The organism is Methylobacterium sp. BE186, from assembly GCF_031457035.1.
GTDB classification, from domain to species: Bacteria; Pseudomonadota; Alphaproteobacteria; order Rhizobiales; family Beijerinckiaceae; genus Methylobacterium; species Methylobacterium segetis.
In genome coordinates this window covers 1-57671 of the sequence record NZ_JAVDVV010000011.1, presented here as the reverse complement: position 1 = coordinate 57671, position 57671 = coordinate 1, and the positions used below count along the sequence as shown (strand labels likewise).

At 63.0% G+C, this 57671-nt stretch carries 31 protein-coding genes, 1 tRNA gene and 2 pseudogenes (1 of these 34 running past the window's edge); 14 read left to right on the top strand and 20 right to left on the bottom strand.

Translation table 11 applies throughout. The features are described from left to right. From J2X36_RS13455 to J2X36_RS13440, 4 genes are all read right to left on the bottom strand, one after another. Positions 1–27 carry the beginning of a GNAT family N-acetyltransferase gene (locus J2X36_RS13455; RefSeq protein ID WP_310350417.1) on the bottom strand. The gene continues 1098 nt to the left of window position 1, outside the view, so the window shows 27 of its 1125 coding nt (coding positions 1–27); the start codon lies at positions 25–27; its stop codon lies beyond the left edge, outside the window. Continuing rightward, entirely contained in the window at positions 24–1418 is a 1395-nt protein-coding gene (locus J2X36_RS13450; protein ID WP_310350413.1) for an oligosaccharide flippase family protein, read from the bottom strand. The genes J2X36_RS13455 and J2X36_RS13450 overlap by 4 nt, the downstream gene beginning before the upstream one ends. Before the next feature lie 102 nt (positions 1419–1520). After that, positions 1521–2486, bottom strand: coding sequence for an SGNH/GDSL hydrolase family protein (locus tag J2X36_RS13445; RefSeq protein ID WP_405029788.1), 966 nt, complete (start codon positions 2484–2486; stop codon positions 1521–1523). After that, entirely contained in the window at positions 2453–3544 is a 1092-nt protein-coding gene (locus tag J2X36_RS13440; protein WP_310350411.1) for an OpgC domain-containing protein, read from the bottom strand. The genes J2X36_RS13445 and J2X36_RS13440 overlap by 34 nt, the downstream gene beginning before the upstream one ends. Positions 3545–3816: 272 nt before the next feature. Between J2X36_RS13440 and J2X36_RS13435 the strand changes: the two genes are divergently transcribed. The 3 genes from J2X36_RS13435 (at position 3817) to J2X36_RS13425 (ending at position 7315) form a co-directional block, all read left to right on the top strand. Next, positions 3817–4782, top strand: a complete 966-nt coding sequence (locus J2X36_RS13435; RefSeq protein ID WP_310350408.1) for an alpha/beta hydrolase — start codon at positions 3817–3819, stop codon at positions 4780–4782. 350 nt (positions 4783–5132) lie between these two features. Next, positions 5133–6371, top strand: coding sequence for a tyrosine-type recombinase/integrase (locus tag J2X36_RS13430; protein ID WP_310350406.1), 1239 nt, complete (start codon positions 5133–5135; stop codon positions 6369–6371). Next, positions 6368–7315 (top strand): hypothetical protein, encoded by a 948-nt coding sequence (locus tag J2X36_RS13425; protein ID WP_310350403.1) that lies wholly within the window; start codon positions 6368–6370, stop codon positions 7313–7315. Before J2X36_RS13430 ends, J2X36_RS13425 begins: the two co-directional genes overlap by 4 nt. Before the next feature lie 431 nt (positions 7316–7746). Here J2X36_RS13425 and J2X36_RS13420 read toward each other — a convergent pair whose 3' ends face one another. The 3 genes from J2X36_RS13420 to J2X36_RS13410 form a co-directional block, all read right to left on the bottom strand. Beyond that, positions 7747–11103: a UvrD-helicase domain-containing protein gene (locus J2X36_RS13420; RefSeq protein ID WP_310350401.1), complete on the bottom strand. Its 3357-nt coding sequence runs from the start codon at positions 11101–11103 to the stop codon at positions 7747–7749. Beyond that, the gene (locus tag J2X36_RS13415) at positions 11103–13763 is read right to left on the bottom strand and encodes a PD-(D/E)XK nuclease family protein (protein ID WP_310350399.1); all 2661 of its coding nucleotides are present in this window, start codon (positions 13761–13763) and stop codon (positions 11103–11105) included. Before J2X36_RS13415 ends, J2X36_RS13420 begins: the two co-directional genes overlap by 1 nt. 403 nt (positions 13764–14166) lie before the next feature. Continuing rightward, positions 14167–20520, bottom strand: a complete 6354-nt coding sequence (locus tag J2X36_RS13410) for a DUF4011 domain-containing protein (RefSeq protein ID WP_310350397.1) — start codon at positions 20518–20520, stop codon at positions 14167–14169. Positions 20521–21038: 518 nt separating this feature from the next. On the opposite strand from J2X36_RS13410, the gene J2X36_RS13405 reads away from it, so the two are divergent. Then, on the top strand, positions 21039–21605 hold the full coding sequence (locus J2X36_RS13405; RefSeq protein ID WP_310350394.1) for a hypothetical protein: 567 nt from the start codon (positions 21039–21041) through the stop codon (positions 21603–21605). A gap of 351 nt (positions 21606–21956) precedes the next feature. On the opposite strand, the gene J2X36_RS13400 is transcribed toward J2X36_RS13405, so the two are convergent. The 4 genes and pseudogenes from J2X36_RS13400 to J2X36_RS13385 all read right to left on the bottom strand — a co-directional run bounded on the left by J2X36_RS13400 (position 21957) and on the right by J2X36_RS13385 (position 28728). Continuing rightward, complete coding sequence (locus J2X36_RS13400; protein WP_310350391.1) at positions 21957–24896, bottom strand: helicase-related protein; 2940 nt, start codon at positions 24894–24896, stop codon at positions 21957–21959. Next, positions 24893–26701, bottom strand: a complete 1809-nt coding sequence (locus tag J2X36_RS13395; RefSeq protein ID WP_310350389.1) for a hypothetical protein — start codon at positions 26699–26701, stop codon at positions 24893–24895. The genes J2X36_RS13400 and J2X36_RS13395 overlap by 4 nt, the downstream gene beginning before the upstream one ends. Continuing rightward, positions 26698–27900 carry a DUF6361 family protein gene (locus J2X36_RS13390; RefSeq protein ID WP_310350387.1) on the bottom strand — a complete coding sequence of 401 codons (1203 nt, stop codon included), beginning with the start codon at positions 27898–27900 and terminating at the stop codon, positions 26698–26700. The genes J2X36_RS13395 and J2X36_RS13390 overlap by 4 nt, the downstream gene beginning before the upstream one ends. Positions 27901–28250: 350 nt before the next feature. Continuing rightward, positions 28251–28728, bottom strand: a pseudogene (locus tag J2X36_RS13385) (transposase). Between the two features lie 175 nt (positions 28729–28903). Between J2X36_RS13385 and J2X36_RS13380 the strand changes: the two are divergent. From J2X36_RS13380 to J2X36_RS13370, 3 genes are all read left to right on the top strand, one after another. Next, positions 28904–29137, top strand: coding sequence for a hypothetical protein (locus tag J2X36_RS13380; RefSeq protein ID WP_310350385.1), 234 nt, complete (start codon positions 28904–28906; stop codon positions 29135–29137). A 2-nt stretch (positions 29138–29139) separates the two neighbouring features. Continuing rightward, the gene (locus tag J2X36_RS13375) at positions 29140–29574 is read left to right on the top strand and encodes a hypothetical protein (RefSeq protein ID WP_310350382.1); all 435 of its coding nucleotides are present in this window, start codon (positions 29140–29142) and stop codon (positions 29572–29574) included. Between the two features lie 64 nt (positions 29575–29638). Further along, entirely contained in the window at positions 29639–32341 is a 2703-nt protein-coding gene (locus tag J2X36_RS13370) for a DUF5906 domain-containing protein (protein ID WP_310350379.1), read from the top strand. A gap of 347 nt (positions 32342–32688) precedes the next feature. Here J2X36_RS13370 and J2X36_RS13365 read toward each other — a convergent pair whose 3' ends face one another. The 6 genes and pseudogenes from J2X36_RS13365 to J2X36_RS13340 form a co-directional block, all read right to left on the bottom strand. Next, positions 32689–33387 (bottom strand): recombinase family protein, encoded by a 699-nt coding sequence (locus tag J2X36_RS13365; protein WP_310350377.1) that lies wholly within the window; start codon positions 33385–33387, stop codon positions 32689–32691. A 446-nt stretch (positions 33388–33833) separates the two neighbouring features. Further along, positions 33834–34130, bottom strand: a complete 297-nt coding sequence (locus J2X36_RS13360) for a hypothetical protein (RefSeq protein ID WP_310350375.1) — start codon at positions 34128–34130, stop codon at positions 33834–33836. Positions 34131–34476: 346 nt separating this feature from the next. Next, on the bottom strand, positions 34477–37296 hold the full coding sequence (locus tag J2X36_RS13355; RefSeq protein WP_310350372.1) for a DUF499 domain-containing protein: 2820 nt from the start codon (positions 37294–37296) through the stop codon (positions 34477–34479). Positions 37297–37306: 10 nt separating this feature from the next. Next, the gene (locus J2X36_RS13350; protein ID WP_310350369.1) at positions 37307–40225 is read right to left on the bottom strand and encodes a DUF1156 domain-containing protein; all 2919 of its coding nucleotides are present in this window, start codon (positions 40223–40225) and stop codon (positions 37307–37309) included. Next, on the bottom strand, positions 40222–43737 hold the full coding sequence (locus J2X36_RS13345) for a helicase-related protein (protein ID WP_405029783.1): 3516 nt from the start codon (positions 43735–43737) through the stop codon (positions 40222–40224). Before J2X36_RS13345 ends, J2X36_RS13350 begins: the two co-directional genes overlap by 4 nt. A gap of 447 nt (positions 43738–44184) precedes the next feature. After that, positions 44185–44612: pseudogene (locus J2X36_RS13340) on the bottom strand (transposase); the annotation flags it as partial. 229 nt (positions 44613–44841) lie between these two features. On the opposite strand from J2X36_RS13340, the gene J2X36_RS13335 reads away from it, so the two are divergent. Next, entirely contained in the window at positions 44842–46125 is a 1284-nt protein-coding gene (locus tag J2X36_RS13335; RefSeq protein WP_310350364.1) for a hypothetical protein, read from the top strand. A 348-nt stretch (positions 46126–46473) separates the two neighbouring features. Beyond that, positions 46474–46584 (top strand): hypothetical protein, encoded by a 111-nt coding sequence (locus J2X36_RS13330; protein ID WP_405029787.1) that lies wholly within the window; start codon positions 46474–46476, stop codon positions 46582–46584. Between the two features lie 191 nt (positions 46585–46775). On the opposite strand, the gene J2X36_RS13325 is transcribed toward J2X36_RS13330, so the two are convergent. After that, positions 46776–47396 carry a hypothetical protein gene (locus tag J2X36_RS13325; protein WP_310350361.1) on the bottom strand — a complete coding sequence of 207 codons (621 nt, stop codon included), beginning with the start codon at positions 47394–47396 and terminating at the stop codon, positions 46776–46778. A 490-nt stretch (positions 47397–47886) separates the two neighbouring features. Continuing rightward, positions 47887–47962 (bottom strand) — tRNA-Thr (locus J2X36_RS13320). A gap of 209 nt (positions 47963–48171) precedes the next feature. Here J2X36_RS13320 and J2X36_RS13315 point away from each other — a divergent pair. From J2X36_RS13315 to J2X36_RS13295, 5 genes are all read left to right on the top strand, one after another. Further along, entirely contained in the window at positions 48172–48651 is a 480-nt protein-coding gene (locus J2X36_RS13315; protein ID WP_310350358.1) for a TerB family tellurite resistance protein, read from the top strand. A 31-nt stretch (positions 48652–48682) separates the two neighbouring features. Continuing rightward, positions 48683–49093: a CidA/LrgA family protein gene (locus tag J2X36_RS13310; RefSeq protein WP_132257400.1), complete on the top strand. Its 411-nt coding sequence runs from the start codon at positions 48683–48685 to the stop codon at positions 49091–49093. Next, positions 49090–49806 carry an LrgB family protein gene (locus J2X36_RS13305; protein WP_310350354.1) on the top strand — a complete coding sequence of 239 codons (717 nt, stop codon included), beginning with the start codon at positions 49090–49092 and terminating at the stop codon, positions 49804–49806. The genes J2X36_RS13310 and J2X36_RS13305 overlap by 4 nt, the downstream gene beginning before the upstream one ends. A 335-nt stretch (positions 49807–50141) precedes the next feature. Next, complete coding sequence (locus tag J2X36_RS13300; protein ID WP_310350351.1) at positions 50142–54119, top strand: tandem-95 repeat protein; 3978 nt, start codon at positions 50142–50144, stop codon at positions 54117–54119. A 32-nt stretch (positions 54120–54151) separates the two neighbouring features. Beyond that, entirely contained in the window at positions 54152–56380 is a 2229-nt protein-coding gene (locus J2X36_RS13295; RefSeq protein WP_405029786.1) for a CHASE2 domain-containing protein, read from the top strand. A gap of 14 nt (positions 56381–56394) precedes the next feature. Here J2X36_RS13295 and J2X36_RS13290 read toward each other — a convergent pair whose 3' ends face one another. Continuing rightward, the gene (locus tag J2X36_RS13290; protein WP_310350347.1) at positions 56395–57504 is read right to left on the bottom strand and encodes an NAD(P)/FAD-dependent oxidoreductase; all 1110 of its coding nucleotides are present in this window, start codon (positions 57502–57504) and stop codon (positions 56395–56397) included. Positions 57505–57671 lie beyond the last annotated feature (167 nt).

Genomic DNA, 57671 nt, shown 5'->3' with positions numbered 1-57671 from the left:
GGCGCAGGTCCGGGGCTGGGGAATCATGATGGCGTCCGTGCTCTGCGGCCCGACCAGACCGGCGTCGCGAGACCGTGGAGTGCCCGCGCGCTGTGCGCGAGCGCGGCCGCGCGCAGGATGCTGGCGGCGGCCATCGCCAGCGCCGCGCCGTTCACGCCGAGCCAGGGAACGAGCGCGAGGCAGAGCAGCGCCGCCACGCCCACGAGGCCGATTGTGATCGCGGCGCAGAGCCGCTCGCCGCCGAGCATGGTGAGCAGATCCTCGCCCGGCCCGAACAGGCTCGCCGCGACGCTGCCGGCGACGAGGATCGCGAGCGGAGCCTGGCTCGCCGCGAAGTCCGGGCCGAACAGGCTCAGCAGCAGCGGACCGGCCGCGACGATGCCCGACCCGATGACGAATGTGGCGGCGCAGGTGGCACGCGCCTGCGCGGTGACGAGGGCGGCGAGCCCGTTCCGGTCGCCCGCGGCCTGGGTGGCGCTGAAACGTTGCGCCGTCGCGGCCGAGGCGGCGAAGTGCACGAAGAGGACGAGCTGCTGGATGCGGGTCGCCGCGAAGTAGAGGCCGACCGCGGCGGCCGGCATGAGGAAGCCGAGGACCACGACGTCGACGAAGCCGAAGGCCGCGCCGGCAAGGTCGGTCGCCGCGATCGGCAGGCCGGCGCCGAGCCAGACCCGCCAGCGATAGAGCCGCGGCCCGGACGGCAGGATCGCGGCGAGGCGGCGCAGGAGCAGGGCGGCCTGGATCGCTGCCGAAAGGCCGGTGGCGAGGAGCGCGCAGGCGAGGGCCACCGAGGCTTCGGCTGGCGCCCCGCAGAGGATCGCGCCGAGCATCGCGACGACCACGAGCCCCTGGCGCAGCAGGTAGGGTGGGGCGATGGCAAGGACGGCCCAGTCGTGGCTGCGCGCCACGCCCTCGCAGAAATCCTGAAATGCGAAGAGCGGCAGGACGAGGGCCGCCAGCACGACCGGCCATCGGTAGGCCTCGGCCAGAGCGGGACCGCCAAGGGCGAGAGCGAGGCCGAGCGCGGCGACGGCGAGGCCCGTGAGGGCAGTCACGGCGGCGCCGCCGATGAGGAAGCCGCGGGTCTCGGCGTGCGCTCCCCGCGCGCGGCTACCCGGCAGGAAGCGGCAGGCGCCCTGCGACAGGCCGAGCGTCGAGGCATGCCCGAGAATCGCGATCCAGACCCAGACCGTGGCGAAGATGCCGTACTCGGAGCCGCCCATCAGGCGGGCCATCAGCACCTGCGCGACGTAGGCGAGCCCGGCCGCCGCGATGCGGATGGCGAAGACGGTGACGGCCGCACGCGCCGGTCCGGTCCGGAGGGCGCGGATCCGCCCGAAGGCCGTTTCGAGCCCGTGTCCGTCGCGGGCCTTCTCGGCCGGACGATCGGCCGGATCGTGTGCGAAACCCGCTGCCATGCCCGCTCCCCGAGCAGCGTGAGGGCGGCGCGCGGCCGGCCCGACAGGACCGCTTAGGGGAGGCGCACTTGCCGTCCGGTTAAGGGAGGCGCCCGGGCCGCCTCAATGGGCGTCGGGGGTCGGATTCACCTGTGGACCGTGCGCGCCGTCCCGGGGCGAGGGCAACAGTGACTTGCCGAGGACGGGGCCGGCGGTGCCCGTCGTATCGGGCTGGAGCAGGGACAGGGTGATCGCCCGGGTCACGTGCTCGGCCATGCAGCGCAGACCGAGATCGTTGAGACGGAACTGGCGGCCCAGCATGTGGTCCTCGCCCTTGTCGCCGCGGCCGGAGAGGAAGCGCATGGCGGCGTAGCGCTGCACCAGCGGCACGCCCTCGCGGGCGGCGACCTCCTGAACCTTGCGCACGATGCTGAGGTAATACTCGTCCTCGGCGAGGCTCGCCGTGTAGACGGGATCGACCAGCACGACGTCGATGTCGTGCGACTTGACCCACTTCACGGTCTCGTCGAGAGCGTCGGCGAAGGCGTCGAGTTCGACACGGGCCAGCGCATCGTGCGTCCCGACCTGCCAGATCACGAGGTCGGGTTCGACATCCGCCACCATGCTGCGCAGCCGCTCGGCGGCGCCCGAGGCGATCTCGCCCTGCAGGCCGCGGGCCTCCACCACCACGTCGACATCCGGCAGGGAGCGCTCCAAGGCCGTCTCGAGCTTGACGGGGTAGCTCGCCGAGGCGCCGGGGCCGGCCGAGGTCGAGCCGACGGCGAGCACGCGGACCGGCCGCTTCTCCTTGAGCGCGGTCTTGACCGCGTGAAGCTTCGCCAGCGTGTAGAGCTTCGAGCCGGGCACGCGGCATTCGGGCGACAGGCTCGGGTCGAGGCTCTCGCCGGCGGGCGCCGGAGGCGCGGTCGGGGGAGAGACGACCGTCGGCGCCGGCCGGGCCGCCTCGGGCGCCGGCTCCTGTGCCTGGGCGGTGCCGAGGCCCAGAAGCAGGGTCAGCGCGAGCAGGAGCGGCCGGCAGCCGGGCGGGGCGGCTCTCACGTCGGGATCCGCGGCTTGCGGGAACGCCACTCGACGAACCATGCGGTAAAACCCAGTGCGAACAGTCCGAACGCGACGATGATCAGGTCGATCAGGAGGCCACCACCCGTCCAGAACCGCAAGAGCTGTCCGGCCAGACTGAATACCGAACCCATGGAGAACACGGCAAGCGAGTTCCTCCCGAGGCTCGTCAGATAGCGCACGATCCCACCGATCCGCGGCGCCAGGACGGCGTAGACGCCCTGGAACGCGAGCAGCACGCCGAGGAAATGGATGAGCCGCGCGGGCGACAGGTAGGTCTTGTCGAAGGTGAAAATGAGGCGCGGCTCCGGAACGAGCAGCGGGTCCGGCCGAAGCTCGAGCACCGAGAGCACGATGCCGAGCAGGACCAGCCCGACGCCGAGCGGCATCAGCCGGCGCGCCCAGCGGCGGAGCGTATCCGAGCGCCGGTTCCAATCCTCCAGCACGAAGCCGAGGACGAGGAGAAGCTGCCAGCAGAGCGGATCGAAGAACCAGTCGCCCTCGCCCGGCCAGGACGGCAGGTTCCACTCCTCGACCAGGCTCGTGAGATAGAGCCCCACGGACAGGGCGAGGGCCGCGATGCGGCTCACCCGTGCCAAGAGGATGAAGACCGGCGCGATGCCGAGGAGCACCACGTAGAGCGGCAGGATGTTGAAGAAGCCGAGCTGATGGCTCAGAAGCACCACCCCGACGATGGTCTGGATCGGGTCCGCGAAGAAGGTCCCCGCATTGTGCCACTCGAGGATCAGCGGGTTGTCGAGGAGGAGCGCGGTGCCGGCGATCATGGCGAGCGCGATGGCCATGACGGTGATCTGCGCCCGGTAGACCTCGATCGTGCGGGACATCAGCCGCAGCACGGAGCGCAGCGCGGGTTCGGGCCGGCCGTCTCGTCCGCGCGTCGCGATGCCGATCGACCATCCCGCCAGGAACACGAACAGCTCGGCCGCGTCCGAGATGCCGTATTGCGAGTAGGTGTAGCGCTCGAACGTGTTGCCCGGGATGTGATTGATGAAGATCGTCACGAGGGCGAGGCCCCGCCAGAAGTCGATGGCGTTTGCATCCCGCATCGCGGTGGCGGCTCCGGGCTGGAAGGGGGCGGTGGCTGGGCTCGGCGCAGCCGGATCGATCCGCGAGCGCGCCGTGATAGGGCCATGCCGGCCGATCTGCAAAGACCGACCGCAGGGCCCTGAGCCGGCGACCGGGGACGATGCGTCGCAGTCTGCAACCACTGCGAGTACTACTGGTTGCATAACGCGCGCGCACCCGTCTGCGCGTCCTCACGAACATCGGGAATCGGATCTTCATGGAGCCTGTTCCCCCGGAGGCCGCACGAGCCGCGATGGCACCGGGCACGGCGCGGTCGCGCCGTGCGCTTCCTCTGGGGCGCGCCTTCGTCACCACGGGCGGCGGCCACCGCGTCGCCTACGTCGAGGCAGGCGATGGGCCGGACCTCGTCCTGATCCACGGGGCGCTGATGACGCTCGAGGATATGTGGCTCGGGCCGATGCAGGCGCTCGCGCGCCATTTCCATGTGGTCGCCGTCGACCGTCCGGGGCACGGCGCCAGCACGCGGGGCCGCCTGTCCGCCGCCTCGCCGTGGCGGCAGGCCGAGATCCTGGGAGACGCCATCGACGCCCTCGGCTTGCGCCGACCGGTCGTCGTCGGGCACTCGTTCGGGGGCGCCGTGGCGCTGTCACTGGGGATGGGCCGGCCCGAGCGGATTGCGGGCGTTCTCGCGCTCGCGCCGATCGCCTTCCCGGAATTGCGGCTGGAGCAGGTTCTGTTCGGGCCGCGCAGCGTTCCCGTCTCGGGGGACGCGCTGGCGCAGGGGGCCGCCGCTTCGGTCGACCCCTTGCTTCTGCCGCTGCTCTGGCGTGCCATGTTCCTGCCGCAGCCCATGCCCGAGGCGTTCGCCGCGCAATTCCCGTTCGGCTGGGCGCGGCGACCGGAAGCCATGATCGCCAACGGCGAGGACGCGGTTGCGCTCTGGCAAGGGCTCACGCGCAGCGCGTTCTCCTACGCGGGCTGCCGCGCGGCGGTCCACATCATCGCGGGGGACGCCGACCTCGTGGTCAACCCTCGTCTTCACGGCCGGACGGCCGCCCGGCTGATCCCCGGCGCCCGGTTCGAAAACCTCGAGGGCGTCGGACACATGCTCCACCATGTCCGCGTCGAGGCGGTGGTCGAGGCAGCCCGCGCCCTGGCAGGCCGCAGCACGCAAGCGATGCCGCCTCAGCCCCTTCGATTCGGAGGGACGGACGCGCCGAAGCCGCAGCCATTCGTGCACACGCGCGACGAGGCATGACCCGGCTCGCCGGCTCGGATGAGACCCGACCCCCTGATGCTTCCTCGGCGCGAATGCGTGCTTGATCGGGAGGCCGAAGCGTCGCGCTTCCACCCCCTGCAGGACCGGATTTTGAGGAGGATGGTGGTGCCGCAAGAGGGATTCGAACCCCCGACCCCCTCATTACGAAAAGTGGGCTACTAGGGAGCATAGCTGACCGCAGCTGTTCATGGCTGCAAGAAAACTTTTACCTCCCAGGCGGATAGGCGCATAGCTTATCATTGCTACGATCGGAAGGGATCAAGGGGGCGCGGAAAATGGCACTCCCGATGCACCCCAGGTGCACCCCGTGACCGTTGATGGGAGAGTTTATGCCGAGACGCGCCGCCGCCAACAATGTGGTGAAGCTCACGAAGGGGATGCTCGCCACGTTAGCGCTCGCGCCAGGGCAGGGTGAGCGAATCGTTTGGGATGCGGAACTGCGCGGCTTTGGCATCCGCCTTCGCGCAAGTGGAAACCGGACCTGGGTGATACGTCCACCCCGCTCCGGCGGTGCGTCGAAGCTCCATACACTCGGCTCCGCTGACACAATCGATCTCGCTAGCGCGCGCCGATCCGCTCAAGAGAAGATTGCCGAGGCCGCGCTGGGCGGTGATCCAACGAAGGCGAAGAGGGAGGCTCGCGCGCAAGCCGCCCTGACCTTCGGCAGCTTGGTGGACCGCTACATCGCCGACAAGGAGGCGAAGGGGCGCCGGCCGTCCACCGTCAGTAATATGCGACATCACCTGAAATGCCATTGGCAGCCACTGCACTGCCGGCCGCTGAACGCCATAAGCAGGGCGGACTTGGCGGTGCGCCACCGAGAGCTTGTTAGCGAGTGTGGTCCTCATGCTGCCGATCGAGCGCGATCCATCCTATCCACCTTCTTCGTTTGGGCGATGGCTGAAGGCATGGCGAACGCCAACCCAGTTACGAACACGCGGACAGCAACCGTGCCTACCCGGCGGGATCGTGTCCTCAGTGACGAAGAGCTTGTTGCCATCTGGTGTGCATGCCGCGAAGACGATTTTGGTCGGATTGTTCGGTTGCTGATCCTGACTGGGCAACGGCGGGACGAGGTAGCTGAAATGCGCCACACCGAGATCGACTTGCCTACTGCGCTTTGGAGGCTTCCACCCGAGAGGACGAAAAATCACCGCCCGCACGAGATTCCCTTGTCGGCACCTGCTTTATCTATCGTATCGGCCGCCAGCAAACGCACAGGCCGTGATTTTCTTTTCGGCGAGGGTGAGGGGCCGTTTTCGGGTTTCAGCAAGTCGAAGGCGCGACTTGATGAGCGAATAAGGACGGTTCGGGAGAAAGATCTGGAGGCGCCGCACACGCTGGTGTCATGGCGGTTGCATGATCTACGGCGAACCGTTGCAACGCGGATGGCAGATCTGGGCGTGTTGCCGCACGTTGTTGAGGCAGTGCTAAACCACGTGTCCGGCCACAAAGCCGGTGTAGCCGGGATATATAATCGGTCAAGCTACAGAGCCGAAAAACAGGCGGCGCTCACGCTTTGGGCTATGCACATAGAGCAGCTTGTAAAGACGAAGCAGGAAGCGTGAAAATGCCTGCCAGCAATATCCAGCATCGGCCGAAACTTATTTTTTTCAGTCAGGCTCTGCTCATGGTCTCGCAACGGCTTGCCGAACTGGAGGCTGGCACCTCAGGTGAGTGGCAGCGTCGAGTAGCCAATCTGAGCACGACTTCCGTGACTGAAACGGATGATGTCGAGGTGCGGCTAGCGTCGATTCAGGGGCGGCAAGCCAGGTGCGGCAATGATGAAAATTTTATTTCCTATATTTCCGATAATGCAAAAAAGATCGTCCATGAAGCTATTCGAGGTTCCAATCCGGTCTATGGGCGCCTGCCCGTCTACATACAGACAAAACAAGGGGCGATTTTCGAAATCTGTCCATCGGCGTTCGACGAATTGCTCATTGACGCTTTAATAGAAGCAGAAGAAGATTTTCAGGTCACAGCGCGTATTGTCTTGCGCGGGTCGGAGCCAAATATTCGGACGGACAGCGCGAATCGGTGTGAGGCTGAGAGGTCCGGACAGGTTGTGTTCGCTTTGCGCGAAGTTGAAGCTATGTTAAATTACGCTTTGCCGTTGCCAGTAATTTCAAAACCTGCCGCGGTTGTAAATACAGAGGGATTTGAAAACATTATACTGGCGGCGCTGCCTGAAAAGGCGGTGCCGAATTCAACAAAAAGATCTGATGAGGTGGAGTTGTTCTCAGATTCGAAAAAGAATAAGGGTGGCGCTCCACGCACGCATGATCTCCTTGCTTACTATGGAGCACGCCTCCTTTGGGGTGTCGCCGAGTCGCAACCAAAGGACTTTTCCAAATACCCGGTTCATAAGCAATTTTCGGAATTTCGACGTGCAGCGACAAGCCTGTATGGCAATATAATCGACGATAAGACGGCTCGCGGCATTCTAAGACCGCTCTGGAATGCTTATTGTGAGCTGGCGAGGCGGAATGATAGGCGCTCCGAGAGCTAGTGGCCAAGATCTGGCGCTGGTACGCGGCTCGAGCTGCCGCGATGAGCAGCGATATCACAGAATGCCTTCCTTTCGATTGAGAGTAGGGCGACGCGTCATCACTGCTGCGTGAACTTGTACCCAGTCAGTTCCTTCAGTTTGCTGAGCACTGGTGTCCACTGGTCGCCAGGCTTGTGAATAGTCCGGTAGCGGCTCACCGGAATTAGTCCATCCGTTAAGGTCTCTCGGAGCTCGCCAAACCTTTCTCGAGCTTCATCGGGGGTAAGGAAGCGGGTTCTTGCGCGCAATCGGTTCTGCCCATGGAGGATCTCTCATGGCTCATCCTGCATGCTCATGAACACCTCGTCTGGACCTCAAACCGCTGATTCTCGCTGAGCGGAACATGTGCTCAGAGCATCGTTCGACCACGTTATGAACCTCGACTACCGCGGTCACGTCGCGCGGTGTACCGGAAGGATCTCGCCGGACGACACGAATACGAGCAGACCTTTGCCGGCGCCTGTCATGTCGAGATACTGGCCGAGTTGCCCCCTGTACGAGGCGACCGTGGCTGGGTCGGCCGCGACGTCGCTCTTCCAGTCTACGACGATCTCGGGCGTTCCTGCCTCATCGAACGCCACGGCATCGACCACACCGAACGTCGCGACGTCCTCGTCGACGATCGATTGGAATCCATAGACGGGGATTTCCGGCCGGAGCCTCGACCTGATCGCGGAGATCGCCGGCAGTTCGAGGGTCTTCACGACGCATGTCCCGATCTCTGTCGGAGATGGCCCCGACAGCGGATCCGCCGTCGGTTCTAGTCCCAGGCTCTCGATGAGCTCAAGCGCCCGCTTGACCACGGCATCCGTCTCCCCCGCCGTCTCACCGGTGAGGCACTCCTCAAGCAGCTTGTGGATGATTACGCCTCGCGTACGGCTGCCCTGAACAGCCGGCAGCGACGCCTCGCCTTCCGCAGAAATCACGTCGGGCTCGGGGGGAGCGAAGACGGCTGCTGCTCCGTCGCGGCTCGGTGCGAGACACCTGAGGGAGCGGTGCAAGCCGACGATGGCGGCGGCCTCCGCCGCGAAGATTTCGGGCGTCTGCCCGTTGGATGCGATTCGGACCGGCGGCCTCGCAGCCGCCGGCAACTTGTCGAGATCGATCCGCGGAAGCTTGTCCAACTCAAGATTAACGACGGACGACCAGGAGGACTTCGACCCGGCGACGGGAAGCCGCGGCAGGATCAGCACCTCGCGCGCTCGTGTCGCCGCCACGTACCACAGCCGGACGCGTTCGTGCTTGATCGCCTGATCCTCGTTCTGAAGGGCTTCCTCGTAGCCCGCCGGCCTGACGCTGAAGACAGGGCAGAACAGGCACTCCTCAGTCCGGCCGACGACGAGGCCCGACGTCGACTTCGCCTGCGTCAGGGTGTTTACCGGAATGACGATTGGCCATTCGAGTCCCTTGGAGGCGTGCATCGTGAATAGGCCGACGGCAGCCTCCTGGGCATCGGGCCGGCCCTCCACAGCCCTTGTGTCTCCTTCCCATGCCACCTGCATCGCGCGCGCGAATGCTCGCAAGCCGCGGACCGCGTAGGGGCGCGCCATTTCCAGGTAAAGATCGATGTTCGCGAGCGCGCGCTCGGAATGGCCGTCGTGGCGGTGGAGCACGATCGGCCGAAGCATGAAGGCATCGACCGCCCGGCTCAGGATGTCGTGAGGGGTCGTGCCGGCTGCCAATTTCGCAATGCTCTGCAGCTTCTCGAAGATCGCCCGTGCGACCGGATGCGCGACACGGTCCGTATCAAGATGCAGCGATAGCCCGACCGGCTGCTCCGCAGCTTCCGGGCCTTCGGAAACCGCGTGCACGATGTCGAGGAGATCCTCGTCGGTGAGGCCGACGACCGGACCACGCAGGAACGCTCCCAGAGCGAGCGTGTCGCGCGGATCGGCTAGGATTCTCGTAATGGCGATGAGGTCCTGCACCTCCTGCCGCCTGAAGAACCCCTTTCCGGCCTGCGTGGCAACGGGAATGCCCCGCCGCTCCAACGCCTCCTCGTAGCGCCAGAGATCGCTGCCAGTCGGCGCGAGCAACGCGATGTCGCCGGGCTGCACCACGCGGGTGCCGGCAATCTTGCAGGTGGTCACCGCCTGTCCGATCAGTCGGGCGCAGAGGTCCGCGACGGCCTCCGCTTCGGCGTCGCGCGCCTCGTTCGACGTAGGCTTCGCACCGGCCTGCTCGACGACGACGTCGAGCGCCGCCACGCAAGGGCCTCTGTCGTGGTCCTCGTGGAAAGGATCCAGCGCGGAGAAACCGGGCTGGCCCGGCCCGTCGAGGACGTTGCCGAAAGTGTCGTTGACGTAGGCGAGAATCGAGCGGCAGGAGCGGAAGTTGGTCGAGACCGGAACGACCAGGGCGTCCGCATCCGCCTCGACGGCGGCTCGGGCCCGGACATAGGCGGACACGTCCGCGCCGCGGAAGCGGTAGATGGCCTGTTTCGGATCTCCGACCAAAAAGAGCGCGCCGGGCCTGAGGATGCGTCCGTGCCACGCGACGTCCGCCGCTCCGTCCGGAGCTTCGCCGCAAAGACGCCAGAAGATCTCGGTCTGCAGAGGATCCGTATCCTGGAACTCGTCGACGAGGACATAGCGGTACCGGCCTGCGAGGGCCGCGCGGACGTCGTCGTGCTCGCGGAGCAGACGCGCTGCGGCGTGGATCAGATCGCCGAAATCCAGAAGGCCGCCCGCACGCTTCCGGAGGCGGAAGTCCTCGAGGACGGGCCGGACCTCCACGACCAAGTGGCCCAGGACTTCGCTTGCGACATTCGCCTTGAGGCGTTCCCAGATGTCGCAACAAGTCTCGTAATGGGTCGCGGCCGAAAGCTGCAGTCTATTGGCTTCGTCCTTGGACAGTCCAACGGCCTTGGCTGCAGCCGCCCATTTTATCTTGCCGCCCTTGAACTTGTAGAAGCCTCCGTCTTTCTTGCAGAGGCTCGGCTCCGCAGGGGTGGCAAGAAAGGCTACCAAAGTCCGAGGATCCATCGTGCGGGTCGGCATGCGGATGGCGGTCATCGTCTGCAGGGCCTGCACGGCCGCAGCGGTTTCCTCCTCCCTCGCCGGAGCCCTAGCGACGAACTCCGCGAAGGCAGCAACCTGCCTCACGAAATCCTCTGCCAGGCGGTCCACCGGCTCCGCCGGCCTGGTTCCGACCCTACGGTTCTCACGGAGGCAGCTGGCGACCCGGCGAACGGTTTCGAGCGTGTCCGCAGGATCGACGAGCACCATTTCGGCGATCAAACCGCCGGTCCTGGAGAGCTTCTCTCTCAGCCACGCATCGACCAGATCTTCGAAGATGCGTTCCGCTTCGGCCTGATCGATCACGACCGCACCAGGATCGATGTCGGCCTCGACGGGGTACGGCGCGATCAAACGCTGGCAGAAGCCGTGGATGGTCGTGCAGGTCAGTTCGTCGAGATGCCTTTCCGCCGAACCCAGGTGCTCCCGCTGCTCCGGTCCAAGACCGGCGGGCAGGACCGCGGCGAGCTCGACGGGGATCGCGCCAGCGATCAGGGCTACCACGACGTTGGCGACGCGGGTCGCGAGCTCGCTCGCCGCGAGTTCCGTGAAGGTAACGGCGGCGATCGATCGCGGCTCTATGCCAGAGGCGAGCATCATGGCGATGCGACCGGCCATGAGGGCGGTTTTTCCCGAACCTGCGCCGGCCTCGACGAGCATTGATCGTTCGCTGTCCGAGATCGCCAGGATCCGGTTGGCGCCATCGGCAAGAAGCTTGTCGTGCGTGGTCATCAGACGACGTCCCAGATGTCGGCGGCGGCGGCGAGCTCCTCCCGGATGCGGGCACGCTTGCGGGGCCCGTACATACGGAGAGCGTTCGCGGGCAACGCGAACAGAAGGTCGTTCCATTTCTCCTCTGCGTCCGGCCCGGCGAACGCGCGGCCGAGCCGAAGGCTTTCGCGGGCCGCCGCAAGGTGGCCACCGAGTGCATCGAGCACACCATCGGCGTTCTCAAGGGTGTGGCAGACCCCATCCCGCGGGAAGAGCAGGGATGCGTCGATCGAGACGCCCGTCCCCAGTAGCGCGCGGGCCGCGTAGCCGTAGAGGCAGCGCTGCAGTTCGCGTCCACCATCCAGAGAAATGGTCTCTTCGGGGGCCTTTCTGGACTTGTAGTCCCGAACCCGGGCACAGCTTCGGTCGCCCGCGAGATCGAGACGATCGATGTAGCCTGCGATCCGGAAGTTGGCCGTAGGGATCGTGACGACGGTATCTCCGTCCCAGGGCATCGCCCGCGACGCGCTCTTCGGCACCTGGCCGCCGAAAGGCACTTCAACCCAGCTGCGCTGGCCGTCATAGACGCTCTCCGGATGGGTCAGGGCCGCAAACGCGGTCTCCGCCACATCGTCGAGCGTCCGCTGCCAGACGACGTCCGGTGGCACCGGCAGGTCGGACTGCCAGGCAGCCTCGACCTTCGCGACCGCGGCCGCCACGGCATGTCGGATTGTCTCCGGAGCAGCACCGGCGAACCCGTCCGACGCTTCCATGTCCTCGACGGCGTGCTCAAGGACCTGATGGAGAAGCATGCCATAGGCCGAAGCATCGAGCACGATCGGCTCGGCGCTTGAGTCGACCGTCCGCATGCCCAGGCCGTACGTCCAGACGAATCCGGCCGGATCGCGGAGCAACTTCTCAAGCGAGGTCGCCGAATGAGTTCGTTCGAGGATGGCGAGAATGATGGGATGGTTTGGACGGATCCGCCCATCGTGCTTGGTAACCTCGGACTCCGCCCAGGCCGTCCAGCATGATGCCGCGGACTTGGACTGCTCGATCGCCCTGAATTCGTCGGGTCGGGCCGTCAGTCGATCGACTTGGCCGACCGCGTGCTGCGGTATTCGGTTTCGCCCGAGATACATCTCGCGGTCGCGATAGGTCTGGATGAGCGGGCTCTCGCCCAGCAATCGTCCGTCGGGGCCGCGGCGGGGCCTCGAAAGGGCGACTTCCGAGGTGCTGGTCGCGAGTATCGCATCGAAGTCGCCCCTGTCCGCCACCGGGCGCGGCGCCGGATCGAGAATATGAAGCGGCACGACATGGTCCGGCAGGAGCCGGTCCTCCATGATGGCCTGCGGCCACCCGCGCGAGCTCAGTCCGAGCAGCCGAACGAAGGGCCGGGGCGACGAGGCGATCGCGGCGGCGGGCGCCCAGACGACGCCGGCACATTGCTCGCCCTCGTCGTCCAGGCGGAGGTTCGCGATCGTGAGATCAATCGATGCAGACGAGCCTTCGATCAGCGCACGGCGCCAGATGTGCAGCGGTAGGCCGCCGAGCAGACGTTCGCCCGCCTCTGCGGCCGCCTCTGTGCCGCGGGCAAGCAGCGAGATCGCCTCCCGCAGGATCGGAAGCTGTTCGGCGACGTCGGGCGCCTCTTCCGGCTTCACTGCTGCGAAGAGGCGCTGCCAGGCTTGGGCACCGGCCAGCGGCGCGGCCCTCGGCAGGATTCGGGTCCAGCCTTGTGGCAACGCGCCGAGCAGGCCAGGCCCACCGCGGCATAGCGCGGCCAATCGACGGACGCCATCCTGCGACAGCCCGCGCACGAGGACGTCCGCCAAGGCCGCCGCCGTCTGGCCCTCGCGGACGGAGGCGACCGGGACGCCATGCACAAAACGGATGTCGAGGTTCGCCTCGGAGCGTAGCGCGAGGATCACGTCGTCATAGTCGCTCGTTCGACAGGCAACGATCGCAATTTCTTCGGGTCGGGCGCGGCCGCTGGCCATGAGCTGTCTCGCCCAGCGCAGGGCTTCCAGGGCCTCGTGCCTCGGCGTCGCCGAGCTGAAGGCACTGACGACGGGATTTGCCGCCGCCGACCTCTCGATATGAATCGGGGCGGAGGTGACCCAATCGGGTGCGCGACACGGACCTGCCACCCAGGTCACCGGCACGTGAGCCGCAACGGCCCGTACGAGTTCCCGCCAGCAGGGCGGCAGATCGGCGATGCCGACGATTGTCACCGGACCGAGCACGGCCGATGCGTGTCTCAGCCTCGTCGATGCCAATTCCGCCAGATCGCCAGGGCGCATGCAACCATTGGGCAGAGTGCCGACGACCGCGGTCTCTAGGCTCCGGAGAGCGACGAGACGCTGATGGATCTCGCCGCATGGCGAAAGGGGAACCCCGGCATGCCAAGCCTTGCGAAGCGTCGCCGCAGCGGCTGCGACCATGCCGGGCAGATCCTTGATTGGATCGAGCTCGCCGAGGCCGGTCTGCGGCAGGACCGTCCGGAGGATGGTCTTGAGGGTTTCGTCGTCGACGAGCCTGCTGAACCCTCCGGCGAGCCGAGCAGCCATCTGTTCGATGGTCAGGACTCCGACGCCCTGTTCACCCCGACGTGCCGCCGCCAGCCTTTCCGTGGACTGTGCGAAACGGCCTCGAACGATGATCGTTCTGCGGTCCACCATGCGAATCTGGCCCCCCAAGGAGGCCGACGTTTCCCAGGCAGACATATATGGTCAAGCTGGATACAACTTTAGGATGAATTTTTAGATTCATGTTGATTCCGGATCACATCCAGGAATTTTCTGTGAAATCAGGCGCGCAAAGTCAGATGCAATTCAATACGCCTAAGTCACACGTCTATGCCCTTGACAGATCCACTAGCATCGAATGGCAAGCAAAGACTTCTCGTGCGTTGACCCAGTTAGTCAGTGCGGACCGCGCACCGAAACTCGTAATTTGGTTTGCTGGGCGTCGTGCGCCTGTGCCCACGACCCTCGCTCGTCTTGGCCAAAGTGAAGGAGAGCGGAAGGAGCGGTTGCGTGGCCGGTCAGACGAAAGAACCGCGACCGGCCGGCCCAATAAGCGTCAGGCGATCGCCTCCATTCGACGTTGGCGGCCACCAGCACCCGGCGGAGGGCCAGCTGGGCCGGTGTCTTCCTCCCGCAGTCGGGCCACGAGGTCACAAACCCGGTCGAGGTAAAGCCGCTTCTCGTTTGGATCTGTGCCGACACGCAGGTAGTTCGGGACCTTCGCGAACCAGTCGGCCGGATCGTCCAGGCGCTGGGCGACGAGGGTCTCGATCATGCTCTCCCGTAGGATAGAGCGCTCCGGCTTCCACGCTTCGGGATGTCCCGCGATGATGGTCTCTCTGAAGCACCGTAGGGCCGATCGGAGTTCCTCGACCGTCAGGGGGCGGTCCCCGTCCAGGATATCCGCCGGCGCGGGTGTAGGTTCTGCAAGAACGATTTTCTGCACGGAGGCGGGGGCATGAACTGGCACCGATTCGATCTCGGGCTCGATGGTCTCCCGGGGCGCCTCGTCGGAGAGAGATTCGCGAGCGTTCTCCGTTAGCACCGCCAGCGTCGGCCGGTATCCCCGCGAGGCCGGGAGCGGCTTGGTTCGAAGTTCCTCGATGCGCCGCAGTAGGTTAGCGGTCTGGAGGTCCGGGTTGTCGAACCAGTCGGTCGACCAGACCCGGACGACGTTCCAGCCGAGACCGGTCAGAATCTCCTCCCGCAGGCGATCCCGGTCACGGGCGCTCTTGCTGGAGTGGAAGCTGGCTCCGTCACATTCAACACCGGCAATGAACTGCTCGGGATGATCCGGGTGTCTCACGCCGAGGTCGATGCGGAACCCCGAGACGCCAACCTGGTGATCGACTTGCAGGTTCGCGGCTCGCAGGCGCCGAGCTACGTCGACCTCGAAATCGCTGTCGGCCTGGGCATCGTCGGCGACATCGGCGTAGCCTCGGCGCTCCGCATATTCGAAGTAGCGCTTGAGAATGCGGACGCCCTCGGCGCTCGTCTCGGTGGGTCGCACGTCCTTCGAACCGAAAGAGGCAAACATCGCGATCCGGAGCCGGGCACGGGTGAACAAGACGTTGAGGCGCCGGTGGCCATGCTTGCCAGCGATGGGGCCAAACCGCTGCGCGACGACTCCGCCCGGGACAGACGGCCCGTAGGTCATCGAGATGAAAATGTAGTCTCGCTCATCGCCCTGCACGTTTTCTAGGTTCTTGACGAAGAAGGGCTCCCCGCGCTCGGCGACCTTCTCCTGGTAGCGCAGCACCAGCTCATCCTCGGACGCTAGCCGCCGGAGCTCCTCCTCGATGAGCTCACGCTGATCGCTGTTGACCGAAACTACTCCGAGGGAAGGAGGTGACGCCTCGTCAGCGTGCTGACGCATGAAAAGGATGCTTTCCTCGGCGACGGCCTGAGCCTCCATTGGGTTGCGGCCCGACTCATAGCGGCCCGGCAGCCGCACGAAGTCGATCGAGAAGGATCGTGGCTGCGCCGAGGGGAAGGTGATGAGGTCGTCGCCGTAAAACTCGCGGTTCGAGAAGGCGATAAGGCTCTCGCAGCGGCTACGGTAATGCCACTTCAGCAAGCGGGTTTCCCGGAACGTCTTGGCGCAGGACTCCAGAATCGATTCGTCGTCCAAATCCTCGACCATTTCGTCATCTGAAACTATGGCCTCGGCTCCTCCCGATCGATTGAAGAACTGAGATGGTGGTAGCTGCTTCTGGTCGCCGACTACGATGATCTGATCGACACGCAACAAGGCTCCTAGCGCGTCCTCGGGGCGCATCTGCGAAGCCTCATCGATGATGAGTAGATCAAAGTGGACTTGGCCGCGGGGGAGGAACTTTGCCAGCGACAGCGGGGACATCATGAAACAGGGCGTGAGTTCCTGCAGACTGGTGGACGCTCGCCGCATCAGGTCACGCACTGGAACGAAGCGCTTCTGCTTGTTCATCTCGTTCTTGAGAAGTGCACCCTCCGTCCAGGTCACTCGCGGACCGTAGCCATTACCCGATAGTGGCCGACGGGCGAGGAGTTTTGTACGGATCGTCGCCCGGTCGAACTCAATCTTGCGGCGGTCGGCATCCGCGAAGGCACGCCGTCGTGCATCGATCTGACTTCCTGCCGCCTGCGAGAGCGCCGGATCCCGACGGCGCAGCCACTCGGCGCGCCGCTGAGAGAGCAGGTGTTTGAAGATGTCGGGTAACCGCTCATGTGACGATGCGGTCGAATGGGCGCGCTCCAGGAATGGTTCGAGGCCGAGCGAAGCGATCTCCCGGCGCTGCCGCTGGAGGCCTATAAATGCGGTTAGTTCAGTGGCACGCGTGAGCAGATCGTCGAGCCGCTGCCGTAGATCTGCCGGCTCAGCCCCGATGAAGACGTTCAGCCCGTACTCCTCGTTGAGGGAAGTCCGGGCTCGATCGAGACGCTCGATCACTGCTGCGCCTCGCATGACCGCATCCCGCAGCGTTGCGAGCACAGTCTCCGCCTTTTCACCGAGCAGCAGTTCGCGGATAGGCGCAAGATCACTCGACCGCATAACGGCGTGGAGCCAATCGGCGGCGGTACGCATCCTTGGGGCGAGCTCGTCCGCTGCAATGCTCGCGAGATCTGTGTGCAGGGAATTACGCTCCAGCTGAGCGCGGGCAGCCCGCCACTCGCGCTCGATCTGCACGGCCTGCACAAGTTCTGAAAGAGGTTCATCTCGCGCAGCGAGCGTACCGCCAGGATCGGCGGCAGCAAGCCGCTCGGCCCTCTCCCGCTTGTGCCGTAGGTCAGCCTGAAGCTGACCGAGTGTCCCACTAGGATCAGTGGCGACGATCTGGATTCTTTCGGCTCGCTCCTTCTTGCGCCGGAGGTCCGCATGGAGCTGATCGCGAGTTTCGCCGACATCTCTAGCGGCACTCTCAATACGTTCGGCCTGCTCCTGCGTGCGCTGTAGATCGGCCTGACGTTGTTCAAGTCGGCTGTACGCGTCCGCGAGAAGCTCTTTGGGTAGTTGGCGCAGCCTATCGACACCCGGCGCCGCCTCGGCCGCCCGCGCGAGGTCGGTCTCGTTCATCACGGCGACGCAGTTGGCGATTTCAGCGCCGCCAGCGTACACGCGGATGCGAGCGAGTGCGTTGCGCTTCAGGTCTTGCCCTCGGATGATCGCGTCAAACGGTGAGGTGAGACCAGCCCAATGACGACCGAGCGCCGGTCGGTGCTCCTCGCTTAATGCAAATGAGCGGAGCATCTCCACGTGAGCCGCGAGATCATCTAGCGTCTTTGCTTCTGCCGGTGGGATGTCGGGGACGCCAAGATGCGATGCGGCCGCTGCTATTGCTTCACGCCGCCGCCTAGCGAAGAGACGTGCTACAAACCCTTGCCGCAACAGACCAGCGACGGCCCGAAGCTGCCCTGAGCCTGGCCAGGCGGCCTTAGATTCCGGGAACCTGGATCGCCAGAACTCCTCAGCCTCAACGACTGTCCGCCACGCATCGTAAGCGGACTGAAAGTTGTCCATCGGTTGAAAGGCAAACCAGGGGCGCTCGTCGACGGAGAGTTGGGTGATCTCCTGTACGGCAGCGAAGATGGCATCGCGCATCTGAATCGCCGCGTCGGCTCGCACCCCAACCATCCGTAGAAATGGCTCGGCGTGTCGGAGTGCTGCCGTCGTCAAGCCCTCAGCCTCGGCAACTTGGAGCTTAGCCGAAACAACTTGGCTCTTGGCTACAGCGACTTGACTCTGGGCCTCAGCAACTTGAGTCTCCGCTACGGCGGCCCGGTTCTCTACTTCGGCGACCCAACTCTCCGCTTCAGCGACCTGGCTCTGAGCCTCGGCGATTTGGCTCTTCGCTTCGGCAATCCCGCTCTCCACCTCTGAGATGCGACGCTCGGCCTCCGCAACCAATTGGGCAGATTCCTCGCGGATGCGCCGGGGCGAGCGCCCGTCATGCTTCAGCACTGCGACCAAGGCCTCAACAGCGGCCATCTGTGCATTGGTGAGGTCGCCGCTCGGGTGCGCATCTTTTCGAGCGGCAGCACGATCCCGCTCGTGCGCATGCTCGGCGAGATACCCCGCGATGGCGTCGGAACTCTGAGTGCGGAGGACGTTCACCAGGGCAGGCGAGGGGATAGGGCCGGTCAGGTTCGCGAGCGCATCCGCAAGGCGCCCGACTCCCTTCATCTCAACCACTCCGAGATCGGCAACCGAGTTAAGATAGGTGACCGCCTCGTCGGCGTAGGTCCTTAAGCGGTGCAGATCATCGGTCAGGCTGGCCGCCATACCCGGGCTGACCTGCGGGCCGAGGGCTAGCGCATTCCAGGGTGAGGACTCGGGAGCACCGTGATCGATTGAGAAGGCCGTGGCGAGGTCTGCGTAGAGCGCAAGAGCCAATCTCGCCCGCTCTGCCTCGTGCAGCCTATCAGCGTGAATCTGCGGCAGGTCTATGCCGGCGAAGGTCCTGAGAAATTCAGGCTCTTCCCCGCGCGCTCGGATTGCCTGCCACATCAGTTCGAAGGGCCTAGCACCGTCTTCCGCCTCCCGGTGCAAGGCCGCTACGTAGCCCGATACTTCTTCCCGCGCCTGGATGAGCGAAGAATTAGGCCCACGGTGGATGCTGGAGCTACGCTCCATGCCGATCTCCAATCGGTCTTTGAGATGCTCGATCACCGTTTTCGGAGACGCTTTGTCCGAGTGGAGCTCAAGGCAGAACTCTCCGAGACCGGCCACGTCGAGGCGCCTCTTTACCACCTCCAGCGCCGCCTGTTTCTCGGCCAAGAACAGGACGGTTTTCCCGGCGGCCAACGCGTTGGCGATCAGGTTGGTGATCGTCTGCGACTTGCCCGTACCAGGAGGCCCCTGGATGACGAGGTTCTTGCCGTCCATTGCGTCAACGAGGGCGCTGTGCTGTGAAGCGTCCGCGTCGTGGATGAGGTAAGGCGCCTTCGCCGCAATGATCGGATCATCGATTGGATGATCTTCGCGACTACCGAAGAGTGTTTCGCCGTCACCGCCGCCCTCTGCGCCCTGCATGATCGCGCCGACGAGGGCGGTCTGGACAGGATGAGGTGCTCCCCATTGTTGGTGGTCCAGATCCGCGTACATCGCGAGCCGGCCGAAGACGAAGTGCCCAACCGTCAGCAGGCGGCGGATGCGCCAACCCTTCATGTGTTCGATCCGCGCCTGCACCTCCGCGAGATACGCCTCGACCGAGAAGCCGCCTTCGGCATCGGGCGACACGTCCGGCAACTGCAGGCCGAAGTCCTTATCGATCCGCTTGCGGAGACTGAGGTTGTCCTCGGGTACGGTTGAAGTCGCTGTAAGCTCGTAGGTGATCTTGCCGAGGCCCGACCGCGTAGCTTCAAGGTGTACGGGCAGCAGCAACAGCGGCGCGAGAAGCTTGGCGCTGCCTTCCTTTTCGGTCCACTCAAGGAAACCGAAAACCAAAAACAGGGTGGATAGTCCAGTTTCCTGCTCAGCCAATCGTGCATCGCTGCGAAGCTTCTCAAGGACAGCGTCTAGTGGCTTGGGGAACTTGAGAGTCTGTAGTTGCCGGTCGGTATGCTGCTTGCCGGCCGCCTCTCGCGGCAATTCAAAGGATGGATTGATCCCCAGAGCGCGGGCGTGCTGAACCGGGTCAACAGCCTTCTGCCTATCCACCTTCGGCATGCCGAGCTCTTCTCGGAGCCGATCGCGGAGCGAACGCTCCCCCTTGGCGATGATGCCCTCCGCTTTATCAGGCTCGGCGTCGTCAGCCTCACGCAGGATCTGGAGATAATCCGGATCCGTGGCTTTGGCGTAGGTCAAGGAGGAGACGAACTCTGGGGTCTTCTCGTCACGCGGTACATCATCCGGCTCCGGCAACGGTATGATGGTGACGCCAACCTCGCCTGTGAGGTGCCGGAACACCTCCTCCGGGACTTCGTCGACGATCTGCAACTGGCGCTTGGACGTCGGCCGATGCTTGTAGCTAAGCATCGGATTCCGGAGCGTCATGTCGAGCAGCCGCTCGCGAAGCCGCTCGTATGCTTGGTGCAGCGGGCCGTCCTCGTTCACCGGCATCAACTTCTCGGAACCATGTGCTGCGGCGCGGGGCATCGCCCTGACGATCTCGTGGCCGGCTCCCCTATCCGGCATCGGCACCAAGAGTACATCCAGCTTGGCAGTGACGGAAGCTCGATTGCTTACTCCAGGTTGCGGATTCGACACTGCGCGCGGCCGCGCTCTGTCCTGGCCAGTCGATTTTCCGGCGGCGTTGCGCGGAGGCAAGGCTTCGAGGGCTCGCGTGACCTGACGCATTAGGACAGCTGCGCGCTCCGTCTTGCGGTGCCCAAGCTCCCCGGCGAGCGCCTCAAGGACGCCTTGGTCAGTGCGAGAGCCGGAGAAGGTGCGTTCGAGTCGCTCGATGTTGAGTTGAAGGTACGGGCGGTCCATCGATGTAATCGGTAAAGCTTGCGGCCAAGTTTCCCGCGGCGCCAGCCTGCTGTCCAGCGGTCCGGCCTCCTCCAGGGGCTTATTGCGTTCCTGTGCCTCTGCGGCTCCAACTTGCGAGGTTAAGCCGGCGAGGCGCACAGACGTGACTTCTGGGGACGACCACTACGTGAGGATAGCCTGCGTGATGTAGAGCTGGAACTATGTCTGCCTCAGATACCTCGCTGGAGGTCAGAGGATGGCGGAAGTCGGTGTAGGGCAGCCGACCTACGTTTGCCGTTATAAGGCTGTTGGCTAGCGGGCGGGCGACCGCCGAACGCTAGTCGTCATTCAGTCGGCCTTTTGTCCAGTAGCAGAAACCTGCGATTTTTAAACCCATTAAGGTCCCTTGCGGTTGGTTGCGCGTCGTTATGAAGAAGTGGCTGCAAGTATTCGATCCAATCTCTGCAGGAATTATCTAAATTTCCCGTAGGAACGCCGCGGCGTTTTCCCAGTCATGAGAATAGGTTCAAATACCTACAATGAGAAACTTCTCAGATGTCGTAACTCGAGCAGCACAGAGGCTGCGCAGACAGGCTGATCTCGTCCAGAGCGTCAAGCCGGCAGCCGCAACGACTCTGCTGTTCAATCTGCGGGATGTGGCCAATGTGGAGCTGCTGGAAGCGCTTCACACAGATGTCAGCCGGTTCGCGAAGAAGGGGCAGTCAACCGTTTATGTTTTCCGGTTATCAGACTCAAAGAGGTACGTCGCAATTATCGGTGCCTTCGACAGCCGACCAGGATCCTCCTCGGGTTCCGATAAGGCTTGGAGCTACAGTCGCAGGAACGGGCCATCTTCTCCCGACGCGCTGTATGTTGGAAGCTCGATGTCTCTACCTGAGCGGATTTCACAGCATGTGGGCCGTGTTAGTGGTGGCGCAGGGACCTTCTCGATGCGTCTGAACCTCTGGGCTACCAGCGTCGACGCCCAGGTCGAACTTCTCCTATGGCGCTTTGAAGGATTGCTGGATCCGCTCTGCCTTGAAACTATCGAGCAACAGATGTGGGACGACTATCGGCCGCTGCTCGGCAAGAGAAGCGGACGGTAGCAACTGGAAGGTCGACATTTCGCCTAGAACGCCCGTGACGGGCTGCGCACCGCCTTCTGCTCGCAGACAAACGCACTCAATGGGCGCTTCGCGTCAATGAGTGCGCACCTTGGCGATGCCGGCGAGGCGCAGCCCGGGCAACTGACGGCCATGCACTCAGAGGCGGCCGAGGGCTCGGATCGAGCTGCAGTCGGAATTCGAATCGCAAGCGGACTCAAGCCTTCACGGGCAAGCTTCGCGACGTCGAGCCGCTGGAGATATCGGCCGCACCGGCGTTGGTAAATCTAGGTGTCGGCGAAGACGACGAGCCCGAGTTGGCCTCCACCGAAGCGGCCGAGAATCCAGGGATGCTCAGGCCGGTTGATCTGTCCTCGTTATCGCAGACAGATCAATCGCCAGTCCGCGAGCATTCTCGGGCTCTGCGCCCACGCGCTTGAGCATATCCATGAAGGCATCCGGATCCGGCTGCCCTAGGGCAAGACGGTAGTAGAGGAGCTCCTTGAGCATCTGCTCTTTCCGAGCGGAACGCAGGCTGAAGCGCCAATCGAAGCTAATGCTGATTGGACGTCCATTGTCGGGAAGCCACCATCGCTCAAGCCCAGTCGCACCCGGAAGCTGTTTTCTTGCTATAGTGAGCAGCTCGATAAACGGACTCGAAGTTTGGGCCTCGGCCAAGGCGATTTCGCCGTGCGCGCGCGCCAGAGACTGGCGGACGGCGAGACTTCCGTAGCGCGCGATCCTGCCTTCCCGCTGTTCGAAATCCACTGGATCGCCTGGCAGGTCCCAATGGACAATGCGGCGGCACCAGAGATGGAAGTCGAGCCCCTCCTGTCCGACTGAAGTCGTGCAGAGCACGTGTGGCCAGAACGGTGAATTGAAGGCGCGTCGGAGCGTGTCGCTGCGCAGCCGGCCACCCTTCTTCTTGCCTGATACACGTTGCTCCCCGCCCGAGAAGGGTGTGACCGCCTGAACCGGGATCCTCAGCTTGCCCTTGGACCCCCGGCGGAACTGCACGAGGCTCGGTCGATCGAGGATGCAGTTAGCGAGCTGTTCGATGATTTCCATGCCGCGCGCGTCGCCGAACTGGCCAATAAGCCCCATCTGCTCGTCCAGAACGGCCTCGAACCCGCCCTTCAGCAAGGCCTCACACAGCGCATCCGGATACCGGCTTCGCCTCGAAGCATCGAGGATGTGCTCGGCGAAGGCCCGGTGGCCGAGATAGCCGCGGAGGCGCGTCCAGGCGAAATTGAACACACGCTGCATCTCTCGCCGATCATCCTGCGGGACGGCATGACGACGCGCGCATCTGGCGACGATCGCGCCAGGGGCAGCCAGCAGATGCTCGGCCAGCGCCTTCAACTCGTCCGGTGAGATGGACGAGGTTGCTCCGATCGTGTCCCACCGTCGCGACTTCGACACGCCGCGCGCTTGAAGCGCGATCGCTGCAATATGATTGAACGACTTCTTGGAGATCTGGCGCTCTAAGCCACACGCGACAATCCACGTCGGCCGCTTCTCGGATCCGTCGAGCCGGATCCCTCGGCCGATCAGGAATATCTTCAGCTGCTGTTCGGCTGCGCGTCTAACAGCCCTTAGGGATATGACGCCGGACTTCTTCGGCTCGATGGCGTGCGACAGGTTGGGCCACTGCATGAAGATGGAAATGAGGGCTCCGCTGTCGCTCCCGCCAGGGCGCAGGAACGGTTGCGGTTTCCCCTTCTTAGACGGCCTGATCCCGCCCATGAGATTAATCGACAGCAGGGCCGAGATTGAGGTCGGTGCGCCGCGCCACTTACTGAACAGCAGCGTCTTTCCGGCCGTTGCCTTGCCCGTCGCCCAAGCGCCTTCGAGCTTCCACCACGGGACGGTGGGCGGCTGCCAAGGGAGGCGAAGTTGATCCGATCCGCCGGCGATGCTTGTCAGTTCTCGAAGCTGCGGATGGGCAGGGCGCCCCCTTCCCGATCCCGCTTCGAACGGTGGGGGCTCGGCAGCGCATATGCGCTCCCAGACCTTGTAGCTATGGAGTGTCTGCGCCGGGTACGGGATTGAGCTCCACATGGCCGGTGCCCAGCCGGCGAACTCGGGTCCCGCGCTCGTCGCGAAGTGTCGGAAGAGCTTGAGGTCGGCGGCCTCTACCTCGACCGTGGGCGTCACGCGGCAGAACAGGTCCTCCTTGTGGACGAGCGCGCGCTCGGTGCGAGCCATGTAGGGCCCGAGCAGCGTTTCGAGACGGCTCTTTGCATTGATCACTGCCTTCTCGACGATGCCCGAAGATCCGGGCGTGCGTAGCGCTTCGTGATAGTCGCGCATCGCGGTTTCGACGCGAGCGCCACAGGCGGCATCATTCGCGAGAAAACCCGCGAGATCGACCAGCGCCCGGTAGTGCTCGACGGGATGCACTTCCTCCCCATTGAGACGGCGGAGCCGATAGGGCGTCGCCGACAGGAGCAGCACCGCTGGCGGCTGCTCCCCACCGAGTAGCGCATCAGTCAGCAACTGGTGGATGCGAGCGCGCTCGAGTTTGAGGATGTCCTTTGAATTCTCGCGCTTTGGAAGAATCAAGTCCGCGTAGCGGTGGAATTCGTCGAGAATCACGAGGTCGGGCCGCACGATCTTCGAGCGCAGAGCCGCGAGAGCGAGTGCTGCACGGAAGCGTCCGACGAATTCGGGAAGGTCCACGTCCTTCCTTTTGAGCCACGCGACGATGCACATCTGAAGTCGACCGTCCTCGCAGCCAAACACGTCGCGTACGGCGCGATCGATGCCTGCACGTGAGAAACCTTCGAGACTGGCCGCCTTATCCTTCAGGAGCGGATAGTCGCCACGTTCCTGGTCTAACCTATGAACGACTTCCCAGACCGCCGGATAAAAATCAAGCGCCTTTCGAATAAGCGCCCGCTCAGCCTTGCGCCCGGTGCGAGGTCCGGGCTTCCATCCCGGTAGACTGGTCTCCGGCGTGAAGGTGAAAATCCGGAAGCCCGAGCCCTCCTGAGGCGGCCTTCCGGGCACCAGCGTCAACCGGTCCTCGCCGGCATCGTAGTCCTTTTCATCGATGCCCGTGAGCGACACGAACTTGAGACGGTTCTGCCCCACGATCTCTAGGCTGGGGCACAGATACATGACGTTGAGGTGCCGGCGAGTCTTCCGGATCTCCTCCGCCACGGCGCGGGCGATAACGGTCTTCCCCAGGCCGACCTCGTCAGCGACGAGGAAGCGGCGCGGCGCTGGGCCGCTGAGGCGACGGAGCGCCATTTCAACGGTGCAGCGTTGAAAGGTCGCGAGCGCGCTCACCGCAGGTCCCCGATTGCATCTTTCAGGGCTTCCAGGAACGGTCTGACTTCCGCCAAGTCTGTTAAGGCGGCCTCTCGCTCGCCATCATCCGGAATGGTGGCGAACGCCTCCGCAAACGATTCCAGCATTTCCGTCATCCCGGAGACCCGCGCTTCGAAGGCGGCGGGGTCCCGTGCCCAAGCAGCCAGCATCGTTTCGAGGGTGAACAACTCTGCGAGGCGTCCTGACGCATCCACGCAAATTCGGAGGCGCGCGGGATCAGTCCAGCGTTGGCCTGCCGTCCCATCCACACCGTCGAGCAGTGATCTTAACCAGTCCCGGAAGCGGCTCGCCCCAACGTAGCGAGCTAGCAGCGCGCGGTCGCGGCTCTCATCGTCGAAGGTGTCGGTCGGGACCGTCTGCACCCACGTGCGCTGGATGGCAGGGTCGGCCAGACTGGTTGCGCGGAAGTTCAAAAGGGTCGTCTGCTCGCTCAGTGGAACCGGGCTAGATCGGAGGCGAACGGACTTCGCGCCTTGGGGAATGGGACTCCAGGCATCCCAATCGGAAAACGGCGACGTCGCAAAGGAAGCGAGCCGCAGGATGACGTCGTCGGCATCGGCGGCGATGGTGAGGGACAGGCCGTTTTCGTCGTAAGAGACTCGCAGCGGCAGCTTCAGGAATATGCTGATCAGACCGTCTAGCTGCCGCTCTGCCTTCTTCATTTCGACTAGCTCTTCCTCGGACCGCGCGGTACCGAGCTCGAGACCACCTTCCGCGAAGTCGAAGAGCGACTTGCTGAGTGCGGCATCAGTGACGTCCAAGATCGCGACGGCCTCTGCGTTGGGGCCGACGAGGCCTCGCTTCGTGAGGTTGGCGCTTCCGAGCATGAGGACGGTTCGGGCCCCCTTCGCGATCGCGACGAGCTTCGCATGGACACCCGTGGAGGGCGGCTCGACGAATTCTCCTTTGCTACCCTCCTGCTGCTGCTCGACCGACACCTGTGCTACGGGATCCGGTGGCGTGTGGGAGCGGAAGTCGATACCCTTAAGCGGCGCGCACGCGATGCCGGCCGTCTCCGTGGTCAGGAGTGTCACGTTTGCAGACCCCGCGCCAAGCACTTCGTTCAGACCACGACGATCAATAAAAGGACTGACGGCGCAGGCACGGTCTGCGCGGACTATCAGTGGATCCGAAAGGAAACGTCGGGTTTCGCCAGGCCGCCGCCACCGGAGATCCTTTACCGCGACGCCTGCGGGCGACCTCCATCTGGCGTTTTTCAGTTCGGAGAGTTCGGATAAGGTTAGCTCCGCCTCTTCGAGGAGGTCTCCTGCCAGCTTGGCGATTTCTGGAATGGTCTTGCTCGATTTTAGCTTCGTCGAAACGAGCAGGATCCCAGCGTCTAGGTCGGTCGACCCGGTCAGATTGCGGCTGCCCATCCAGAAGCGCCATTCCACCTCTCCGCCGCGAATGTAGCGGATCAGCGCTACCTTTGGGTGCCAGCTCTCCGAGCGCTCATCAGCGGGGATGGCGCGGACCATTGTGTCCAGGAGCGGCAGGATCGAGCGGTGGGCGCTGGGTGCGACCACGCGGCCGAGCTGATGCAGGACGATCAGCCTTCCGCGCATAGCATCGAAGGCCCGCACCAAGCCGAGCGGAGACGTTTCGAATTCCATGTCGGCGTCGCCGCCGAGCGCCAACACAAAGCCCAGGAGTGCCACCAAATCCAGCGAATACGTGGCGACGACCGCCCTGGTGACAGTCTGGCCTGGGCCGGGGCGCAGCATACCGAAGATCGAAATGCGGTCGTCGCTGCGGAAGCTCATGCCGCCTCCAGGACGCGATTAATCATGGTGCGAACTGTCGGCCATCGGTAGTCGAGCGGGACTGCGATCGACTTGCGCCAATCTACACGCCGCTTCTCGCTGACTAAGTATGCTCGCCCGCCCTTCAGCTCGTGCTCACGCGTGCCCATCACCTTGCTGATGGCATCGAGTGGCTGTCGTTCACGGAGCCATTCCAGGACGGCTCCGATGAAGCAGACGAGACGCCGGTCGATCGCTGTTGCGCGTTTGAGAGCATCGACGTCCAACCGGAGCGCCGCGTCTCTATGTTCGTCGATAAGTTCAGGCAGTGCGCTCTGATGGCGACTGTCGGCCAAGCCGCGCTCGTCGTTCCGCTTGATCTCTATAAGCGCGGAGTGGATCGCGCGCGCGATGCACGCGAGCGAGGCGGCCTGCTCGGCGAGGACAAGCGCGTCGCGCTCTGATTGATTCGCGACGGCGCGGACCTCCGGCGCCCACAGGGAATTGGCGGTCACGCCCTCCTCGGTGAGTTTGCTGAGCAGCGGCGGTTCAACACCGCCACCCGCTGCCTTCCAGCGAAGCCGCAGATATTCCGCCTCGGTAGTCCGAAGCGCGAACTCAAGCTGACCCGTCTTGTTGCGCCATCCTGGTGGCGGAGGAGGGAGATCGTCAAAGAGCGCTGCCACGGATGTCTGGCGTTCCTCACTGTCCACCTGGGTTTGCAATCTGGGCCACATGCTCTGAAGCTGCACCTCGGTTGGTGGCTCTGTCGAACCGCCGAGTGTGTTCGCCATCCGCCACGACCTAAGCGCAGTCCAGTAGATCGTGCTCGCGCGGACGACCGGTCGTTCTTCGGCTCGGTACTTCATCCAGCCCGAGATGCCGGAATTCGAGAGCTGCTCGACAGACTTCATCAGCCTGCGCGAGTAGCGCTCCTCGACTTCTCGCAGCCGATCGCGCGGGAACCGCTCTCCCGGCGTCGACTGCAGGAGCTCCTGGTAGGTCCATGCGACAAAGAAGACGTATCTGAGCTGGGCGTGCTGGACCGAGGTTCCGGGAAAGAAGCGGTCGGCGAATGCGAAGTGGATGGGTGCGAAACCAAGCTCGTCCCGAGTGCCATCAGAGATTATCTCTGCGAGGAATTTATTTGCGGCCGACCGATCAGCCTCCGACAACATGAACCAGCCGATGGCAGGCTCGCCAAGTTCAGATTCGAGCAAGATTTTCCCCCTTGGGGCAAGTTGGCTCGCCCCCTTCTAAGGATCAGCGCTTAAACTTTTCTGCCCAACAGCGGGCTTGCCAGCTAACGGGAGTCTCCTGCTGCCTAGCGCGTCTCGATGGTGGCAAGCTTCCTGTCTCCGATCCGTTTGGTCATTCACCTAGCTTACCGATAACGGCATTTCAGATCCCCCTTTGCATCCGGCGCGAATAGACAAAGAACGACCGCTTTCGGGCGCGGCATTGTAGGTCAGGGGCGGCGTAGATGGGCATAAAGCAGAACTCCGCTCCTGGGCGGCGAGGCAGCCTCGGCCTTCCACCTATAGCGGCCTTTCGATACGGGTACCAAGTGTCAGATTTCAAAACTATAGCCAGAGGCCGCGAAGTATTTGCGGCATTCTTCAGGCGAGAAGTGCGCGAAGGCTTTGTGGATCGCTTCCCAGTGGCCACTCACCATGAGGCCGCGGCGCTGCGTAGCAGCGCCTTCAGCTTCGCGAATGCACGCTCGATCGGATTGAACTCAGGCGAGTACGGCGGGAGGTGCAACAGCCGGGCTCCTGCAGGGCATCGCGCAACTCGCGCAGGAAGTTCTGCGGGCGAGCCTCGTAGGTCTGCCGGATGAACTCGGCGTGCGCCGCGATGTGGCGGGAGCGCTGGTCGCCACCCAGAGACTTGGGCGCGACGTGCTTCACGCGCTGCTTCTGCTGCGACCAGCGGCTGGCACTGGCCCGGCTCACTTTGAAGCGCTCGGCTGCTTCTCGGCAGGTCGCTCCGGCTGCCACTGCGCACGCCATGCGCTGATGCAGATCAACGGACAAGGTTGTCGGCATCGGCCTCCTCCTTGATCCATCAACGCTCAACCCCTCAGTGCAGCTTCTGATCGGACGAACCGCGCTCTAGGTTGCACCCGGGCGCAACCTAGTTGCGCCCGAGACACGACGAGCCTTCCTGATGTCGGTTGCTCCCGGAAGCCCCGAGCGGTTCGGGGCTAAAGGAGCCGATGTGATGCACGTCACCTATCTCGATAACCTGCCGTCTGACACGGCCTCACAGATCGCGCTCAACCGGATAGTCGGCGCGGCCGAAGCTGCTGCGTTCTGCAACATCAGCCTCCCTCATTGGCGCCGGCTCTACAGAGCCGGAAAGGTGCCAAAGCCAGTCAAGCTGAGTGCCCGCAAGCTCGGGTGGCGGCTTGGCACGCTGATCGAGTTCAACTCCGGCCGCACAGGGGAGGTTTAACAATGTCACTCTCTTCCACCCATCCGTCCAGATCTGCCACAGAGGCCGGCAGCGCCGCAAAGGGACTAGTCTGGCTCGGCGATCCGCTTACCGATCTGCAATTGCTGAGGCAGGTTCATGCTGTCTTCGGTTGGGCCTATGCCGACCTGTACCTCGTTCCGCCAGTCCAAGGAGATGGATGGACTAGCGGAAACGTGCTCCGCCCCGAGATCACAGAGGCGATGGTTGCGGCGCGAGGTCAACGCGCTGGCGCGCTAATCCGCGAGCATGGGCGCAAGAAGAAATGGTCCATCGCCCGAATTGAAGAGGCGGTGAAGTATACCACAGCGGTCTGGCTCGATAGTTGGGACTGCCGCCTACCATCCCTCGGATATTCAGACGACTGGCCAGACCGGCTAATGGGCGGCAAGCGCAACAACGACGACAATTGGGAATGAGGCGGGGCCGGAACTGCAATTCTGCCCCTGTCTAAATTTGTTGATCTTTGGTGCGAGTAGAATAATGAACTTTCATACGGAATCAACACTAACCTTCGGCGATGCGTGCCGCCGTTTCCTCGATGCCGGTATCCCGGCCCGTGCACTTATTCCTGTTGCGCCGCCAGGGGCAAGGCTCGCCGAACAGGCTGGCTTGGGCGAGAAGAGTCTCGGCAAGGCACCGGGGCGCTTCGACAAGAGCCGTGGACTCTGGTGCGGGCTCAAGGGCAATTTTACCCGGGTCGGAGTGAGGGACCGCGCCGACGTTGAGGAATTTGCATCATTTCCCACCTCGAACGTTGGACTGCTCGGCCGTTATGCCCCTGCCATCGATAGTGACGCGGAGACAGCCGACGCCCGTCGCTTTGTGGATCGGCTCATAGTCGCTGCCTTCGGGGATGGGGCGGGGATTGCCGAACGCGTCCGTGGGAATGGCCCGCGCCGCCTCTACTCATTCAGGCATGCCGAAATCGGAGCTGACAAGAGCCGCATCGTCCGCACCCGGCACATTCACTACCGACTCAAAGGCGAAGAGGATCACCTACCCATTCACAAGCTCGATATTATCGGTGCTGGGAACCAGTACGTCATCACCGGCACCCATCCGAGCGGCGACAAATATGAGTGGGCGAAGGATTGGGACCTTGCTGACATTGCACAAAGCGGGAAGTGGCACCGTGTTGAGAATGCAGATATTTGCCGCTTTATTGAAATGTTCGAGTCCGAGCTTATCAAGGCGGGCGGCACCTTGATCGCGAGCACGGGTGGCAGGGTACCACGAGAAGAACGCGATTACTCCCGGGACAATCCGATAATGCCGGTTCGGGATGTTTTCGATGGCCTGCAAGCTCTACCGAACGATGAGCGAAATTTTCCCGCCCGGGATGATTTCGTGGCGATTCTCGCCGCGATCCGCGCCGCGCTCGGCCGAGAGGCTGAAACCAGCGCCAATCAGGTCGAAGCTTGGGCTTGTGAGGACCCGGTTTGGTGCCCGCCCGACTATTTCGAGAAGGCGTGGAAATCGCTCGCCCCTGGGGTGCGAGTGGACCGGCACGCGCTGGATTTCGAGTTTCGGCAGCGTGGCATTTTCGTGAGCGCACGGTCTGCCTTCCCGGACGATGCTGGCACCGCAGCGGTCGAAATCACAAATCGGAAATCGGAACAGCGGACTGCGGAGACCTTGCTCCTGCATAAGGTGGCAGCCCGCTTCTTGTTTGGGCATGTCAACATGCGCACGAATAACAGGGAGTTGCGGATACGTTCACGACGCGACGTTTCGCGTGAATGGCGTGCCCTGGATTGGTGGCACTACGAGACCATGGATCGCGGTATAGGGCTGCTGCAAGAAATTCAAAAGTGTCCGCGATGGTCGAGCGGCAAAATAGGTTTCTGGAATTTTGTACGGGACCTTGAGCAGGCACATCCGGAAAACTTCTACATAGGCGAGACACGGCACCCGAACTACCCACGCGGCGAAATGGTCGCGCAAGACAACTTCGATGGCACTGTGCTGCGTGAGGTCAACATGCGCCATCTTTCCCCTGTCCAGGTGTTCGCAAAACGGCCTGCGAAGGACGCTGGACAAGCGGAGAATGATCTCAGGATCTTGCTGGATTTCGTGAGCCGCGTGTTTGGCAAGCTGGCATCCTATGAACTCGACACGCTTGCGTACATGGCTCAGACGGGCAGGCGGCCTGGAAATATGCTGTATCTCGTCGGAGAACAGGGGGTCGGGAAATCCATCTACACGGAAATGCTTATTTCCATGTTTGACGGGAATGGGCCGGAGATCACCAGCCGCGTTGACGGGACGAAACTCATCAATGAAAACTCCCGGCGCTTCGTGCTGGCGAAGGTCGAAGGGTGCCGCATCATCAGTGTCAAGGAACTGCCGGAAGGCGCTGGGGCGACAAAAGCCAACATGGCGGCGATCACATCGAGCCTTAAACAGCTTGTCGACCCGGGTCCGGATGGTGATTTTCTACTCATTGAGGAAAAAGGCAAAGACAGCCGGCCAGTTCATAACTTCGCCCGCGTCGTCACCACGTCGAATTATCGGGACGGCCTACGGATCGAGGAGCAAGATCGGCGCATTTTCTACGTCTCATGCGGGATCACGGCCGATATGAAGCCGACCCCCAATTTCTATGAGGATTTGGTCGCGGTCACGACTGACCCCGAGCGGTTGGCGGCTTTCTGGCGGTACCTGCTCAGCCGGGACATCGCGGGCTACAATGTCGCGGCCCCACCGCCTGTTTCTCTCGAGAAGCAGGAAGCTCAGATTGCCGCTATGGCAAATCCATGGGAACGCCACTTACGGGCTGCTCTGATCGGTCTGTCCTATGCTGGCCGGTGGATTTTCGATCTTGCCGAGGTGGCCGAGCTTATGACGGCAATGGCGAAGAATGAGCACCGAAACACGAACGGTGCCGTAGATGACAGACGGGACTACGACTTTCACGCGAGCGGGGGGCAGGCGCAGGCCGCATTAAAGCGCCTCGCCCGTGATGCCAGCAAGATCGCCGCGTTCAAGACAGGCAGCATCCGGCTTCCAGTGATTTATGCCTTTCGCTCGGCCGCTGATAAATTGGCAGACTTGGCTGGTGCAGACCGGGACGACGTGCTGGATGCGCTCCAGCGTGACCGGCAGGCTAAGCCACTTGGGCAGGATCATCCGATCGAACTGTTCAGCGGTCCCACGAAAAGCAAAAGTTTCGCCCCGCGGTGAGTATGCTCCATGTCGTGGCTTGTAATGAGACTTGCAGCCGGTCATCACCAATAATCAGGGCATGGAAGCCCTGGCTTTTCGGGGCACTCTCTCAATAAGAGGCGTGGCTTGGACAAGCATGGGGACGTGGACAGGGGCAAGGGTAGGGACGTGGGTCGAGCGATCCTAAGTACCTGTTCTTATTGGCGAATGTATTTTTCGGCGCACGGAAGGTGGCACCCTCATCCCATACAGAAGGTGCCGCACTCGTCACGTGCGCGCACATGGATGCCTGAGTTGAGTCGTCGCCCCTGTCCTCCGCTAATTGCCAAGCCAGAGCAATAGGTTGGCAATTTTGAGCCACGTCCCTACCCTTGCCCGGCCCTGTCGAGCACACGCTTAATCTGCATCGCCGTCCAGGTACTGCCGCGTGGTGTCTCGAAACCGCGCGCATTCAACGCAAGGGCAAGGGCGCGAAGTGAACCTGTGCCTTTCGCCTGCAACTCACGAATGACTGGCAGGACGTTTGTGGCGAAATCGTTAGCCGCGCGGGTGCGAACCTCGCTCCCGAGTTTCTGAGCTTCGGCGAGGTTGGTGCGGTTACCGAGCCTCGCCCCCTGCGCCTTTTTCGCTGCAAGCGCGGACTTGGTGCGCGTCGCGATCATCGCTCGCTCTTTTTCGGCGAGCGCGGCGTAGAGATGCAGCACGAAGGGATCGACGCCCTCACCAAGCTCAGCGACCAGAAAGGGTACCCGCTGCGCCATGAGGCCCGCGATGAACGCCACATCGCGAGATAAACGATCGAGCTTTGCCACAACGACGGAGCACCGAAGCTTGCGGGCCGCTGCGAGCGCCGCAGCCAATTCCGGGCGGCGATCGAGCGCGTCGATGCCCTTGCCCGTCTCGACCTCCACATGCTCCGCCAACAGCGTGAACCCGTTTGCTGCGGCGAAGCTCGTGATTGTGGCGCGCTGGGCCTCCAGGCCCAGCCCGCTGCGGCCTTGGCGGTTGGTGGAGACCCGGAGGTAGGCGACCAGGGGACGAGGGGTGCCGTTCACGTTGAGCATGTCCAAGCTGCGTAACACCTCTATATGCACATATTGAAAGGTTACAAAAGCTGATATCGTGTCGTGACGTGACTGGTGGCTGCGGCGGCCCGACTGTCGGCGACGGACTGTTGAGCGGCCAATAGGCGCCGCGTGGGCGGCATGGCTGATACACCCGGACGTACCTAGAACGTCGTCCTAAGCCTTCTAACGACCCTGCGCGCCAGCGGATGCTGTTGCGCTTTTTCTCTCCCACGTGCTGGTGGTGCATGGCGAGACGGTGAGTGCCGGCCGGCGTTCTGCGGCTTTGAGCTGCCGAAAATGGCCACTACTTCACCGAAGCACCCCCGACCCCGGGGGTGAGGCTCAGGCCGGCATCAAAGTTGCGCACCTGCGCGCGTGATTTCGGCCCTCCGCGCCAACGAATCGGCTTCGGTGCCGAATTGGTCTACGTTCAGCGAAGCGCCTCAGGGTTCGGTGCGATCGAGAAAACGAGCGATGCCGAAGATCAGCGAGCTCAGAGAAGGCAAGCGGTGCCGCTCGCACACTGCGAAGCTCACCACCTTGGTCGCCTGCATGCGCCAGGTGCAGCGTCGGCGCCGTAGGAGGGAGTATGCCGCCTGGGTCGCGAGCGAGGCCAGGGCGGAGGCGCGCAACGCCCGCGCGCTAGCCCGCCGCGAGGGCACAGCGATTTTGGCGAAAGCCCGAATCAAGGCATGCCGGCGACACCCCAGCGCCGCGGCGATACGCTTGCTGGCAAGCATCGCCCAGAGCCCAGACGTGCCGGCCACCTGCCGTGTTGAGGCCGCGGCGACGATCCTCTCGTGGACACGCCTAGCTGAAAAGAACGGCGCCCTCATCGCAGGTATTCAAGGCGAACTCGAACGCCCGCCGACCACTCATAGGGATGACCGACCTCGCTACTCGGACGGCACCGCGGAAGCCGACAAGCACTCCTGCCCCCTCGCGGGAAGGCCGACCAACCGGAAACCTAGGTAGAAGTGCACTTCGCGCTACTCCCGGCCCCCACGCTGAGAACACGTCACCGAAAAAGACGCTGACCTGCGGGCCACGACTGAAATCACACAGCAGCGACCCGCACTGCTTCATTTACTCCCAATCCGCTGTCTTAAGTCCAAGGCTGCGGGCATTCTCGGACACCGCACGCCTGATATGATCCGCAGCGCCATTCGGGAAGTCCGCGGCAATCTCGATGGTGACCCGCAACTCCCCGTTCGGATCGCTGGCAAGCAAGTTGACGATCTCGTCCGCAATTTCGATCATACGCATCTTCGCAGTTGCCGGGCTAATCTCGGCGGTACCATGAAACAGCTTTGGCCGCGGAGAAGAAATTGTCTCACTCAGCGCATTTTCCCCTCCTCCAATAGCTGACCCAGATGTGGTCTCGATGCGATTCGCCTCGACCGGCAGTTTTGAGGTAATTGAGGAACTGACTAGATTGCTGGCGGCAGCTTCAATGCTCTCAGCGGCCTCCGGTTCGATCAGTAGGAGAGTGTCATCAAGCTGTACGCTCCCACTCCCGAATTGGAAGCCTACGTAGCCATCCGCGGACCGCCCGTAAGCTATTCCGAAGAAGTCACGAGTGGATATTCCAGCTTTAATTGCCTGCGATAGCACATCGCGACTCTTTAAGCGCGGCAGATAAATATAGCGCAAAGAGTCTTCCCAAAATTCTAGCGCAACAACTTCTTTCCGACCGTCCTTCCAATACAATTCTTTTAGCTTTGACCGAAGATGTATCGGAGACCAAGCGGTAATCACGAGTTCGTTATCGGCGCAAATGCGCTCGATTTCGCCTTCGAGCGACCCGGCACTTGTGCTGAGCGCAAAGGCCTCCACTTCCACCTTACGGTCAGACAAAGACTCCTGGCTAGGCACTAGAAGCCAACGGTAGCACTCGCGTACTGCGCGCGGAAGAACGCTTAGAGCAGCTTGTAATTCCTTTTCCGCCTGATTTTTTTGAAGAAGGTCGATATTGAGACGCCCATCTTTCACATCTTCAACGATTGAGGCCCAGGCGAGCGCGATACGAACGACGTCCGCAACGCGCACAAGAGCTCCGTGATCGGCGGCAAGGAAGAGCAGTCGATTGCCACGATAACGAGGCTTCGTCCCATTACTATTGACATATTCGAGTACCGCTTCGACCGCGACACGCGGCTCCTCACGCGAGTACCACGACTTTAACGGAAGCATTATTAGACGCAGCGTCGGATCGTCAGGCACATCAGCATGCGGGGTGAACACGTGTACACCACCGAAGAATTTCCCACTACCTACGAGTCGAAATGCAACATCGGCAACTTTATCTCGCACGTCTGAATCATCACGGAAGCGCCTCTTTCTATCCTCCATTTCCCGGCGGAGATTAGCACGCGTATCAAACCAAAAGCGTGTGGTATCCTGCGATCTATCGCCAGAGCTGTTGAGGTAGTGAAGTCGGTCTGCTAGTCTGTTCAGTGCATCAGAATATACGGAGCACAGCTGGCCCGGCTGAATGCAGCCAAGCAGAATGCGCGCGCGATCCAAACCGCGAATACCTGCGGTGTCGACAACAGACGACGGTGCGCTGCCGAGAAATATTGTACGTGCAACACGGCGGGCAGCATGCAATTGGCCGAAGCGTGTTTCCTTATTCTCGAGCTCAGTTGTCTCAGCGCGTTCCCCGTCGATGTCCCTCTCTATTACCGCGTCCCATCCGCCGGGAAGATAATAGGTCAGCTCACTCCGACTGCTGCCGTCATAGAGCGGCAGCGATCCAGGAAGAATCATAAGATCTTTGTTGTCATCCTTCCAAAGCGAATAAATGGCCTTCGCCATCAGCTTAAGAACACCGCGAGTTCTCTGAAAGCCATCGATGGTCGTCCAATCTTCGTATAATCTGTCAAATATTTCCGGATGCAGAGGATATGCGCCGACAAGACGTTTGTAGTAACGGCCTTCCTGTGTTTCAGTTGGAAGCTTCGCGCCTTCCTCAATGTAAGCTTCGGCGAAGGCCCTGCAAACAGCATCTCTGGCGCTAGTATCGCGCACCGGCTCGAACAGGCGGCGCCGCACAATCTCGAAGGCTTCCTCGGTCGCTACAGGCTTCCATAACGCCTGCACTCGTCCAAATGTTTTCTCAAGCGCTCGAAGTGCTGCCACCCCACGCTGGCTGCCGGCTTCAATCTCGGACTCTGGCAAGGATGCTATAACGATTGCGCCAGGTACCAATTTAGCCGCCTCAGTTAAAGCCTGCACGAAAGACAGATTACTGTCGTACGTCCCTCCGCTAAGTATCTGACCTTCGGCGAACTGCCGCACGTACGCGACGAGTTCATCTATGAGTACGACGCACGGTGCGTGGCAGGCCAGCAGCTTGCGCAAAACCTCTTTGCCGGGCGAAGTGCCTGTCCTGTCGGCCTCCCGGAGTAGTTCATACCCGGCTTCATCTCCGAGCTGCCAACCGAGTTCGCCCCACAGGGTGCTGATGCTCTGCTCGCCGCGACGCCAGGGCTGGCCCGGCGAAAGCGCCGTTCCGTCAATGACCGCGACCCGCGCTCTTGGAACATCCATGAGGCCGGCGCGATCTATAAGCTCGGGAACACCCGCAAGTTCAGAAAGCGCGATTTCACGACAAGCCAGGTGATATACGGCTAGCATGGTGTGCGTCTTGCCGCCGCCAAACGCAGTTTGCAGCTGAATGACTGGCTCGCCGCCTTTTCCCGCAAGCCTCTGCGCCACCTGGGTTAGCAGAAGGCGCATGCCTTCTGTGATGAACGTGCGATCAAAAAATGCCGCAGCTTCTTGATACTCCCTGCTAGCTTGGCCAGATCTAACTGCAGTGATATCCGCCGCGAACTCCGATTGCTGAAACGTTCCTTCAAGAACATCCTTATGTGGAACTGCGATCTCTCTCCAAGGCTTCATAATACTTCCCCTATGCAGCCTCGAATAGAGACGCCTGCTTCGGTCCGACGACCTTGGAGGCCGCCGCCTCGATAGCACTCCAGCTCGTGATTAGCTCGTTATATGCGCGAGCATCTTCTGCCCAGCCCGAACGCTCACAGAGTGTGTAAAGGCGGTATGCAAGCTGACTTACCCCTTCAGCTTTTGACGCAATAGTTGCCAAGACCGCTCCTGCTCCGCCTTCGCCATCTGTGCGAAACACGCGGATCAGCTGGTGAAGCGCCTCCCAGATGGGGAGACGAACATCCGTTCGAGGATCCCAACCGGGGTCGTACTCTGCCCATTTTAGAAGTCGAACAACACCGCCTGCCGAATAGACGACACCAGCATGTTTGACACTCTCAACTGCAGTTCCCTTTGCGCGCGCGAGCGTGTCCGCATCTCCAAACCGGCCTTCTTTCCAGCCATGTTGCTCGAACCAGTGAAGACAGAATTGAGTATCGGCGTCGAAATCATCCTCGGCCAGAAAGCGGTTGATGAGGCGCAACGCCGACTGCACCTTCATCGGCGAACCGTCTGCTTCCAAGACAGCGGCGTATTTCGAAAAAACCGCCATCCCGGGTCCGATGATCGCTTGTGACAGATCGACCGGTGCGACAGGTGAACGGTCGTCTCCGGAGCCGCGGGTCATCTCATCAAGCGCCTCTGGAAGTACCTGGTTCAGCTCACGCATGAATGCTCTCCGAGAGATCGTCATCGCCTCCCTCGGTCGCGGCCGGCAAACTAGCACAATGCTCGATGCGAGCGCGTTCGAATCTAGCCCGCGCGAACGATTATCGCCCTCTGTTTGAACAGGCCATGTTCCTGTAATTGCAAGGCCGGCCCGCATCACCGCCTCGAGGAATGTTTCCCACCCAGTGGACTTCGTGCCAGTGTCTTTTGTTTCTGACTGCTTAAATGCATAGTAGATAGATACAGGCGCACCAGGGTGAGCTCGAGCGACGAGGAGCTCCATCGCCCTAGTCATTCCCTCTAAGAAGAACTTTTCTGCATTGTCTTTGCTTCCATGACGGTGCGCAAATGCGACTAGCTCTTCAGCCTTTGGCGTGGTGAGCGTCGCGAAAAGTTCGGGATAGATGTTCTTAAGTGCTGGACGGAGCCAGACGTAGAAAAAGTCCGACAGATCTGCGTAAGGCACATTGTCATAGTATGGCGGGTCAGTCGAGATGAAGCTGTGCTGGTCAATATTCTCGACCACCCCCGCATTTCGCATTACGACTGATGTTGACCCGCCGGACGGCAGAAATTCGATTGCTTTCGCCACGACGTCGCAACATTTCGCCCAGCCGGAGCTAGACTTTTCGAAGATATTTCCTTCGACGAAGTCCCAGGACATCTGGATCGCCTGTTTCGTGAACGTTCGCGCAATAGCGGAATCTTTTGGAAGCCATGTACATATCGCGCTCCCATAATGGAGCGCGCGGCCTAGTGCTAGAGTAAGGTACAATGTGACAGCCTCAGCGTAGGCTCGTGCACCGCTTCCGCCTTGCGCTAATGAAATGCCGTCGTCGGCCATACCGGCTCGTATTGCATCATTTTGAATAATAAGCTGCTCGCTCAGAACGCTTTCGGTGAGTGTGTTTAAGACAAGCATTTGCCTTTTTGTGAATAGCTGGCTGAACTTAGTCAAACCATAAACTTTAGTCCCCAAGTACTGCGTCGATCCAGAAACCTCGAGGTTTGGCTCCCATTGAGGGGCGGCTGTATTTGCGACTTGAACATGAGTATCGTTTGGCGGAAGAAAGACGCGGCCGCGGGGACCCTCCGCAACGATCGCGGTCAGGACGACACCTAAGCGGCCGGCCTGTCCTTCCGACTTGATATGCTCACCACTAATGGGCGAGCCGGACAGCAGGCATTTAAATCCAGCGCCTTTGCCGGGTAGCTTTGTACCGCGAGCTGCGTCGACAGGAGGTTTACCTCGGCGGATATGAAAGCTGATTTCATCTCCCGCTACTTCCGGTACAATGAATGCTTCCTTCCCCGGCTTATTTGAGAGAACGAATGTAGAAGCGAGTGGAACTTGCGCATGGCGAAATGCTGGATTGGGGCTCCGAACAGTTCGGGACCAAATCCATGCGACGACAGGTAGGCTTTTTCCTACCAATGGCTGAAGATCGGGCCTTTCAGTGGCTAGTTGAGCATCGACATGCACGGATGGGAACAGCTCTCCCATCTTACTCTTCGCAATCTCGCCAATTCGAGCTCCATACCGTCTCACGTCCTCAGCTATGCCGCTTGCCCCAATCCAATTCTCAACTGCAAACAGTCGATCCGATCCGACCCCCGCGTCCGCGCATACCGGCGGCAAAGCCGAAAAATTTCCAGGGATCTCAATGGCAGCTTTCGTGATCAGCACTGCTATGGGGTTCAGGTCGCTCGCATAGACATCAAGGCCCAGTCGTTGTGCCTCCATCGGAATTGAGCCTGCGCCTGAAAATGGATCATGCAGTCCCGGCAAGCGCTCCGGATCGAACAGTGTTGAGGCAAGAGGATGTTCCCTATTGAGGTTACAAGTCTCTCGCCAGCTTTTCTGTATTTCGATCTGCGCTCTTTCGAATACGCTCCTGTCCTGAGTGTTCTCCCACAGAATGACGTCCTTTAGAATGCTGAATAGCCGTTTTCTGCTTTTTGCCCATGATGCCTTCAAATGGTTTGGGGGAATTTCACCAGGATGTTCTAACTCCCATTTCCACGAGGGATCATTCACGAGCTGCGCGAAAATAATGGCGCGTGCTGCTGCGACAGGACGTTGAGCCCACCATTTGTGGAGAGTTGTCGGATAGCCTGCCGGGGCTTTTCTTTTCCGTCTGGCGGCCTCCTCGTTGATCGCAGTTAACGGCAGCGCAACTTCAATCAACTTCTTCGGTACTCTTACGAAGCTGCTCATTGGTGAACCTCGGCCAGGGCAAGTAGGTCGCCCAACTTGTAATTTACGGACGCAACTCCCCAGCCCGGCTCTCGGTCAAACGGGTTGGGTATAAAGTAGGGGCTACTGGGCGTATCGTTTTCGTCAACGATCACGATCGCCAACACGAACTTCTCGCCCTGGTTGAACGCGTACAACAATTCGTTGTGAGTTATGATTACGGTGCTCGCACCCTTTATCCGTCCTTTGACTTCGATGTGTCGCGCGTTCGGTTGCTCCCCGTTCACGCTTGGGGGATAGGAGGTGAGGTCCCAGCCACACTTCTCGGCGGACACGTCGACGACTCGACAACCACGAGCTTCCTCGGTGTGACGAACCGCTTCCATCGCAATCCGCTCGATGCGTTTGCGAGCGGCAGAATCTACCGCAAACATGGCGCCGACCGGGTCAAGCGGCTCTTCACCGCGACGAGACCTCATCACGCCGGCTGGGATGACGAGGGCAGCACCAAGAACTACGGGCGTGCCATTCACCACATGACGCATAGACTGCAGATCTTTTTTTCTGTTCTCCAGCCTACCTTCTAAGTCTCGTATCAGTCGACGAGTGTTCTCGAGGCTCAGACGGACATCTTTACCGGCTTCTTGGTCCTCCTTTATCTTGACCCAGCGGTCTTGCCAGAACGAGATTTCTTTTGTCAGGCGCTCGTGAACTGCAGCTAGTGTCTTATCGACGTGGGCAATCCGCCGGTCTGCTACTTCAGCATAGTGCTGAGGCACGAGGCCATTGGCTGCCAGAGAAATAGCACGGACCTCTTGATCAGCGGACAGCCATTTCTCGGCCATTATGTCCTGAATAAGATTTAACTCTCCTTCGTCGAGTGGCTCGAGATCGAGGTGTGGCGCCCATCCTGCGAATGCTGTGCTGCCATCGGGGGCAACTCGGACGAATTGCAACCGCTTCGAAAGAACTGTTCCGTCGCCAGATTTCACTTCATGCGTCAAAAGGAATAATAGCCAGGGCTCCTCGCCATCGTCTGCTGGATCTACTAGCACTGCGCCTTGGCGGAGGAGGTTTGCGTGCTGCTCTAGGATCAAGTCAGACGCGGACAGCATCAGGGGATGCCCGGGGTGTAGGAGATCGGCGCGTCGAATGCCCGGCTTGTCGAGGGGCAAAATCGCGCTTCGCTCAAAACAAACTCGCTCGTAGCGTTTATAGACAGGCTCTTGGTCGCGGCGGTTGCGGCCAATCAGCTTACGGTCTCGTTCTCTAATCGCTACAGGAACATGGGTGATCTCGTATCGCCCCGATTCTCGCGCATGCATTGTCCCGCCAAGGGCGCGGAAAGCATTGACGAAGAATGAGCGAACGAAGAAGGGCTGCAATCTCCGAGCTTCAGCCTTCTCCATCTCCTCTTTCACAGCGAAAAGGCGCTCGGGGCTCATAACTTCCTGTGACAGTGCGTTTCGATCAAGAAGTGTCTTTAAATGCTGCTGATCCAGAGCTTCATCAATCTTCCTTGTTAGACGAGCCCGAACGTCTGGCTGGTCTCCATAACATATGGCCTCAATGAGTAGATCTTTGAGACTTCGTTCCTCGAAGACTTCTCCCAATATATCGAATACTCTACCCTTTAGAGCTTCAGTCTCGACCTCAAGTTTTTTCAGGAGTCGGTGGTAAACATCGCCTTCCCGCGTCTCGCGTGCGACCAGGCTCCAAAGGTGGCAAACTTCAGTCTGACCAATACGGTGAATTCGTCCAAAGCGTTGCTCAAGCCGATTCGGGTTCCAGGGCAAATCGTAGTTGACCATCAGATTCGCGTTCTGAAGGTTGACGCCTTCGCCCGCTGCATCAGTGGCAACTAGGACCTGGACTTCGGGATCAGTTCGAAAGAGTCCCTGTACGCGGCGACGTTCATCGCGTTGAGTTCCGCCGTGGATCGTGACAATAGCATTGTGGTTGCCGAGCACACCGGCGATCTTGCGCTGCAAGTAATTCAGCGTATCGCGATGCTCCGAGAAGATAATGATTTTGCGCTGTCTTCCTTGAAAATCGCGCATTTCTGGGCTATTACGGAGTATACTCGATAGTTCATCCCACTTCTTGTCTTTGCCGGACGCAACAACTGCTTTTGCCTGCACCTCTAATCCACTGAGGCTTGCAATTTCGTCCTCGAGCTCCTTTAACGAGCGCGCAGCTGTCGCGTCGTCGAGAAGGGCTTCTTCAAGGTCCTCTTGTTCCTCTGCACTAAGATCGTCATCATCCTCAGGGATACTAGCCACCGTGTTCGCTGGCATATGACGGCCGCGGGTTCCGAGCCTCTCTTCTCGAAGCCGAGCTTCCAACCTTTCGCGACGGCGCCGCAGCGACTGGTAAATAGCTTCGGGGCTCGACGCGAGACGGCGCTGAAGGGCAGTAAGGGCGAAACCTACAGATCCTTTTCGTGCGCCCTCAAGTTCGTCCACCTTACCCATTTCGGTGCGGACATACTGCGTTACTGACTGGTAAAGCGATGCTTCGACTTCAGAAAGCTTGTAGTTGACTGTGTAGGCTTTCCGTTCCGGGAAAAGCGGTGTTGAGTCGAACTTGACGAGCTCCTCTTTCACCATCCGCCGCATAAGGTCGGATGCGTCCCCCTTGTGAACTCCATCTCGAAACTTCCCATAAAAGCGGTCAGAATCGAGAAGTGAAAGAAAAAGCTGGAAATCTTCTTCCTTCCCGTTGTGTGGCGTAGCGGTCATTAGAAGAAGATGACGCGTCTGCTCTCCTAATTTTTCCGCGAGGCGAAAGCGGCCGGTCTTCTCAAGCTTTGCCCCGAAGTAGTGGGCCGACAGTTTGTGAGCTTCGTCGAATACTACCAGATCCCAGCCGGCGGCGCACAACTCAGATTGTAAATCTTCATTGCGGGAAACCTGATCTAGTCGGACGATAATCTGGTTGTGATCTTCGAAGGCGTTGCCGCTGGGTGATGCCTGCTCGAGATTCTTGGAAAATATTTTGAATTCCAAGCCAAATTTCTCAAAAAGCTCGTCGCGCCACTGCTCGACGAGGCTGCCCGGAGCAACAATCAGGATACGGCGTGCATCGGCGCGCATGATTAGTTCGCGGATGTAGAGCCCAGCCATGACAGTCTTGCCGGCGCCGGGATCATCCGCGAGGACGAAGCGGAGTGGCTGGCGTGGGAGCATCGATTCATAAACGGCGGTGATTTGGTGCGGCAAAGGCTGCACGTTCGACGTATGAACGGCCATCATCGGATCGAAGAGGAAGGCGAGGTCGATCCGCTTCGCTTCGCACGCCAGCTGGAAAGCTGTACCATCGCCGTCGAAAGAGAATGGCCGCTCAGCAGTCGCTTCTTCTATTGCTTGCTCATCAGCCCGGCCGAGCATGCGCTCTTTCATTACGCCATTTGGTGTACGGTATATGAGTTGGACTGCGCCAGCTCCTATGGAGATTGAGGCGACAACCGTCACGACTTGTGCCGGCTCGATTCCGGATAGGCTCGCGCCCGCTACAATTTCTTCTAGGCGCATTGGGCGCTGCTCCTTGCCGCCTGCGCGCGGACCGTGTGGAAGTTTCAGCGGCGTAGGGAGAGGAGGTATTCATCATCCGTACCGCCGAGTATCGCTGAGGGGGCGGCTCAAGCTGAGACTCGATCACGGACCAAATAATTGGTCGCGCGACCATATTCTGCGTCTACCCGCCATAAATCTCAGGTTGTGCTGGCCTATCTTTGCTGCTGCAGGATGAATGTTTTTCACCTCATACCAGCTGGGAGCGGCGCTATGACTCGTGGTGTTCCCAAAGTGCGGCACGTGATCGAGTTACCCTGCCGCATGTCACCCCGTCCCCTCAACGATCTAGCGCTCGGCGAAACTCCGCTCGCTCCTGCGCGTCAAAAAACCGACCGCGCCAGCTCGGCGGCGCTTGCCGCAATCTTACGAAGCCGGGCTTGGCCGTGGCAAGCGCTTCATCATCATCCTCGAAGAGACACGCCGGGCTGGATCGTAGCCGCGCGAACCTTCGACACCGACGCCGCCCGAGCGCGTCACGGGGGCATCCAAGATGGCGCCGCTGAGGCTTGCTTCGCATCCAGCTCGCTCGCGATCTGCCATCGTCAGAGCGTGGGCGGGGCACTCGAACACACTCGCCTCGGATAGGCGCAAGAACCGGCGATGTATGGTCGTCAAGGGCGGAACATCGTGCGGCAGGTGCCGCCACGCGCTGCCCGTCCTGAGCAGATAAAGGATGCCGTCGAGCACCGCGCGCATCGGCCAGCGGCGCGGACGGGCCATTGTGGCGGGGCGGGTAGCAGAGGGGCAACAACCGCCCGTTTGGCCTCGCTGAGGCTGGTTGTGTCAGGCAGGCTCTCGCGCGCAAGCTCTGCGCGGGCGGCGGGCGTCCACATCGGCGATTCGGGGTAGCGTCAGACACTTCCCCAACGCCCGCGATTCTCGCCGCTCATCCCGCCCGGCATCCCCTTCACGCCGTTATAAAACGGGGTCTGAAATGGGAAGCCATTGAGAGCGCCGAGTCGAAGGTTAACGAGGGCTCGAAGTCAAGCTGATTATTAACGCTAGAACCGGCAACCCGCCGGCTTTGGGCCCGTTCAATCTCGACCTTGGCAGGAGGCTCGAATGTCTGGTGCTACGACGGCAGACACCCAACAGGAAGATCTCGGCGGCGGGCTGAGCGATCTGGACGTGGCAGTCCGCGTTCTCGCAAAGTTCTACGCTTCGGACGTCAACGGTTCCGCCGATCTGGTGGGCCTGCGCCGCATCACGAATGAGCTGATGAAGGGCGGAGCGTTGGGGCTGCGCAATGCAGACGACTTCATCACGGGAGTGAGCGACCCCGGGCTGTTGCCGGAGGTATCCCTCGATCAGTTCAGACGCGTGGTTTCGTCTGGGCGCGTCCTTGGCCTCAGGAGGCGGATGTCGCGTGTATCACCCAGGTGTGATGCAATCCTGTCTGGCAAGCATGGCCCAGTTCCGCAGCCCACACTGCCTGCGCGTTCAGACATCTTCAGGAAGAACGCCGAATTGGTCCAGGGCCAGATCGACGCGCAGTTCGATATGCTCGACGTGATGGCCGTGCCCAGCGAAACAGTCCTCTCTGCTCTTCCGCCTGAATGGACGCTGAGGACTGATCACGATGATGCTGTCGTTAGGAGGGTCGAAAGATTGGCGCGGGAGGCTCTCGCAATGCGGCGGCCGCCACTAATGAGCAGCATCGCCGATCTCCTAAAGGTAGGCTTCCCCAAAGATTGGCACCGTCCCGGCAGCTGGGATCTGATCTCCCTGGCGCAGGCGATGATGACCTGGCGCGACTCGGTCGTAAAAGATCTCACCTTGATCGCCGCCCAGAACGGATCGAGGGGCCAGACCAATCCTTTCGTCATGCCGCCGATCGACGTCAGCCGCTTCGAAGTCCGCAGCTGGGACAATCCTCCGGGCGCGCTTTCCCGAAGCAGCTGGATGTACGGCCTCAAAGGAACCGGCGCGAGCGTTGGCGTCGGCGGCACCGTCAACGGAGCTTCGGTCGGCTTCTTTGGCAAGGGAGTCGCGGGCGTGTACACTGCGGTAAGTGCGAAGGTCCTGTTCTCCGCATTCCTCGCCGGTGGCGGCCTCGGCGGGTTCCTGTTCCTGGCATTCTGGTTTCTCCGCAGCCTTTCGAAGAAGGGTGCGAAAGATGCCTATCTTGCTAGGATGGCCGAGCTCGTGACGGCGCTCGAGAACGAAGTTGTCGAAAACTTCATGGAAAGCTTCCTCGAGTTCTACGGGCGCCTCACCGAGACCGACACACTTAAGTATTCATACATCCTCAGCCTCAAGCTCTCTATCGCCATCGACCGTATGGCCGCCCGCAACAAGCTCGACCAATTCAACACGGTCGATCCGGCAAGTCGCACGGCTGCATAGGTTCGGTTCGGTCGGCATGCGCTTGGAGAGCAGCGCTCTTCCGCCTGCCGGCCGATTCTTGAAGGGGGTGCATTGGGGAGGTATCCAACGCTTCGCCAGACCGCCCGCTGCAACGGATGCGTAACGCACGCTGCCAAGCAGTGGCATCGGCATCATCGGATCCGGCGGTAGCGCCCGACGTACATTACGCACTCAGGACTGCGCGTTCAGCCTCGCTCGTCACGATCCTGAGCTGGCGAGGAGGACTGCGCTAAGCTGTCGGCCAAGGTTCTGATCGCAGCGCACTGATGTCAGCGAAAGACGCGCAACCGCCCTTTACACGCTTATCAAACTGCCAAGCTCAACGCCATCGACGCACTTACCTGGCTTGCCGGCGCGCTCGCGCGTCTGCTGGCCCATCCCGTTCGGCCCAGCGACAACCTGCTGCCCTGGAACCGGAAGCCTTACCAGCAGCCTTAGATTGCCGCTTGATCCGTAGCGCGCAGCATCAGTGATCGCGGCCTTCACCCCACGCGCACGGAGCAGCGAATCGAACTCGTTGTGAATGCCGGCAGCCCGCACTCCGTGATCGAAGACCTGCGTGAGCCGATTGTCGAAGCGCTTTAAGAGCATGATGTGGGGCCTGCACAGATAACCACATCCAGATGATCTTACATCGGTCTTTTGAAACAGCCCTGTTTCATAAAATTACTTTGCTTTACCGCTACGATATCTGTACTATTAGTCAACACTGCTGGACAGCTGATTATCTGCTCGGTACCTGCGGAGCAGTCCTTGCCGGTAAAGAATCCTTCGTAGACGTCATCACTACTACCAGATTTTCTGTACATGCTGATAGATCCAATCCCCGCGTTGCCACTCGCAGAGACAAAGGAAAGGTTAAGATAGTTTCCGCTCTTATACCCCGTGACCGTGTACTTGTTATGTTTATGACCATTCTCTACAATTGCGCCCGACCAAGTTCCGCCCACTCTTGAGGCTGAGAGTGTGTGTGGAAATACGTCAGTATCCGCCAGATTCGGCTGCTGGTTAGCCCCACAAGTGCCGTTCAATTCCTTGATGTAGAGCTGTGCCGGCTTATCATAAAACCAAGTTCCGACTCTGGTCTTAAGATCTGTATAAAGAGCCGCGCCCAAACCCGTTCCGAGCCCCGTCAGGCCCGCTAAAAGCAAAGCCCAGACCTTGGTTCTTCCTCTCTCTGTTAAGGTTGCGCGTACATCAGTTCGCGGCTGTGCTTGCTGCGCCGACCTTGCTGCCGCCTTCGCCATCATGAAGCTCCTAGATCAGTACCCACAAAAAGAAGACCTCCAAAAGAAATTCTCCTGGAGGTCTTCTAGAATACTGATTTATCCAACTTCAGTCGCAGAAACGGCGCGTGATCAGCATAGGCCCCTCCTATCATATCGTACGTAGGCCTGACATGGCGGCACCTAAGCAGTAGAAAAAGGGGTCCAAAAAAAATTCAATGCGAGATCGCACATCGAAACAAATTTGCGCCCGCCGACGGATCGTGCCGCCAGCCTCCACCCACGACAGCCCAGCGCGGCAGCGACGTCAGATTTCAAGCCCGACGCCATCGTGCTGCGCGTAGTACTGCCCAAGGTTAAGGTTGGGATGACTCGATCGCTGCCTCGGCCATCGATCTCGAACTGAGCGGCAGGAGTGGAGAAGCGGCCTGCCCCGGTGCACCCCCACTGCGCCCCATGCCGGGCTGCTGGGGTGCAAACTTTGGCCGTTTTGACGCTAAGTGCTTGAAAAGAATGGTGCCGCAAGAGGGATTCGAACCCCCGACCCCCTCATTACGAATGAGGTGCTCTACCAGCTGAGCTATTGCGGCCCGATCCACGCGCCGGAGGGCGCGGTGCGATCGTTCGGCTGAGGCTCATATCCGCCCGGCCCCGCATTGGCAAGGCGGCTCGCGTCTCGGGCAAGGCTGCGATGCAGCCGTGCCACGGGGATCGCTCGGCGGGCCTGCGCAGCGGTCTGCCGGCTTGACGGCGGTGAGCGCGGGCGAAACTGTCCCCGCATCGCAGCGGAAGGCTTCCGATGTCCCTGATCTCGCGCCTCAGAACCTACGCGTCCGAAGCGTTCGGGATCGCTCCGTCCGCCGTCGAGGCCGAGCTCGACGAGGAGCACCTCGCCGCAACAGCGCTCCTCGTCCACGTCGCGCGGGTCGACGGCGTGCTCGCCCCGAAGGAGGCCGAACGCCTCGCGCGTCTCGTCCGCGGCCGCTACGCGGATTCGGACGCGGCGGCGGACGCCCTCATCGCGCGGGCCACCGCCTTCGATGCGGAGACCCGCGATATCGCGATGCTCGTCGAACGGATCGGGCGCGAGGGCGGAACGGGCGAACGGGCGCGGCTGCTCGCCATGGCCTGGTCCATCGCGGGCGCCGACGGCAGCGTCGACGAGTTCGAGGAAGCGCTGGTCTGGCGGCTCGGCAAGCTCCTGGGGCTCGAGGAGGCCGCCATCGTCCGAGCACGCGAGGAGGGCCTCGCGGGCCGCGATGGGGCGGGACCGGCATGAGGGCGCGCCAGCCGGGACGGGAGCGCCGGCCATGATCGCGAGCCTCGCCCTCGTCCTCCTCGCCCAGCTTCTCGGCGAGGTCTTCGCGCGCGGGAGCGGCCTGCCGCTGCCCGGGCCGGTTCTCGGCATGGTGCTGATGCTGGGGTTCCTCACGCTGCGCGACCGCGGCCCCGCCGCGGTGCCGCGCGGCCTGCCGAGGCCCCTCACGGACGGAACCCTCGAGCAGACGGGCAAGGGCCTCCTCGCCAATCTCTCGCTGATGTTCGTGCCGGCCGGCGCCGGCATCGTCGGACGTCTCGACGTGCTCCAGGCGCAGGGCGCGAAGCTCGCCTTCGTCCTCGTCCTGTCGACGCTCGCCGCCCTTGCCGCGACCGCTCTGACCTTCGTCGCCGTCTCGCGCAGCCTCGACCGCCGCCGCGGCGAGCGGGAGGAGGCGGCGTGAGCGGCGAATTCGCGGTCTGGGTCTATCTCTCGCGGACGCCGCTGCTCTGGCTCACGGTGACGCTCCTCGCCTATCTCGTCGCCGACCGCATCGCGGCCGCGACCGGACGAAACCCGGTCGCGAATCCGGTGCTGATCGCGATCATGATCACGGCCGCGATCCTGTCCGTCACGGGCACGCCCTATGCCGACTACTTCCAGGGTGCCCAGTTCGTGCACTTCCTGCTCGGTCCCGCCACCGTGATGCTGGCGCTGCCGCTCTACGAGCACCGGGCGACCGTGATGCGGGCCCTCGTGCCGATGCTGGCGGCGCTCGGCGTCGGCTGCGTGGTGGCCCTCGTCTCGGCGATCGGCCTCGCTCGGTTGCTCGACATCCCCCGCCCCATTATCACGGCGCTCAGCCCCAAATCGATCACCTCCGGCGTCGCGATGGGTGTCTCGGAGACGCTCGGCGGCGATCCGACGCTGACGGCCGTGATCGTCATGCTCACGGGCGTCACGGGGGCGATCCTGGTCACGCCCCTGATGAACGCCCTGCGCATCCGCGACATGCGGGCGCGAGGCTTCGCGGCGGGGCTCGCCGCGCACGGCGTCGGAACGGCCCGGGCCTTCCAGGTCAGCGAGGTTGCCGGCACCTTCGCCGGAATCGCGATGGGCCTCAACGCTCTGTTGACCGCGATCCTGGTACCTGTGGTCCTGCGACTCGTCCCCTGACGCGATCGTCCGTCCGGAACCGTCCCAACGATGGGCCGTCCGGCGGCAACGTCGTGGCGCGGCTCGCGAAATCGCCCTCGTGTGCTCTCGGCACACTTGAAATCAGGACCGGCCTCGGATGAACCTGCGAGCTCTGGCGTGGCGATTGGAATCGGGCGGGGGCGCGTGCCGGCGCAACCGGTATTCGCGTCGCGCGGCAGAGGTTGGGCCGGCCGAAGCGGGTATTCGGATCGGCATTTCATGTGACCGCGCGCACCAACTCGCTCGGATACTTCCGGTAGCGAAACAATGAGCGCGCGTCGAAAGACGCGGGAATCGGACTTGGTGCGCAGAACGTGAAGACGATCGCCGACATCGGAGCGTATTCGCAAGGGGCGGCTTTCGGCCTCGCGGACCTGCGCGAGGTCGTCGCCGAGCCGGGCGGCACCATCCAAGTCGACGACGCGGCGCTGCTGTTCCGCGGACAATACATCCGCGCCGGCTCGGACCTGATCATCAGCGACGAGACCCATCGGCTCGTCGTGCACGATTATTTCGAGGTCGGGCGCCGGCCGAAGATCGTCGCGCCCGACGGCGCATCCCTGTCCGACGCGGTGATCGAGGCGCTCAGCCTGCAGCTCGGCGGCGAGCGATACGCGCAGGCCGGCGCACCGCAGGCCTCCGACGCCGCGTCGGCGATCGGTCGCGTGCAGACCGTCACCGGAACCGCCAACGTCGTGCGCAACGGCGTCACCGTCACGCTCCACGTGGGCGACCTCGTCTACAAGGGCGATGTCGTGCAGACGGAGCGCGGCTCGTCGCTCGCGATCTCGTTCCTCGACGGCACGCTGTTCAGCCTCTCGGCCAGCGCGCGGATGCTCCTGAACGACATGGTCTACAAGGCGGAGGGGGAGGGCAGTTCCGCGCTCTTCAGCCTCGTCCAGGGCTCGATCACGTTCGTGGCGGGCAAGGTCGCCAAGACCGGCGACATGAAGGTCTCGACGCCCGTCGCCACGATGGGCATCCGCGGCACGGCGGTCTCCGTGCAGATCGACGCCGACGACGGCACCACCCGCCTCTCGGTGATGACCGAGCCGGACGGGCGTACCGGCCGCTTCGACGTCTACGACCGCGACGACCCGAGCCGGATCCTCTTCACGGTGTCCGATCCGGGCCAGGCCTTCGTGGTGAGCCCGAACGGCCCGCAACAGGTCAAGTTCGAGCAGGTCGCCAAGACGCCGGCGGATTTCCAGACCGAAGCCGCCCTTGTCCAGGCGATCTTCAAGGCCTTGGCGGAGGCGCCGAGGCTGCCGGTCTACCAGGGACCGGCGACCGGAGGCGGCGGCGGTTCGAGCACCGAGCCGAGCATCATCCAGCCCGATTCCGGCCCGCCCGCGGGGCCCGGCGCACCGGGCGGCCCTCCGGGGACGCCGCCGGTCGATCCGCTCTCCGGCTCCCCGCCACGCGGTTCGGGCCAGCCGAACCCGGGCGACCCGCGGCCCGGTGGCCCGCCCCCGGAGCAGGCCCCGGACGACCCGCTCGTCCTGACGCCCCACACCTTCGCGGTCGTGCAGGGCAACGCCCTCGTCGCGGCGACCGCGGGACAAGGCGTGCTCGGCGCGACGGCCGCGCTCATCGTCGCGGCCCGGGCAGGCACGGATGCGCCGACCGACGGCCTCTCCGGCGGGGCGGTCGTGCTGGAGGGACGCTACGGCACGCTGCTGCTGCGCGAGGACGGCACCTACGTCTACCGCGCCGACAAGGCGGCCGCCCTCGCCGAGGGGCAGAAGGGGGCGGATGTCTTCACCTACCGCGTGCAGGATCGGACGGGCGCCACCGCGACGACGACGCTGACCATGGACGTGACCGGCGTCAACGACGCACCGGTCTCGGGCGGTGCGATCTCCCTCGGCGTGGTTCCGGAGGACCAGGGCCTCGTCCTCTCGCGGGCGGACCTGATCGCGGGCACGAGCGATGTGGACGGGGACGCCCTGCAGGTGGCCGGCCTTCGGGTCGCCGAGGGCGGCGGCACAATCGAGGATCTCGGTGACGGGCGCTACGCCTACCGGCCCGCTGAGAACGCCCATGGCGCGGTGACGCTCGCCTACACGGTCAGCGACGGACATGGCGGCAGCGTCGAGCAGGTTGCGCGCTTCGAACTGGCTGCGGTCAACGACGCTCCGGTCCTTGCCCGGCCGGTCGCGCTTCCGGCGGGTGCGGAGGACGCGATCCGCATCGTCACGGCGGCCGAGCTCCTGGCCGGTGCCAGCGACGCCGATGGCGACGCCCTGCAGGTGGCCGGCCTTCGGGTCGCCGAGGGCGGCGGCACGATCGAGGATCTCGGTGACGGGCGCTACGCCTACCGGCCGGCGCCGGATGCGAGCGGACGCGTGATCCTGGCCTACACGGTGACGGACGGGCACGGCGGCAGCGTCGCGCAGACGGCACGGTTCGACGTCTCGGCCGTCAACGATCCGCCCGTGATCCGCCCCGACGCGACCCAGGCGGCGGCGACCGTCGCGGAATTGCCCTACGGAGCCTCGGGCGCGGGCACGGCCGTCCATACCCGCTCGGGAACGATCGCCTTCGCCGATCCGGATGCGGGCGACGGGCATTCCGCCCTGCTGAAGGCGGACGGCACCGGGTATCTCGGCACGCTGACGCTCGGTCCGGTCGATCCGGTATCGCGCACGCTGACCTGGACCTTCACCGTGCCCGACCGCGCGCTCGACGGGCTCGCAGCCGGCGAGACCCGCGTGCAGACCTACACGGTCCTCATCTCCGACGGGCAGGGTGGCACCGCGGCGCAGCCGATCACCGTCACGCTGACGGGCGCCGGCGAGCGGCCCCCGATCGCTCACGACGATCCGGACCTGCATCCGAGCCTTCTGACGAATTCGAGCTTCAGCGCCGCGCCGGACTTCTCGGGCTGGAACACCGTCACCACGCCATCCAGCAATTTCACCGACAATTCGTACGAGGCGCATGTCTTCGTCGACCGTACGGGCACTCGCCTCGCGGGTGCGGACGCCGTCGCAGTCCTGAACTTCGACGGCCGCATCGACACGGCCGGCGGGACGGCCTGGGGGCCTTCGATCCGCAGCGCGAACTTCTCGGCGGCGGCAGGCGACGCGGTGAAGTTCGATTGGATCTTGTCCAGCGGCAGCGACTGGGCGCTCGGGCGTGGCTATCTCCGCGATTCCACGGGCCGCATCGTCGATACGGTGTTCGAGTTCAACAGCGGCTTATCGGGCTCGACGGGCCTCAGGACCAGCACCTTCATCCTGCCGACGAGCGGCTCGTACTACATCGACTTCCAAGTCGGTTCCTACGATTCGACATTCGGCCGCCTCGTCGGCGCAGAACTCGTGATCGACTATGCGGGCGTCGTGCCTCGAATTCGCGAGGACGTCCCCCTCGTCATCCACTCGGCCGAATTGCTCGCCAACGACAGCGATCCGGGCGGCCTCTCGATCCATTTGGTTTCGGTGGCCCCGACGAGCGAGCATGGCGGCACCGTCACGCTCAACACCGACGGGACGATCACCTACGACCCGCGCGCGGTCTTCGATCATCTGGCGCAGGGCCAGACGGCCTCGGATTCCTTCATCTACACGATCGCGAACACGAGCGGCGCCACGGCCTCGGCGACGGCCTCCTTCACGGTGGCCGGCGTCAACGACGCGCCGACAGGGGGCCTCGACCACATCCTCGCCGCCTCCGGCGCAGGCCTGTCCGTGCCGAAATCGGCCCTCCTGTTCAACGATCGCGACCCCGATGCCGGGGCTCATCTGCGCGTTGCCGACGTGACGGACGCGGGTGTCTCAGAGGGAGGCGACGCGATCATCGTCAACGGTGCCGGCAACGGCGGCCATTTCAGCTACGTCGTCGAGGACGAGTTCGGCGCCCGGGCCGCCCAGACCGTTCAGGCGGTCGTGAACCGCGCCGACGCGCTCGATCTCGTCGGCGCGCCCAACGACGAGATCCTGATCGCCGCCGGGAGCACGCAGGTGCTGACCGGAGGGGGCGGGCACGATGTGTTCGTCTTCGCGGATCCCACCACCGTGAGCACCATCACGGATTTCGAGCCGGGCGCCGCCGGTGACGCGATCGACCTCACCGGCCTGCTCGGCTCGGAGGTGACCGCCGAGACTCTGGGAGCCCATGCCCGCATGGCGGATGTCGACGGCCACCTCGCCCTGCAGGTCCATACCGGCCCTGACGGATCCTGGCACACCCTCGCCCACCTGAACCTGCCCGTGACGACACCGGACGTGACGGTGATCTGGACCGATCACCTCGTCCGCCTGAGTGTCCAGGCCCCGCTGGTGTGAGGGGAGGCGGCCGAAGCCGCGCGGCGTCCGGCATATCGATCCGCCCGGCAGCACCGCGGCGGAGGCTTGTCGCGCGGATCGGCCTCGACCGGGTCCTGGCGACGGCCGTGCTCCTGCTGCTCGTCCTCCTGCGCCTCTGGGACCCGCCGCCGGTCGAGACGCTCCGGCTTCGCACGTTCGACGCCTTCCAGATCCTGCGGCCGCGGCCTGCGACCCTGCGGCCCGTGACCATCGTCGACATCGACGAGGCTAGCATCCGCGCGCTGGGGCAGTGGCCCTGGTCGCGAACCCGCGTCGCCGATCTGGTCTCGCGGCTGACGGAGGCCGGCGCGGCGGCCATCGCCTTCGACGCCGTCTTCCCCGAGCCCGACCGGCTGTCGCCCGCCCTCGTCGCCGAGACCGTGCCCGGCCTCGACGCGCAGAGCCGGGCGCTGCTCGCCAAGCTTCCGAGCAACGATCGGATCCTGGCCGACGCCGTCGCCGCGTCGCGGGTCATCCTCGGCCAGACGGCCCTCGTCCAGCCCTCGGACCCCCCTGCGGGCCTGCCGGAGACCGGGTTCGCCCTCCTTGGGCCGGACCCCTCGGCCCATATCGCGCGCTTTCCCGGCCTCCTTCGCAACGTGCCCGAGTTGGAGCAGTCGGCGGCGGGGCGCGGCCTCTTCACCATCGTTCCGGAACGCGACGGCATCGTTCGGCGCGTGCCCCTCGTCCTGATCGCCGAGGGCCGGATGGTCCCGGCCCTCGCTCTGGAAGTTCTGCGCGTCCTCACCGGCAGCGGCGCCGTGATGCTGCGCAGCGATGAGGCGGGGGTCGGCGCGGCCGTGCTGCCCGGTTTCGAGGTGCCGACCGATGCGACGGGCTCGGTCTGGCTGCATTTCAACCACCACGATCCGGCCCGCTTCGTCTCGGCCCGATCCGTGCTCGACGGGAGCTTCGATCCGGCGCGGGTGGCGCAGAAGATCGTGCTGATCGGCACCTCGGCGATCGGTCTCCTCGACAACAAGACGACGCCGGTCGATCGCACCATCCCCGGCGTCGAGGTGCACGCGCAGGTTCTGGAGAGCGTGCTCACCCGCGCGACGCTGTCCTACCCGAGCTACGCGGCCATCGTGGAGGTGCTCCTGGCCGTCGCGGTCTCGGTCGGGATCATCGCCTTCGCGCCGGTGCTCGGGGCGGCGTGGCTGCTGCTGCTCGGTGCGGTGGTGGCCGTCTTCATCGCGGCGATCTCGTGGTTCCGCTTCAGCGAACTCGGCATCCTGCTCGACCCGACCTTTCCCCTCGGCGCGAGCCTCGGCGTCTACGCGGTGCTCGTCTTCACCAACTACACCCGCGAGCAGATGGGGCGGCAGCGCATCCGTTCGGCCTTCAGCCAGTACCTCTCGCCCGCCCTCGTCGATGAGCTCGCCGCCTCGCCGGAGAAGCTGCGCCTCGGCGGCGAGGAGCGGCGTCTGACGATCATGTTCAGCGACGTGCGCGGCTTCACCGCGATCTCGGAATTCTACCGCGCCGATCCGTCCGGCCTGACCGCCTTGATGAACCGGTTCCTGACGCCGCTCACCGACGCGATCATCGGGCGCCGGGGCACGATCGACAAATACATGGGCGACGCCATCATGGCGTTCTGGAACGCGCCCCTCGACGATCCGGACCAGGAGGCCAATGCCTGCGCGGCGGCACTGGAAATGATCGCCCGGATGAACGCGCTCAACGCGGCGCGCCGGACCGAGGCAGAGGCGGGCGGCTTCCCCGTCCTGCCCCTCGAGGTCGGCATCGGCATCAACACGGGCCGCTGCGTCGTCGGCAACATGGGGTCGGCGCAGCGCTTCGACTATTCGGTGCTCGGCGATACCGTGAACGTCGCCTCGCGGCTCGAGGGCCAGTCGAAGACCTACAGCGTGCAGATCGTCCTCGGGGCTGCCACCGCCGCGGCGATCGCCGGCCGCTTCGCGGTGCTGGAGATCGACCGGATCCGGGTGAAGGGGAAGTCGCTGCCCGAGACGATCTCGGTCCTTGCCGGGGACGCGGCGCTCGCCGCCTCGCCCGCGTTCCGCGAGCTTGCCGCCGCGCACGCCGCCCTGCTCGCGGCCTATCGCGGGCGGGACTGGGCGGCGGCGCGCGCGCATCTCGAGAGCTGTCGGGAACGCGGCGCCGGCCTGGGGCTGGACCGCCTCTACGATCTCTACGCCCGGCGCGTCGACGCCTTCGAGCGCGAGCCACCCCCCGAGGATTGGGCCGGGATCCACGTCGCCGAATCGAAATAGGGGAGGGGAGCGGCTCAGGCCTCCAGCCTGTCCGCGACCTCCTCGGCCAGCGAGAGGCTTGAGGTCAGCCCCGGGCTCTCGATGCCGAAGAGGTGGACGAGGCCGGGGAGGCCATGCTCGCGAGGGCCGTCGATCCGGAAATCGGCCGCCGGCTCGCCGGGCCCCGTAAGCTTCGGGCGGATGCCGGCGTAATCGGGCATCAGGCTGCCCTGGGGCAGGGCAGGCCAGTAGCGGCGGATCGCCCCGTAGAAGGTCTCGGCGCGCGCGGGTTCGACGGTGTAGTCGAGCCGGTCGACCCACTCGACATCGGGACCGAAGCGCATCCGCCCGGCGAGATCGAGGGTGAGGTGGATGCCGAGCCCGCCCTCCACCGGTGCCGGGTAGACGAGCCGCCGGAAAGCCGCCTTACCGGCGTAGGAGAAGTAGCTGCCCTTCGCGAGAACGAGGCGCGGCACGCGCGGGGTAGGATATCCGTCCGTCCGCGCGGCGAGCGTCGGTGCCCCGAAGCTCGCCGCGTTCACGACCGCGTCGAAGGGCATCTCTCCCGGCGCCTCGCCGCCGAACACCGCGCTCCACGCATCGCCCCGGCGCAGGAGTTGCTCCACCGGCGTTCGCAGGGCCAGGACCCCGCCCGCCGCCTCGACGTCGCCGAGGAGCGCCAGCATCAGGGCGTGACTGTCGACGATGCCGGTCTCCGGCGAGAGCAGAGCGCGGGTGCAGGCGAGATTCGGCTCGAGCGCCCGAGCCTCCGCACCGGAGAGGAGGCGCAGGCCCTCGACGCCGTTCGCGCACGCGCGGTCGAAAATCGCGACGATGGCCGGCTCTTCCGCCTCCGTGGTGGCGACGACGAGCTTGCCCGGGCGGGCATGCGGCACGAAGTGGCTCTCGCAGAAGGCGTAGAGGCGGCGGCGTCCCTCGACGCAATGGCGTGCTCTCAGCGAGCCCGGCGGATAGTAGAGGCCCGCATGGATGACCTCGGAATTGCGAGAGGAGATGCCGGTCCCGATCGCGTCACCCGCCTCGGCGAGCACGATCTCGTGTCCGCGCCGGCCGAGCGCGCGCGCCGTCGCCAGGCCGAGGATGCCGGCACCGACGACGAGGATGGAGAGGCGCGCCCGGGGCATGCCCGAGAATAGCGCAGCGGATCGAGCTTGGCAGCGGGGGTGAAAAGCCCCGGTGCTAAGCCCTCCGTGGGACTATCGTTCTCTCCAGGCTTTGGCGATCTGGTCGGTGAGGGGCTTGGTGAGGTAGGAGAGCACGGAGCGCTCGCCGAGCTGCATGAAGCTCTCCA

Coding starts and splice junctions, on each gene's coding strand:
- J2X36_RS13325 (WP_310350361.1), bottom strand. CDS start 47,396: ATGATGGCGAAGGCGGCAGCAAGGTCGGCGCAGCAAGCACAGCCGCGA.
- J2X36_RS13360 (WP_310350375.1), bottom strand. CDS start 34,130: ATGCTTGCCAGCAAGCGTATCGCCGCGGCGCTGGGGTGTCGCCGGCAT.
- J2X36_RS13350 (WP_310350369.1), bottom strand. CDS start 40,225: ATGAGCAGCTTCGTAAGAGTACCGAAGAAGTTGATTGAAGTTGCGCTG.
- J2X36_RS13405 (WP_310350394.1), top strand. CDS start 21,039: ATGAGAAACTTCTCAGATGTCGTAACTCGAGCAGCACAGAGGCTGCGC.
- J2X36_RS13430 (WP_310350406.1), top strand. CDS start 5,133: ATGCCGAGACGCGCCGCCGCCAACAATGTGGTGAAGCTCACGAAGGGG.
- J2X36_RS13410 (WP_310350397.1), bottom strand. CDS start 20,520: ATGGACCGCCCGTACCTTCAACTCAACATCGAGCGACTCGAACGCACC.
- J2X36_RS13315 (WP_310350358.1), top strand. CDS start 48,172: ATGTCCCTGATCTCGCGCCTCAGAACCTACGCGTCCGAAGCGTTCGGG.
- J2X36_RS13335 (WP_310350364.1), top strand. CDS start 44,842: ATGTCTGGTGCTACGACGGCAGACACCCAACAGGAAGATCTCGGCGGC.
- J2X36_RS13440 (WP_310350411.1), bottom strand. CDS start 3,544: ATGCGGGATGCAAACGCCATCGACTTCTGGCGGGGCCTCGCCCTCGTG.
- J2X36_RS13365 (WP_310350377.1), bottom strand. CDS start 33,387: ATGCTCAACGTGAACGGCACCCCTCGTCCCCTGGTCGCCTACCTCCGG.
- J2X36_RS13370 (WP_310350379.1), top strand. CDS start 29,639: ATGAACTTTCATACGGAATCAACACTAACCTTCGGCGATGCGTGCCGC.
- J2X36_RS13435 (WP_310350408.1), top strand. CDS start 3,817: ATGGCACCGGGCACGGCGCGGTCGCGCCGTGCGCTTCCTCTGGGGCGC.
- J2X36_RS13355 (WP_310350372.1), bottom strand. CDS start 37,296: ATGAAGCCTTGGAGAGAGATCGCAGTTCCACATAAGGATGTTCTTGAA.
- J2X36_RS13395 (WP_310350389.1), bottom strand. CDS start 26,701: ATGAGCTTCCGCAGCGACGACCGCATTTCGATCTTCGGTATGCTGCGC.
- J2X36_RS13375 (WP_310350382.1), top strand. CDS start 29,140: ATGTCACTCTCTTCCACCCATCCGTCCAGATCTGCCACAGAGGCCGGC.
- J2X36_RS13415 (WP_310350399.1), bottom strand. CDS start 13,763: ATGGTGGACCGCAGAACGATCATCGTTCGAGGCCGTTTCGCACAGTCC.
- J2X36_RS13380 (WP_310350385.1), top strand. CDS start 28,904: ATGCACGTCACCTATCTCGATAACCTGCCGTCTGACACGGCCTCACAG.
- J2X36_RS13420 (WP_310350401.1), bottom strand. CDS start 11,103: ATGACCACGCACGACAAGCTTCTTGCCGATGGCGCCAACCGGATCCTG.
- J2X36_RS13450 (WP_310350413.1), bottom strand. CDS start 1,418: ATGGCAGCGGGTTTCGCACACGATCCGGCCGATCGTCCGGCCGAGAAG.
- J2X36_RS13310 (WP_132257400.1), top strand. CDS start 48,683: ATGATCGCGAGCCTCGCCCTCGTCCTCCTCGCCCAGCTTCTCGGCGAG.
- J2X36_RS13345 (WP_405029783.1), bottom strand. CDS start 43,737: ATGCGCCTAGAAGAAATTGTAGCGGGCGCGAGCCTATCCGGAATCGAG.
- J2X36_RS13290 (WP_310350347.1), bottom strand. CDS start 57,504: ATGCCCCGGGCGCGCCTCTCCATCCTCGTCGTCGGTGCCGGCATCCTC.